Annotated in this window: 44 protein-coding genes and 1 other RNA gene (2 of these 45 cut by a window edge); 12 read left to right on the top strand and 33 right to left on the bottom strand. The window is 72.2% G+C overall.

Translation table 11 applies throughout. The features are described 5' to 3' along the window. From OG776_RS25665 to OG776_RS25615, 11 genes are all read right to left on the bottom strand, one after another. Nucleotides 1-160: the 5' end (the start) of an SUKH-4 family immunity protein gene (locus OG776_RS25665; protein WP_329322589.1), read on the bottom strand. Its footprint begins 1,019 nt before the window's first position; the window shows 160 of its 1,179 coding nt (coding positions 1-160); its start codon is at nucleotides 158-160; its stop codon lies off the left edge, out of view. Between the two features lie 343 nt (nucleotides 161-503). Further along, nucleotides 504-671, bottom strand: a complete 168-nt coding sequence (locus OG776_RS25660; RefSeq protein ID WP_329322588.1) for a hypothetical protein — start codon at nucleotides 669-671, stop codon at nucleotides 504-506. Further along, the gene (locus OG776_RS25655; protein ID WP_329322587.1) at nucleotides 668-2,974 is read right to left on the bottom strand and encodes a xanthine dehydrogenase family protein molybdopterin-binding subunit; all 2,307 of its coding nucleotides are present in this window, start codon (nucleotides 2,972-2,974) and stop codon (nucleotides 668-670) included. Before OG776_RS25655 ends, OG776_RS25660 begins: the two co-directional genes overlap by 4 nt. After that, a complete protein-coding gene (locus tag OG776_RS25650) occupies nucleotides 2,971-4,500 on the bottom strand; it encodes a (2Fe-2S)-binding protein (RefSeq protein ID WP_329322586.1) in 1,530 nt (509 codons plus the stop codon). The genes OG776_RS25655 and OG776_RS25650 overlap by 4 nt, the downstream gene beginning before the upstream one ends. After that, nucleotides 4,497-5,390, bottom strand: a complete 894-nt coding sequence (locus tag OG776_RS25645) for an FAD binding domain-containing protein (RefSeq protein WP_148008641.1) — start codon at nucleotides 5,388-5,390, stop codon at nucleotides 4,497-4,499. The genes OG776_RS25650 and OG776_RS25645 overlap by 4 nt, the downstream gene beginning before the upstream one ends. Nucleotides 5,391-5,671: 281 nt before the next feature. Next, complete coding sequence (locus tag OG776_RS25640; protein WP_329322585.1) at nucleotides 5,672-7,336, bottom strand: beta-N-acetylhexosaminidase; 1,665 nt, start codon at nucleotides 7,334-7,336, stop codon at nucleotides 5,672-5,674. A 7-nt stretch (nucleotides 7,337-7,343) separates the two neighbouring features. Next, on the bottom strand, nucleotides 7,344-8,189 hold the full coding sequence (locus tag OG776_RS25635) for a carbohydrate ABC transporter permease (RefSeq protein ID WP_148008643.1): 846 nt from the start codon (nucleotides 8,187-8,189) through the stop codon (nucleotides 7,344-7,346). After that, complete coding sequence (locus OG776_RS25630) at nucleotides 8,186-9,130, bottom strand: carbohydrate ABC transporter permease (protein WP_148008644.1); 945 nt, start codon at nucleotides 9,128-9,130, stop codon at nucleotides 8,186-8,188. The genes OG776_RS25635 and OG776_RS25630 overlap by 4 nt, the downstream gene beginning before the upstream one ends. A 4-nt stretch (nucleotides 9,131-9,134) precedes the next feature. Then, nucleotides 9,135-10,454, bottom strand: coding sequence for an extracellular solute-binding protein (locus tag OG776_RS25625; protein WP_148008645.1), 1,320 nt, complete (start codon nucleotides 10,452-10,454; stop codon nucleotides 9,135-9,137). 233 nt (nucleotides 10,455-10,687) lie between these two features. Continuing rightward, on the bottom strand, nucleotides 10,688-10,984 hold the full coding sequence (locus OG776_RS25620; protein ID WP_010986534.1) for a DUF3039 domain-containing protein: 297 nt from the start codon (nucleotides 10,982-10,984) through the stop codon (nucleotides 10,688-10,690). Nucleotides 10,985-11,167: 183 nt separating this feature from the next. Further along, nucleotides 11,168-11,743, bottom strand: a complete 576-nt coding sequence (locus OG776_RS25615) for a YqgE/AlgH family protein (protein ID WP_148008646.1) — start codon at nucleotides 11,741-11,743, stop codon at nucleotides 11,168-11,170. 281 nt (nucleotides 11,744-12,024) lie between these two features. On the opposite strand from OG776_RS25615, the gene murA reads away from it, so the two are divergent. Further along, nucleotides 12,025-13,371, top strand: coding sequence for a UDP-N-acetylglucosamine 1-carboxyvinyltransferase (murA, locus tag OG776_RS25610; protein WP_148008647.1), 1,347 nt, complete (start codon nucleotides 12,025-12,027; stop codon nucleotides 13,369-13,371). Nucleotides 13,372-13,520: 149 nt separating this feature from the next. On the opposite strand, the gene OG776_RS25605 is transcribed toward murA, so the two are convergent. The 6 genes from OG776_RS25605 to OG776_RS25580 all read right to left on the bottom strand — a co-directional run bounded on the left by OG776_RS25605 (nucleotide 13,521) and on the right by OG776_RS25580 (nucleotide 20,907). Continuing rightward, a complete protein-coding gene (locus OG776_RS25605; protein WP_148008648.1) occupies nucleotides 13,521-13,802 on the bottom strand; it encodes an HU family DNA-binding protein in 282 nt (93 codons plus the stop codon). Nucleotides 13,803-14,255: 453 nt separating this feature from the next. Next, nucleotides 14,256-15,677 carry an NAD-dependent malic enzyme gene (locus OG776_RS25600; RefSeq protein WP_148008649.1) on the bottom strand — a complete coding sequence of 474 codons (1,422 nt, stop codon included), beginning with the start codon at nucleotides 15,675-15,677 and terminating at the stop codon, nucleotides 14,256-14,258. A 501-nt stretch (nucleotides 15,678-16,178) separates the two neighbouring features. Further along, nucleotides 16,179-18,641: a HelD family protein gene (locus OG776_RS25595; protein WP_148008650.1), complete on the bottom strand. Its 2,463-nt coding sequence runs from the start codon at nucleotides 18,639-18,641 to the stop codon at nucleotides 16,179-16,181. Nucleotides 18,642-18,724: 83 nt separating this feature from the next. Continuing rightward, the gene (locus OG776_RS25590) at nucleotides 18,725-19,504 is read right to left on the bottom strand and encodes a zf-HC2 domain-containing protein (protein ID WP_187285562.1); all 780 of its coding nucleotides are present in this window, start codon (nucleotides 19,502-19,504) and stop codon (nucleotides 18,725-18,727) included. Between the two features lie 38 nt (nucleotides 19,505-19,542). After that, nucleotides 19,543-20,082, bottom strand: coding sequence for a sigma-70 family RNA polymerase sigma factor (locus tag OG776_RS25585; RefSeq protein ID WP_148009411.1), 540 nt, complete (start codon nucleotides 20,080-20,082; stop codon nucleotides 19,543-19,545). A gap of 237 nt (nucleotides 20,083-20,319) precedes the next feature. Beyond that, nucleotides 20,320-20,907 (bottom strand): CGNR zinc finger domain-containing protein, encoded by a 588-nt coding sequence (locus tag OG776_RS25580; protein ID WP_148008652.1) that lies wholly within the window; start codon nucleotides 20,905-20,907, stop codon nucleotides 20,320-20,322. 201 nt (nucleotides 20,908-21,108) lie between these two features. Between OG776_RS25580 and OG776_RS25575 the strand changes: the two genes are divergently transcribed. Beyond that, nucleotides 21,109-21,672 carry an anthrone oxygenase family protein gene (locus OG776_RS25575; protein WP_148008653.1) on the top strand — a complete coding sequence of 188 codons (564 nt, stop codon included), beginning with the start codon at nucleotides 21,109-21,111 and terminating at the stop codon, nucleotides 21,670-21,672. Here the strand turns inward: OG776_RS25575 and OG776_RS25570 are convergent. The 6 genes from OG776_RS25570 to OG776_RS25545 all read right to left on the bottom strand — a co-directional run bounded on the left by OG776_RS25570 (nucleotide 21,603) and on the right by OG776_RS25545 (nucleotide 31,485). Continuing rightward, nucleotides 21,603-22,781 (bottom strand): uroporphyrinogen-III synthase, encoded by a 1,179-nt coding sequence (locus OG776_RS25570; protein ID WP_148008654.1) that lies wholly within the window; start codon nucleotides 22,779-22,781, stop codon nucleotides 21,603-21,605. The two genes, OG776_RS25575 and OG776_RS25570, sit on opposite strands and share 70 nt — an antisense overlap. A 100-nt stretch (nucleotides 22,782-22,881) precedes the next feature. Next, on the bottom strand, nucleotides 22,882-24,261 hold the full coding sequence (locus OG776_RS25565) for a nitrate/nitrite transporter (protein WP_148008655.1): 1,380 nt from the start codon (nucleotides 24,259-24,261) through the stop codon (nucleotides 22,882-22,884). 186 nt (nucleotides 24,262-24,447) lie between these two features. Then, on the bottom strand, nucleotides 24,448-25,869 hold the full coding sequence (locus tag OG776_RS25560; RefSeq protein ID WP_261994481.1) for an acyltransferase family protein: 1,422 nt from the start codon (nucleotides 25,867-25,869) through the stop codon (nucleotides 24,448-24,450). Beyond that, complete coding sequence (locus tag OG776_RS25555; RefSeq protein WP_148008656.1) at nucleotides 25,866-28,082, bottom strand: glycosyltransferase; 2,217 nt, start codon at nucleotides 28,080-28,082, stop codon at nucleotides 25,866-25,868. The genes OG776_RS25560 and OG776_RS25555 overlap by 4 nt, the downstream gene beginning before the upstream one ends. Continuing rightward, nucleotides 28,082-28,816, bottom strand: a complete 735-nt coding sequence (locus OG776_RS25550) for a hypothetical protein (protein WP_329322583.1) — start codon at nucleotides 28,814-28,816, stop codon at nucleotides 28,082-28,084. The genes OG776_RS25555 and OG776_RS25550 overlap by 1 nt, the downstream gene beginning before the upstream one ends. Nucleotides 28,817-30,435: 1,619 nt before the next feature. After that, nucleotides 30,436-31,485, bottom strand: coding sequence for a LysR family transcriptional regulator (locus OG776_RS25545; protein ID WP_329322582.1), 1,050 nt, complete (start codon nucleotides 31,483-31,485; stop codon nucleotides 30,436-30,438). Between the two features lie 83 nt (nucleotides 31,486-31,568). Here OG776_RS25545 and OG776_RS25540 point away from each other — a divergent pair, with 83 nt between their 5' ends. From OG776_RS25540 to yicI, 5 genes are all read left to right on the top strand, one after another. Next, entirely contained in the window at nucleotides 31,569-32,942 is a 1,374-nt protein-coding gene (locus OG776_RS25540; protein WP_329322581.1) for an MFS transporter, read from the top strand. Nucleotides 32,943-33,128: 186 nt separating this feature from the next. Continuing rightward, nucleotides 33,129-34,424 carry an ABC transporter substrate-binding protein gene (locus OG776_RS25535; RefSeq protein ID WP_148014596.1) on the top strand — a complete coding sequence of 432 codons (1,296 nt, stop codon included), beginning with the start codon at nucleotides 33,129-33,131 and terminating at the stop codon, nucleotides 34,422-34,424. After that, a complete protein-coding gene (locus OG776_RS25530) occupies nucleotides 34,421-35,389 on the top strand; it encodes a carbohydrate ABC transporter permease (RefSeq protein ID WP_329322580.1) in 969 nt (322 codons plus the stop codon). The genes OG776_RS25535 and OG776_RS25530 overlap by 4 nt, the downstream gene beginning before the upstream one ends. Further along, complete coding sequence (locus OG776_RS25525; protein ID WP_148008657.1) at nucleotides 35,386-36,207, top strand: carbohydrate ABC transporter permease; 822 nt, start codon at nucleotides 35,386-35,388, stop codon at nucleotides 36,205-36,207. The genes OG776_RS25530 and OG776_RS25525 overlap by 4 nt, the downstream gene beginning before the upstream one ends. Before the next feature lie 11 nt (nucleotides 36,208-36,218). After that, the gene (gene yicI, locus OG776_RS25520) at nucleotides 36,219-38,564 is read left to right on the top strand and encodes an alpha-xylosidase (RefSeq protein WP_148008658.1); all 2,346 of its coding nucleotides are present in this window, start codon (nucleotides 36,219-36,221) and stop codon (nucleotides 38,562-38,564) included. Between the two features lie 240 nt (nucleotides 38,565-38,804). Here the strand turns inward: yicI and OG776_RS25515 are convergent, their stop codons facing one another. The 6 genes from OG776_RS25515 to ftsE form a co-directional block, all read right to left on the bottom strand. Beyond that, nucleotides 38,805-39,278 carry a hypothetical protein gene (locus OG776_RS25515; protein WP_329322579.1) on the bottom strand — a complete coding sequence of 158 codons (474 nt, stop codon included), beginning with the start codon at nucleotides 39,276-39,278 and terminating at the stop codon, nucleotides 38,805-38,807. Nucleotides 39,279-39,665: 387 nt separating this feature from the next. Beyond that, nucleotides 39,666-40,054: a transfer-messenger RNA gene (ssrA, locus tag OG776_RS25510) on the bottom strand. A gap of 105 nt (nucleotides 40,055-40,159) precedes the next feature. Beyond that, entirely contained in the window at nucleotides 40,160-40,690 is a 531-nt protein-coding gene (smpB, locus tag OG776_RS25505) for an SsrA-binding protein SmpB (protein WP_187285624.1), read from the bottom strand. Between the two features lie 104 nt (nucleotides 40,691-40,794). After that, nucleotides 40,795-41,961: a S41 family peptidase gene (locus OG776_RS25500; protein ID WP_187285563.1), complete on the bottom strand. Its 1,167-nt coding sequence runs from the start codon at nucleotides 41,959-41,961 to the stop codon at nucleotides 40,795-40,797. 68 nt (nucleotides 41,962-42,029) lie between these two features. Then, nucleotides 42,030-42,947, bottom strand: coding sequence for a permease-like cell division protein FtsX (gene ftsX, locus OG776_RS25495; protein WP_148008661.1), 918 nt, complete (start codon nucleotides 42,945-42,947; stop codon nucleotides 42,030-42,032). Between the two features lie 31 nt (nucleotides 42,948-42,978). After that, nucleotides 42,979-43,668 (bottom strand): cell division ATP-binding protein FtsE, encoded by a 690-nt coding sequence (gene ftsE, locus OG776_RS25490; RefSeq protein WP_148008662.1) that lies wholly within the window; start codon nucleotides 43,666-43,668, stop codon nucleotides 42,979-42,981. Between the two features lie 251 nt (nucleotides 43,669-43,919). Here ftsE and OG776_RS25485 point away from each other — a divergent pair, with 251 nt between their 5' ends. Beyond that, nucleotides 43,920-44,111 (top strand): hypothetical protein, encoded by a 192-nt coding sequence (locus tag OG776_RS25485; protein ID WP_095854342.1) that lies wholly within the window; start codon nucleotides 43,920-43,922, stop codon nucleotides 44,109-44,111. Nucleotides 44,112-44,240: 129 nt separating this feature from the next. Here the strand turns inward: OG776_RS25485 and OG776_RS25480 are convergent, their stop codons facing one another. The 4 genes from OG776_RS25480 to OG776_RS25465 all read right to left on the bottom strand — a co-directional run bounded on the left by OG776_RS25480 (nucleotide 44,241) and on the right by OG776_RS25465 (nucleotide 49,837). Beyond that, nucleotides 44,241-44,840, bottom strand: a complete 600-nt coding sequence (locus OG776_RS25480) for a hypothetical protein (RefSeq protein ID WP_329322578.1) — start codon at nucleotides 44,838-44,840, stop codon at nucleotides 44,241-44,243. A gap of 306 nt (nucleotides 44,841-45,146) precedes the next feature. Next, the gene (gene prfB, locus OG776_RS25475; RefSeq protein ID WP_148008664.1) at nucleotides 45,147-46,253 is read right to left on the bottom strand and encodes a peptide chain release factor 2; all 1,107 of its coding nucleotides are present in this window, start codon (nucleotides 46,251-46,253) and stop codon (nucleotides 45,147-45,149) included. Between the two features lie 453 nt (nucleotides 46,254-46,706). Further along, complete coding sequence (locus tag OG776_RS25470) at nucleotides 46,707-47,942, bottom strand: serine/threonine-protein kinase (RefSeq protein WP_329322577.1); 1,236 nt, start codon at nucleotides 47,940-47,942, stop codon at nucleotides 46,707-46,709. A 149-nt stretch (nucleotides 47,943-48,091) separates the two neighbouring features. After that, entirely contained in the window at nucleotides 48,092-49,837 is a 1,746-nt protein-coding gene (locus OG776_RS25465) for a serine/threonine-protein kinase (protein ID WP_148008666.1), read from the bottom strand. 478 nt (nucleotides 49,838-50,315) lie between these two features. On the opposite strand from OG776_RS25465, the gene OG776_RS25460 reads away from it, so the two are divergent. The 4 genes from OG776_RS25460 to OG776_RS25445 form a co-directional block, all read left to right on the top strand. Next, nucleotides 50,316-53,855: an FHA domain-containing protein gene (locus OG776_RS25460; RefSeq protein WP_329322576.1), complete on the top strand. Its 3,540-nt coding sequence runs from the start codon at nucleotides 50,316-50,318 to the stop codon at nucleotides 53,853-53,855. Between the two features lie 388 nt (nucleotides 53,856-54,243). Then, a complete protein-coding gene (locus OG776_RS25455) occupies nucleotides 54,244-55,647 on the top strand; it encodes an ABC transporter substrate-binding protein (protein WP_148008667.1) in 1,404 nt (467 codons plus the stop codon). A 70-nt stretch (nucleotides 55,648-55,717) separates the two neighbouring features. Beyond that, complete coding sequence (locus OG776_RS25450) at nucleotides 55,718-56,998, top strand: carbohydrate ABC transporter permease (protein ID WP_148009415.1); 1,281 nt, start codon at nucleotides 55,718-55,720, stop codon at nucleotides 56,996-56,998. Next, on the top strand, nucleotides 56,995-57,671 hold the 5' portion of the coding sequence (locus tag OG776_RS25445) for a carbohydrate ABC transporter permease (RefSeq protein WP_329322575.1). It continues 235 nt past the right edge of the window; 677 of the gene's 912 nt are visible here — the first part of the coding sequence; its start codon is at nucleotides 56,995-56,997; its stop codon lies beyond the right edge, outside the window. Before OG776_RS25450 ends, OG776_RS25445 begins: the two co-directional genes overlap by 4 nt.

Here is a 57,671-nt window from a genome sequence, read left to right as displayed (position 1 = left end):
GACCGTGCTCGCGCAGCGCGCCGAACTCCAGCAGTGTGCCGTCGGACGGCAGTCCCGGACCGGTCAGCCAGTGCCGGGTGTCCAGGTGTGTGACGTACGGATCCAGCTCGCCCTCGGTCAGCGTGATCGCGCCGACGACATCGGTGTCAGTCGTGCTCATGGCTCCCCCGCGCATGTGAACGCTTGTGTGCTTCCCCCGGAGAACACCCCACCGCCCCGCGGCTGTTCCCCACTGACCGAGAACCATACGCCGCCGTACTGACAACGCCGGAAACACGCAGGCACACGACGGGCACAGCCGGGAAACACGCCGGTTCAAGCCACCCTTCGCAGGATCCCGGCACCCGCGGCGGGCCCCCCGCCGTCACGTGTCAGGTGCGCGAGACCCACCGCGCCGGAGCCCGTGTTCGGATCGCGTGTTCGGATCACCCGCCCGGCGACGCCCGCCGCCGGCGCTCCCGGCCCGGCGCGACGAGCTCGCGGGGCCGTCCCGCGGGCCGTCCTCAGGTGAAGTACACGCCGCCCAGTACGACCGCCAGCGCCGCCACGAAGAACAGCAGCACCCAGATCATCAGCTTGCCGACACTCGGCGGCGGCTCGAAGCGCGGCAGGTCCCCCTCGCCGTCCCGCGGCTGCCGGGGTTCCTGCTCCGGGGGCCCCGACGCGGTCATGCGGTGGTCACCACGGCGGCCTGCGGGCGGATCGGGAGGCGGTTGACCGGGCGCCCGGTCGCCGCGCGGACGGCGGACGCGACAGCCGCCGGTGAGGTGACGACCGGCACCGCGCTGACCGCCTTCGCGCCGAAGGGCGCGACGACGTCCCGCTCCTCGACGAGCTTGACGATGCGGATGTCGGGCGCGTCCAGGGCTGTCGGCAGGGCGTAGCCGGTCAGGTCGGGGTGGCGGACCAGGCCGCGCGCGGTGCGCAGGTTCTCGGTGAGCGCCGCGCCGACGCCCTGCGTGACACCGGCCTCGATCCGCGCCGTGAGCTGCGCCGGGTTGAGGATCCGGCCGACGTCCTGGGCGAGCGCGAGTTCGACGACCCGTACCGAGCCCAGTTCGATGTCCACGTCCACCACCGCGCGGATCGCGCAGAACGCGAGGCCCACGAAGGCGTCGCCCTGCCCCGCCTCGTCCAGCGGCTCGGTCGGGTGCGGGCGGCACTGCGCGGTGGCCCACAGCTCCTTGCCGTCCATCGCCTCGGTGACGGTCGTGGAGAGCACACCGTCGTACGACGTGATCTTGCCGTCGGTGATCTGGAGCAGCTCGGTGGACATCCCGAACTTGTGCGCGAGGGGCTGCAGCAGCTGCGTACGGACCATCTTCGCCGCGCGTTCGACCGCGCCGCCCGACACCCAGGTGTGACGTCCTCGGCAGCTGGGGCCGGCGGGCGGCTGGTCGGTGTCGACCGGTGCCACGTGCACCTCGTCGATGCCGAGCGTCTCCTGGACGATCTGCCGGGCCAGCGTGGTGAAGCCCTGGCCGGTCTCGACGGCCGCGCAGAGCACGGTGGCCACGCCGTCGTGGACCTTGACCGTGGCCGTGGAGACCTCGTCCGCGCCCTCCGCGCCGAGCATGTGGACCATGCCGAGGCCGTAGCCGACGCCGCGGCGCACGGCGCCGGGCTCGCCCGCGCCCTCCGGACCGCCCGGGAGCAGCCACTCGTCCTCGGGGGTGTCCTTGGGAAGCGCGGGGAGCGGGAAGTCCCGTACGGCCTGGAGGAGTTCCGCGACAGGGGCGGGGCACGTCACCGTCTGGCCGGTCGGCAGCACGTCACCGGTCGCCATGGCGTTGCGCAGGCGCAGCTCCGCCGGGTCCACGCCGAGCTTCTTCGCGAGCTTGTCCATCTGCGCCTCGTAGGCGGCGCAGACCTGCATGGCGCCCTCGCCGCGGACATGGCCGGAGGGCGGGTTGTTGGTGCGTACGGCCCAGCCCTCGATGAAGGCGTTCGGGACGACGTAGGGGCCGCAGGCGAAGGAGACGGCGGCGGCCAGGGACTCCGAGGAGGTGTCCGCGTAGGCGCCCGCGTCGAGCAGGATCTGCGCCTCGACCTTCACCAGCTTGCCGTCGCCGTCCGCGTGGTGGCGGTAGCGCAGCAGCGTGGGGTGGCGGTGGGCGTGGCCGAGGAAGGACTCCTCGCGCGTAGCGGTGAGTTTCACCGGGCAGCCGGTCTTGAGGGCCAGCAGTCCCAGCGGGAGCTGGAAGCCCTGGTCCTCGCGGTCCGCGGTGGCGCCGGGCACCCCGGTGACGACGACCTTCACGCGCTCGGCCTCCAGGCCGTAGCAGGCGGCGGCGGCGTCGCGGTCGGTGTGCGGGTCGGTGGAGGCGATGTAGAGCTCCACGCCGCCGTCGGGGCGCGGCACGGCGAGGCCGGCCTCCGCGCCGATCGGGGCCGGGTCCTGGCGGCCGATGCGGTAGAGGCCCTCGACGACGATCTCGCCCGCGGCGTCGGGGTCGCCGTGGCGCAGCGGGATGTGCCGGATCAGGTTGCCGTCGGGGTGCAGCGGTTCGGCCTCGAAGGCCTGCTCCGGGTCGGTGACCGGGTCGAGCACCTCGTACTCGACGATGACGGCGGCGGCGGCCATCCGGGCGGTGTCGGGGTGGTCGGCGGCGACGGCGGCGATGGGCTCGCCGTGGTGGCGCACGACGTCGGACGCGAAGACGGGGCGGTCGGCTCTGCCGCGGCCGTGCAGGGCGGTGCCGGGCACGTCCTCGTGGGTGACGACGGCGCGCACGCCGGGCATCTCGCGCGCGTGGGTGGTGTCGATCGACAAAATGCGCGCGTGCGGGTGGGGCGACCTGAGGACGGCCGCCCAGAGGAGTCCCTCGGCCCACAGGTCGGCCGCGTACGGGAAGGTGCCCTCGGTCTTGGCGCGGGCCTCCGCGGCGGGCAGCGACACGCCGAGCCCGTGCGGCAGCGGCTCGGGTCCGGTCCCGGTCGCCGTGGCGGCCGCTGTCACGGTCTCGTTGCTCACGACTGGCCTCCGTCCTGGCCGTAGGGCTGCTCGTACGGCGTCCGGCCGTCGTACGCGGCGGGGTCCTCGTACGCCGACGGGTTGACTCCCCCGGCGCCGGGGCCCGCCTGGTGCGGGATGCGTGGTTCGTCGGTGTCCGGCGCGGACTCCGCGGCGGCGGCGCTGTGCGCCTCGCGTTCGGCGACGACCTCGCGCACCGCGTCCAGGACCCCCCGGTAGCCGGAGCAGCGGCACAGGTTGCCGCAGAGTGCCTGGCGTGCCTCCAGTTCGGTGGGGGCGGGGTTGCCCTCCAGGAGGTCGTGCACGGTCATGGCCATGCCCGGTACGCAGAAACCGCACTGCACCGCGCCGCACTTGGCCAGCGCGCGCTGCACGTCCGAGGGCCGGCCGTCGGCGGCCAGGCCCTCCACGGTGCGCACCTCGCTGCCGGCGGCGGTGACGCCGGGCACCAGGCAGGACGCCACGAGGCGCCCGTCCACCTGCACGTTGCAGGCGCCGCACTCGCCCTGCGAGCAGCCGTCCTTGGCGCCCGCGAGGCCGAGCCGCTCGCGCAGTACGTAGAGCAGCGACTCGCCGATCCAGGCGTCGGTCACCGGGCGGTCGGTGCCGTTGACGCGCAGGACGTACGAGGCGAGGGGGTGGTCGTCGTGGGCCGTCAGCGCGCCGACGGGCTCGTCGGCGGCTTCGAGGGCGGCGGCTTCCGCGTCGGCGGCCGCGGGGTCGTCGTCGCCGGAGACGGGGCCGGTTTCCCGCGCGTCGGGGGACGTGGCCGGGTCACCCTCGGCCGCCGGGGGTCCGGTGACCGGCCCGGAGGTCTCGTGAGCGCGTTCCACGGCGTGCTGGACGGCCTCGGGGGGCGAAGCGGCGGACTCCTGCCGGGCGGCCGTCCCGGGGGCCCCAGCGGCCTCAGGAGCGGCCGGCGGTGCGGCCGACCAGGGTTCCCCGATGGTCTCCGTCGTCGCCCAGGGCGCGGACGCGCCGCCGGGGAGCGTGGCGGGCGGGGTGCCGCCCCACTGCTCGACGAGCGCCGAGGTGGTGAACTCGCCCGATTCGTCCGGAAGATCGCCTCCGGCGACCGGGATCGACCACTGCCCGGTGACGTCGTGCCCGGCCGCGTCGCCCGCGCGGTGACCGCCGGCCGCGCCCTCCCGGGCCGCCTCCCCGAAGTCCCACTGGCCGGTGGCGCCCGGGTGGTACGAGAACCCGTCGTGGCCGGTCCGGTGCTGTCCGGTGTCCTGCCGCGCGGTGTCCTGTCCGGGCCACCCGGCCGGCTCGGCCTGCGCGCCCCACGCGTCCGTGCCGCCCTGGTCCTGCGACGGGGGCGCCGCGGCGATCTCCGGGGGCACGTAGCCGTGCCCGGGCGCCGCGAGCGGGCTGTTGCGGTCCCGTTCGGCGAGCAGGGCCTCGATGCCCCCCTCGGGGAGCTTGACGAACGCGGTGGCGCCGTCGTCGTAGTCGCCCTGCGGGAGGGGGTCCCAGCGGCCCCTGCCCTGCGGGGCGCCCTCTTCGTGCTGGTCGTCGGTCACGACAGTGCCCTCCCCAGTGCTCGTCGGGCCAGCGCGGCGACGGTGCGGCGCAGATGCAGTACGGCGGGCGGAAGCGGTGGTACGGAGCCGTCCTCGGCCGGGACCGGGTCGGGGATGCAGGCGGCGGCGACGTACTCGCCGAACGCGGTGAGCGCCTCCGGCACGATCGCGCGGTTGTTGTCCCAGTCGATCAGCTGGGCGACCCATGCCTCCGCGTCCAGGGGACGCAGCGGCATCGGCGCTATGGCGCCGACGGCGCAGCGCACGCCCCGCCGGGCCGGGTCGAGGACCAGCGCGACGGACGCGATCGCCCGCCCGGGACCGGTGCGTCCGGTCGCCTTCAGGAAGACCTGCGGCGCGTGCAGCAGCGGAACGCGGACGTAGCCGATGAGTTCACCGCCGCGGAGCATCTCCATCCCGGCGAGCAGGTGCGACACCGGGATCTCCCGGCGGGACCCGCCCTGGCCCGCGATGACCAGGGTGGCCTCCAGGGCGGCCAGCACGGGCAGCGCGTCGCCGGTGGGCGCCGCCGAGGCGATGTTGCCGCCAAGGGTGCCCGCGTTGCGGATCTGTGGCGGCCCCGCGGCGCGCGCGGCGGCGGCCAGCGCGGGGATGAGGGCGGCGAAGTCGGGACGCCCCATGCGGGCGTGGGTGAGGCCGGCGCCGAGCAGCGCGTGGCCGTCCTGGTACTGCCAGCCGCGGATCTCGCTGATCCGGCCGAGGCCGACGAGGGCGGCGGGCCGCAGCTGGCCGGAGTTGACGGCGGCCATGAGGTCGGTGCCGCCGGCCACCGGGACGGCGGCGGGCATGGCGGTCAGTGCCGCCACTGCCTCGTCCAGCGAGACGGGCAGCGTCACGGCCTGCGCCGCCTGCGGTGCGTGCGTGGTCAAACCGGCTGCCCCTTCCCGCTGCCCCACCTGGTCCCACCCGTGTTGCGCGTACGGTACGTGCTGACAGGGCGGACGTGGCAACTCTGGCACATCTTCCCCGGCCCCCGACGCGGGGGTCCGCTAGGAGGCATTCGCCCCCCTCACCTGGGAGATGGTCCGTTTTCGTACGGCATCGCCGGTCAGTGCGCATTGCCACTCTTCGGTGAGCCTTGGGGGCCTTTTTCCTCGTCGGGCCCCCTCGGGGCGGCCGGGGGTCCCGGACACGCCGCCCGGGACCCGCCTCACACGTTCGGGGGCGCCCCCTCGATCGGGCGTCCGAGCACACCCGGGCGCTTCTGCCACGGGAGGGGACCTCCGGGCGGCCGGTAGGCCACTCCCAGGGCGTCAAGTCGCCCGTAGTGGACGGCCATCCGCCGCTCGAAGCCGGCGAAGTCGCGCTCGGCGGGGGCCGGGAGCGCGCTCCAGGCGACCTCGGCGAGGGCCGCGAGGCGGGGGAAGACCTGGTAGTCCACGCGCGCGGGGTCCTCCATCACCTCGGTCCACACGTTGGCCTGAGTGCCCAGCACATGCCGTGCCTCCGCCTCGGTGAGCTCGGACGGAACGGGCTCGAAGCGGTAGACGTCCTCCAGGGTGCGGACATAGGCGATGGGCACCGGTTCGTCCTGGCCGGCGTCCTGGCGGTAGTCCAAGTACACCTGCTGCTCGGGGCACATGACGACGTCGTGGCCCGCCCGGGCGGCCGTGACGCCGCCCTGGTACCCGCGCCAGGAGGAGACCGCCGCGCCGTCCGCGAGACCGCCCTGCAGGATCTCGTCCCAGCCGATCAGCCGACGGCCGCGTGCGGACAGCCAGTTGTCGAAATGCCGGACGAACCAGGACTGCAACTCGTCCTCGTCCGCGAGACCCAGTTCCCCGATACGCGCCTGCACGGCCGGCGACCGCTCCCACTGGTCCTTGGCGCACTCGTCGCCGCCGATGTGGAAGAAGTGCGAGAAGGGCCCGGCGTCCGCCGGGAACAGGCCGAGGAGTTCCTCGAACACCCCCTCGTAGAAGCGCAGGGTGTCGTCGGTGGGGGCGAGTACGTTCCTGGAGACGCCCCAGGAGTCCCAGACGGTCAGGGAGGCGGTGTCGACGACGTCGGAGTTGCCCAGTTCCGGATAGGCGGCGATGGCCGCCTGCGAGTGTCCCGGGATGTCGATCTCGGGCACGACACTGATATGCCGCTCGGCCGCGTACGCGACGATCTCGCGGATGTCGTCCTGGGTGTAGAAGCCTCCGTGCGGCTTCTCCTCCCACAGCGGCGAGGCGCGGTGGCCGAATTTCGTGCGCGCCCGCCAGGATCCGACCTCGGTCAGCCTCGGGAAGCGATTGATCTGAACACGCCACCCTTGGTCGTCGGTGAGATGGAAGTGGAAGACGTTGAGTTTGTGCGCGGCCAGCAGGTCGAGGTACCGCAGGACGCCTTCCTTCGGCATGAAATGCCGGGACACGTCGAGCATGAGGCCGCGCCAGGGGAATCGCGGGGTGTCCTCCACGAGGCCCGCGGGCACGGTCCAGCGCCTGCCGGGCGTGAGGCCGGCGCGCCGGAAGGCGTCGGGGCCGAGCAGCTGGCGCAGCGTCTGCGCTCCCCAGAAGACACCGGCCGGGCCGCCGCCGTGGAGGGTGACGGCGTCCGCGGCGACCTCCAGCCGGTAGCCCTCGGGGCCGGCGTGGTCCGCGCCCGGCGGGCCGATACGCAGGCGGATCACCTCGCGACCCTCCCCCGTCCCGGGTGCCAGCGCGAACCCCGTCACGGCGCCGAGGGTGGCCCGCAGCCAGCGCGCGACCCCCTCCGTGCCCGGGCCCGCGTCGATCACGGTGGCCTCGCCGATGACGAAGCCGTCCGCACCGGGAACGCGCCGCTCGGCGCACGGCGCCGGAATCAGCGCGGAATCCGTCGTGTCCATCAGTCCATCAGTCCTTCACCGCTCCGCCGAGGCCGGAGACCAGTCGTCGCTGTACGAGTACGAAGAAGATCAGCACGGGAATCGTCATCACCGTGGAGGCCGCCATCACGCCGCCCCAGTCGGGCTCGTCGGGCTTGTAGAAGACGAGCAGGGCCATCGGCAGGGTGGACTGCGAGGTGTCGCTGATGATGAAGGACTTGGCGAACAGGAAGTCGTTCCAGGCCGAGATGAAGGAAAAGACACTCGTGGCCACCAGTCCCGGGAGGACGAGCGGGAAAAGGATCTGCCAGAGGAATCGCGCACGGCTCGCTCCGTCTATGTACGCGGCCTCCTCCAGCGCCGCCGGTACGGCCTTCACGAAACCCCGCAGCATCCAGATCGCGAAGGGCAGCGAGAAGGCGATGTGGGGCAGGATCAGGGAGCCCAGTGTGTTCAGCTGTCCGAAGTCCCGCATGAGGAAGAACAGGGGGATCGTCAGCGCCTCCACGGGCACCATCTGGGCGACCAGGAACATGATCAACAGGGTGGTCCGGAAACGGAACCGGAATCGCGTCACGGCCGTCGCCGCGAGAAACGCGATCAGCGCCGAGACGACGACCACCGAGCCCGCCACCACGACGCTGTTGAGGAAGTAGCGGCCGAATTCCCGCTGTCCGAACACCCGTCGGAAGGAATCCAGGGAGGGCGAAAGCGTCCAGGGCCGGGGCTCGGTGGACTCGATCTCACCGGCCGGCTTGAAGGCGCTGAGCACCATCCAGAAGAGGGGGAAGGCCACGACCACGGCGATCAGCAGCGCGGACGCCTCCGCGGCGAGCCGCCCCGGCCGGCGCACGGCGATGCGCGGAATGCTCACAGTTCCTCCCCCTGCCTGCGCAGCAGTCTCAGGTACACGAGGGTGACCGCCAGCAGGATCACCAGCATGACCACCCCGATCGCCGAGCCGAGGCCGTACTGCGAGGAGGCGAACGCCTTCTGGTAGGCGTAGACGTTCAGGACCAGGTTCTGTCCGGCGATGCCGCCTCCGTTCGTCATCACGTAGATCTGCGTGAAGACCTTGAAGTCCCAGATGACCGACTGGATGGTGACGACCACCAGGATCGGCCGGAGCATCGGCGCGAGCACCGACCGCCAGATCCGCCACTGCGAGGCACCGTCCAGCGCGGCCGCCTCCAGCACCTCGGCCGGTACGGCGCGGATCCCCGCGTACACCGTCACCATCACGAACGGGAAGGAGCACCAGACCACTTCGAGCAGGACCAGGGCGAAGGCGCTGTAGCGGCCGTACGTCCAGGAGTGGTCCCCGAGGCCGAGCATCCGGTCGACCGGACCGAAGTCGGGGTCGAAGAGGAACAGCCAGACGGTGGAGCCGGTGACCGCCGGGGTCGCCCAGGCACCCAGCGCGGCCAGCATCAGCGCCAGCCGGGGCAGGGCCCGCACCCGGGTGAGGAGCACCGCGAGCGCGCAGCCGACGGCCAGCGTGGAGACCACGCAGGCCGCCGCGAAGACCAGGGTGGCGCCCAGCACCTGCCAGAACTGGTCGTCGGCGAAGAGCGCCGAGTAGTTGCCGAACCCCTCGAAGGCGGTCGGCTCGCCCCCGCTGACCTGCGCCTGGGTGTAGCGCAGGAGGGAGATCAGGCCGAGCTGGTAGACGGGGTAGACGAGCAGCCCGCCGAGCACGACGAGGGCGGGGGCGAGATACAGCCAGGGCGTCGGGCCCGCGCCGCTGCGCCGGCGCCGGGCCGGGGCCCGTCCGGTGACCGGCGCCCGTCCGGCCACGGCCTCCTGCGTGGTCATCCGCTCAGCCCGCGGAGCTGAACGCGTCGTTCATCTTCTTGGCGGCGTCCTCCGAGGCCGCCCGTACGTCCTTCTTGCCGCTGATGACCTCCTGGAACATGGTCGGCAGGACCAGCGAGGAGTCGATCTGCGACCAGGCCGGCGACGCGGGCACGAACCGGGCGCCGGAGGCGAGCGTCTTCACGAAGGGCGCGACGAACGGCTGCTTCCTCGCCACGTCGTCCCGTACGTCGGTGTACGTGGGCAGGAACCCCATGGCGTCGAAGAGCGCGGCCTGGGTCTTCTTGCCCGCCAGCTCCTCCATCAGGCCGACGGCGAGGGTGCGGTGCGAGGTGCTCCGCAGGACGCCGAGATTGTTGCCGCCCGCGAACGCCGGCGCGATCTGCCCCGCCTTCAGGCCCGGCAGCGGAACCACGGCGTACTTGCCCTTGACCTTTCCGGCCTCGATCGCGGCATGGCTGAAGTCGCCGCCGATGGCCATGGCCGCCTTGCCCGAGGAGAAGGCGGTGACCGTGTCGTTGCCGGTCATGCCCGCGCACTTGGCGGCCGGACAGTTGTCGTCGCCGAAGAGCGAGGTGTACGCCTTGATGCCCTTCCGGGCGGCGGCGCCGTCGATGGCCGCCGCGTACGAACCGCCCTTGCCCTGGGCCAGTTCGCCGCCCTGGGACCAGATGAACGGCATCGCGCCGTAGGTGTAGGCGCCGCCGACCGCGAGTCCGTACAGGTTCGGCCGCGCCGCCCGCACCTGCCGGGCCGCGGCGGCCAACTCATCCTGGGTGCGGGGTACTTCGATGCCGAGGTCCTTGAGGATGTCGGTGCGGTAGTAAAGGGCCCGGACGCCGACGAAGAAGGGCGCGCCGTAGATCTTCCCGTCCACCGTCACCGACTGCCTGGCCGTCGGGTCGGTGTCCTTGGACTCGCTCCAGTCCGCGAACTCCCCGCTGATGTCGGCGAGTCCGCCGTCCTTGACGTACCCGGCGGTGTCCGTGTTGCCGTACTCGATGACGTCCGGGGCGCTCTTCGGGTCGTTGAAGGCGGCCTTCATGCGCTGGGCGCGGGTCTCCACGGGGATGTACTCGACGGTGACCCGGGCGCCCTTGTGCGCCTTCTCGAAGGCGCCGACGGCGGCGTCCACGACCTTCTCCTTCGGCGCGTTGCTGACCTCCTGGAAGAGCCAGACACGTACCGTTCCGGTCCTCTCGTCCTTCCCTGAGGCGGAGTTGCCGGAGCTCTGGGGGGCGCAGGCGGTGGCGGTGAGCACGCCGACGGCCAGTGCCGTCGCGACGGCGGCCGTGCGGACGGAGAGGTTCAGCGGGAGCTTCATCGAGCGTCCTCCGGTGGGGGTGCGTTGCAACATGCGCAATGGGGGTTTTGCTCTGCACAACACACCGGAGGCTATGGAGTACATGAACATGCCCACAAGAGGTCTCCACCACTCTGTGACCACAGGAGGCACTCCGTGCAACGCGCGCACGACAGGACCGCGGCACCCCGCACCGGGATGCCGCGGTCCTGCTCGCTCCACGCGCCGAGCCGCGCCGCGAGGGCGCGGGGACGCTACTTCTTGTCGCCGCCCTTGTCCTTGTCGCCACCGGCGCCCATGGACTCGTAGATCTCCTTGCACATGGGACACACGGGGTACTTCTTCGGGTCGCGGCCCGGGACCCACACCTTGCCGCAGAGGGCCACGACGGGCGTGCCGTCGAGGGCGCTCGCCATGATCTTGTCCTTCTGGACGTAGTGGGCGAAGCGCTCGTGGTCCCCGTCGCCGTGCGACACCTGCGGCGTCGGCTCCACGAGGGTCCCCGTCCCAGTGCCGCGCTGGGGCTGGGTCTCAGGCTCAAGAGTGCTCATGGGAGCAAGGGTAATCAACGACGCGCCGCTACAGCGACGGGCCCGCGTCACAGATGGACGGCGGTGCGGGAAGCGGCCGCGTGTTCCCGGCCGTCCGCCGGGCCGGGGAGCCCGCGCCGGGGGCCGCGCGCGGGGCGGAGGCCCGGGACCGGAACGGGTGGGGGCCGGGTCCGGGCGCCCCCGTCAGTTGAGGGAGGGGTCGTCCGGGTACGTGGCGACCATCGCCAGTTCGTTGCGCTGGCGGCGCAGCACCTCGCGCCACAGCCGTTCCGGGGACGGGGACGACACGTCCCCCGGCTCGGACTCGACCACGTACCAGGCGCCCTCGACCAGTTCGTCCTCCAGCTGGCCGGGGCCCCACCCCGCGTACCCGGCGAAGATCCGCAGGGAACCGAGCGCCGAGGCGAGGAGTTCGGGCGGGGCCTCCAGGTCGACCAGGCCGATCGCGCCGTGCACACGCCGCCAGCCGAGTGGCGCGCGCTCCTCGGACGACAGGCCGCCCGGGATCACCGCGACGCCCAGCGCCGAGTCCAGCGACACCGGACCGCCCTGGAAGACGACCCCGGGCTCGCCGGCGAGATCCGCCCAGGCCTCCAGGATGTCGCTGACATCCACCGGGGTCGGGCGGTTGAGGACGACACCGAGCGAGCCCTCCTCGTCGTGGTCGAGGAGCAGCACCACCGCGCGGTCGAAGTTCGGGTCCGCCAGGGCGGGCGTGGCCACGAGCAGCCGCCCTGTGAGCGAGGACACCTCGGTCATGCCAGACATGATCCCGCATCTTCCCCGCACAGGGGGACCCAATACCCGTAACCGAGTGAATGCAGCTCAGGGCGCAGAGGAGCGCCCCCCGCGCACGGGGGCTCCGGTGACCCGGTGTGTGCGGCACCGAACGGTTCGTGTTGTGGCAAAGCCATGACGTTGTCAGGCGGTACTCGGGCTTACGGAAGGGGGGTGGTCGGCGATTACCCTTGCTGTTCGGCTGCCGCCCGACGGGCCTGCCGACACGCACCCCTGCCCAAACTCTTCGGATCGCGAGACACATGACCGTCAACGGCTCTGACGATGTACTGATTGTCCACGGCGGAACCCCGCTCGAGGGCGAGATCCGTGTCCGCGGTGCGAAGAACCTCGTACCGAAGGCCATGGTCGCCGCCCTGCTGGGCAGCGAGCCGAGCCGACTGCGCAACGTCCCCGACATCCGCGATGTGCGGGTCGTGCGCGGACTGCTGCAGTTGCACGGCGTCACGGTGCGCCCGGGCGAGGAGCCGGGCGAACTGGTGCTCGACCCCTCGCACGTCGAGAGCGCGAACGTCGCGGACATCGACGCGCACGCGGGCTCGTCCCGGATCCCGATCCTCTTCTGCGGTCCGCTGCTGCACCGCCTCGGCCACGCCTTCATCCCGGGCCTCGGCGGCTGCGACATCGGTGGCCGCCCCATCGACTTCCACTTCGAGGTGCTGCGGCAGTTCGGCGCGAAGATCGAGAAGCGGGCGGACGGGCAGTACCTGGAGGCCCCGCAGCGACTGCGCGGCACCAAGATCAAGCTGCCGTACCCGTCCGTGGGCGCCACCGAGCAGGTGCTGCTGACCGCCGTCCTGGCGGAGGGCGTCACGGAGCTCGCGAACGCGGCCGTGGAGCCCGAGATCGAGGACCTCATCTGCGTCCTGCAGAAAATGGGCGCGATCATCGCCATGGACACCGACCGGACGATCCGCATCACCGGTGTGGACTCGCTCGGCGGCTACACCCACGCGGCCCTGCCGGACCGTCTGGAGGCCGCCTCCTGGGCGTCCGCCGCGCTGGCGACGGAGGGCAACATCTACGTCCGGGGCGCCCAGCAGCGCTCGATGATGACGTTCCTGAACACCTACCGCAAGGTGGGCGGCGCGTTCGAGATCGACGACGAGGGCATCCGCTTCTGGCACCCCGGCAGCCAGCTCAAGTCGATCGCGCTGGAGACGGACGTCCACCCGGGCTTCCAGACCGACTGGCAGCAGCCGCTGGTCGTCGCCCTCACGCAGGCCACCGGCCTGTCGATCATCCACGAGACGGTCTACGAGTCCCGCCTCGGATTCACCTCCGCGCTCAACCAGATGGGCGCGCACATCCAGCTCTACCGCGAGTGCCTCGGCGGCTCCGACTGCCGCTTCGGCCAGCGCAACTTCCTGCACTCCGCGGTCGTTTCGGGCCCGACCAAGCTGCAGGGCGCCGACCTGGTCATCCCCGACCTGCGCGGCGGCTTCTCGTACCTGATCGCCGCCCTCGCGGCCCAGGGCACCTCGCGGGTGCACGGCATCGACCTCATCAACCGTGGCTACGAGAACTTCATGGACAAGCTCGTGGAGCTCGGCGCGAAGGTGGAGCTGCCGGGCAAGGCGCTCGGCTGAGAGCGGACGGGCGCGCCGGGCCGGACACCGCCGGACGCGCCCGGCCCGGCCCGCGCGCGAGTACGACGATGGGGCGGCCCCCCGGTGAAGGGGGCCGCCCCATTGGCGTTACCTGGCCTCGTGCGCCGTCCCGTGGCACACGCAGGAACCTACTTGCCCTTGGCCGCTTCCTTGAGCTTGCTGCCCGCGGAGACCTTCACGCTGTAGCCGGCCGGGATCTGGATCGGGTCGCCGGTCTGCGGGTTGCGCGCGGTGCGAGCGGCACGGTGGGTGCGCTCGAAGGTCAGGAAGCCGGGGATGGTGACCTTCTCGTCGCCCTTGGAGACGATCTCGCCGACGGTCTCGGCGAACGCGGCCAGAACGGCGTCGGCGTCCTTGCGGGTCACCTCGGCGCGGTCGGCCAGCGCGGCCACCAGCTCACTGCGGTTCATGTTGTTACTCCCGTGTTCTTCTTGCCGTTGAGGCGTGCCACGCGGCGGAGCCGCATGTCGGATGCGGCGAAGCCGATGCTGCCAGGGTCCTCGGTCGGTCCCCGGACCCGGGTCCGTAGCCAGACCCTCGCGCCCGAAGACGCATCCTGCCCCCACCTGCGGCGGGAAAGCCAATCCGGCACCCCTGGGAGTCACACGAACACCCTTGGGAGTCACACGAAAAGCGCCACTGCCTCAATGTGGTGACGCTCCGTCCGCTCCCGGCAGCGGATCGCAGGGCCTGCGTAGGCCTGAGCCTGGCCGCCACCCTAGAGGGCGCCCGCGGGCCCCGCGTTCCACGACGCGCCGGTGCCGGACCGGCCGTGGCGATCGTCACAGCCGGTGTGCGCACCGGGCGTGGACCGCGTCGGCGGGACATCCGTCCGGCGCGCTCCCGGACCGGCGCGCCGGGGTCTACTCGGCCGCCGACGCCCCCGCCGCCTTCGCGGCGTTGCGCACCGCTCCGGCGACCGCGCCCGCGACCTTGTCGTTGAAGACGCTGGGGATGATGTAGTTCGGGTTCAGCTCGTCCTCGGTCACGACGTCCGCGAGAGCGGCCGCGGCGGCCAGCATCATCTCCGTGTTGACCGTGCGCGACTGGGCGTCCAGCAGACCGCGGAAGACGCCCGGGAACACCAGCACGTTGTTGATCTGGTTGGGGAAGTCGGAGCGGCCGGTGGCGACAACTGCCGCCGTCTGACGGGCGATTGCCGGGTCGACCTCGGGGTCGGGGTTCGCGAGCGCGAACACGATGGCGTCCTCGGCCATCGCGGCCACGTCGTCGCCGTCCAGCACGTTCGGGGCGGAGACGCCGATGAAGACGTCGGCGCCGCGAACGGCCTCCTTCAACGTGCCCGTGAGGCCTTCGGGGTTGGTGTTGTCGGCGATCCAGCGCAGGGCCGAACCGGGCGCCGCGTCGACCAGGTCCGCGCGGTCGGCGTGCACGACGCCGTGGATGTCGGCGACGACCGCGTTCTTGACGCCCGCGGCGATCAGCAGCTTGAGGATGGCGGTACCGGCCGCCCCCGCGCCGGACATGACGACCCGGATGTCCCCGATCGCCTTGCCCGCCACCCGCAGGGCGTTGGTGAGGGCGGCCAGCACGACGATCGCGGTGCCGTGCTGGTCGTCGTGGAAGACGGGGATGTCGAGGGCCTCCCGCAGCCGGGCCTCGATCTCGAAGCAGCGCGGCGCGGAGATGTCCTCCAGGTTGATGCCCGCGAATCCGGGGGCGATGGCCTTGACGATCTCGACGATCGCGTCGGTGTCCTGCGTGTCCAGGCACAGCGGCCAGGCGTCGATGCCGGCGAAGCGCTTGAAGAGGGCCGCCTTGCCCTCCATGACCGGCAGCGCGGCCTTGGGACCGATGTTGCCGAGGCCCAGGACCGCCGATCCGTCCGTCACGACCGCAACGGAGTTGCGCTTGATGGTGAGACGGCGGGCGTCCTCGGGGTTCTCGGCGATCGCCATGCACACCCGGGCCACGCCCGGGGTGTAGATCATCGAGAGGTCGTCACGGTTGCGGATGGGGTGCTTGGACTGCATCTCGATCTTGCCGCCGAGGTGCATCAGGAACGTACGGTCCGAGACCTTGCCGAGGGTGACGCCCTCGATGTGACGCAGCTGCTCCACGATCTCGTCGGCGTGCGACGTGGAGGTCGCCGCGATGGTGACGTCGATCCGGAGCTTCTCGTGACCGGAGGCGGTCACGTCGAGGCCGGTCACCGAGCCTCCGCTGGACTCGACGGCCGTGGTGAGCTGGGAGACCGCTGTTCCGCTCGCGGGCACCTCCAGCCGGACCGTCATCGAGTAGGAGACGCTGGGCGCCGTTGCCATGGCCGACTTCCTCTGCTTTTCACCGTGTACTGCCGTGTCGCGGGTATGCCGTCCGATCGTCGCACCTACCGCGGAGTACGTGGTAGCCGCCCCGGGTTGCGAACGTTTTGGTCGCGAGCGGACGAATTTTTCGGAAAACCGATTCCACCATACGAGAATCACCCTGATGGTGGAAGGGCGGACCGGGGAGGAGCGCGCGCCGCGAAAATGAACTTCCGGGACGGGAATTGCCTTGCGGGGATCCTTTGTTACCGTGGACGTGACACCGGCCCGATCCAAGCCCCCGGGCCCAACCTTCGTCGCTACGAGCGACCACTTGCCGCGAGGCGAGCATGGCGGGTCGGTGTCGTGAACGAGGCGAGAGGCCCACGTCACCCCGGTGACGTGGGCCTCTCGTGTGTGCTCCCGCGGTGCCCGGCCCCGCACCGCCCGGACGGCGGGACGCCCCGGCGCCGGGACACCCGGCGGCGGGACGGCGGGCGCCCGGGCGGCAGGCGGGTCTCAGTCCCGGAGCAGGTCCGGTACGCCGTTCGCGTCCGGCTCGTCCCGCTCACCGGAGACGATGGTCAGCTGCTGCGTCGCCCGGGTCAGCGCGACGTACAGGACGCGCAGGCCCGCCGGCGACTCGTCGGCGATCTCCGCCGGCGAGACGACCACCGTGGCGTCGTACTCCAGCCCCTTCGCCTCCAGGCTGCCGAGCGCCACCACGCGGTCCCCCAGACCCTTGAGCCAGCGGGCGGCCTCCTCGCGCCGGTTCATGGCCACGACGACGCCCACGGTGCCGTCCACCCGCTCCAGGAGGTGCGCGGCCTCGGCGCGCACGGTCTGCGCGAGCGAGTCCTCCACCACGGCGAAGCGCGGCGCCACACCGGTGGAACGGACCGCGGACGGTGCCTCGGCCCCCGGCATGGCGAGGGCGAGGACCCGGGCGGCCAGCTCGGCGATCTCGGCCGGGTTGCGGTAGTTCACGGTCAGCGTGAAACGCCGGCGGGGGCGGCTGCCCAGCGCCTCGTCACGGGCCTGCGCGGCCTCGTCCGGGTCGGACCAGGAGGACTGCGCGGGGTCGCCGACGACGGTCCAGGTGGCGTGCCGCCCGCGCCGGCCCACCATCCGCCACTGCATGGGAGTGAGGTCCTGCGCCTCGTCGAGGATGACGTGCGCGTACTCGGTCCGCTCCTGGGCCAGCCGCTCGGCCCGCTCGCGCTGCGACTCCTCGCGCACGGGCATCAGCTCCTCCAGGCCGGTGAGCTGGTCCAGCGGGTCCAGATCGCGCCGCTTCCGGGGCCGGGCGGGCGCCCCCAGGATCGCCTGGAGTTCGTCGAGCATCGCCACGTCGTGCACGGACAGACCGTCCCGCTTGAGCGAGCGCGCCACCCGGCGCACCTCGCCGGGGTTGAGGATCCGCCGCGCCCAGCGGCCGAGCCGCCGCTCGTCCGCCATCGCCTCCAGCACACCGCGCGGGGTCAGCTCCGGCCACCATGCGTCCAGGAACAGCAGGAAGCTGTCCTCGGAGGCGACGTCCTCGTCGAACGACGAGCGCAGCTCCGCGGCCAGCTCGGGGTCCGAGTGCCGGGTGCCGGCCCCGGACCGCGCCCACAGCGCGTCCAGCAGCAGCCTGCGGGCGCGCGGGCGCAGCAGGTTCACCGGGGCGGTCCCGCTCAGCGCGCTCTGCTTGATGCGGTCCAGCTCGGCGGCCTCCAGTTCCAGCCGCCGTCCGAAGGCGACGACACGCAGCCGTGTCGGCGGCCCGGCGGGGGTCTCCCCGGGGGTGTCCGCGCCGAAGGAGAGCTGCTCCGCGGCGCCCTCGTGGCCGCCGGGACCGCGTCCAAAGCCCCGGTCGGTCCGCCGCGGCCCGGAGTCCTGCCGGGAGCCGCCCGGGCCCTCCAGCGCCCCGCGCGCCGCCTTCCGGAGCACCTTGAGCATGCGGTAGGAGCCCTTGGCGCGGGCGACGGCCGGCGAGTCGTACAGGGTCGCCTCGGCGTCGTCGACGAGGGAGCCGATGGCGCGGATGGCGACCTGGCCCTCCTCGCCGAGGGAGGGCAGCACGCCCTCGGTGTAGGCGACCAGGAGCGGGGTCGGGGAGACGATCAGGATGCCGCCCGCGTAGCGCCGCCGGTCCTGGTACAGGAGGTAGGCGGCGCGGTGCAGGGCGACGGCGGTCTTGCCGGTGCCCGGGCCGCCCTCCACGTAGGTCACGGAGGCGGCGGGCGCCCGGATCACCAGGTCCTGTTCCGCCTGGATCGACGACACGATGTCCCGCATGGTGTGACTGCGGGCCTGGCCGAGGGCGGCCATGAGGGCGCCGTCGCCGATCACCGGGAGCGCCCGGCCGTCCAGGGTGGCCTTGAGCTCCGGCCGCATCAGGTCGTCCTCGACCCCGAGCACCCGGCGCCCCTTGGAACGGATCACCCGGCGCCGGACCACCCGGCCCGGGTCGACGGGCGTCGAGCGGTAGAACGGGGCCGCCGCGGGCGCCCGCCAGTCGATGACGAGCGGCGCGTAGTCCGCGTCCAGCACCCCGATACGGCCGATGTGGAGCGTCTCGGCGATGGAGGCGTGCTGACCGGTCTCGTCGGCGCGGACCGCGCCCTCGGCCGGTTCGACGGCCGTGTAGGCGCCGTCCGGCCCCTTCTTGCCGTCCTTCCCGGGCAGAAGGTCGATACGGCCGAAGAGGAAGTCCTCGAACTCGTTGTTGAGACGGTTGAGGTGGATCCCCGCCCGGAACACCTGGGCGTCACGCTCCGCGAGCGCTCCCGGCGTACCGACCTGGCCGCGCTGGGCGGCGTCGTTCATGAGGAACTCCGCCTCGTGGATCTTCTCCTCGAGGCGCCGGTACACCCGGTCCAGATGGTGCTGCTCGACCCCGATCTCGCGCTCCCGTACGGAGTCGTCCTTGGCGGACTCCTCCGGTACGGAACCGTGGACCGGGCCGAGCGCGGTTTCCTGCTGAGCCTGAGCGGCCACCGGGCCCCCTTCTGACGTGCTGGGCAGCCGTCAACCGTACGCGAAGGGGACCCCGGGAGGCTACGTGCGCGCCCTCGCCCCGCTCACGCCTTCACCTGTACGAGCTGCTCGCCGTCGAAGGTCATGACCTCGAAGTGGTCGATCTGGTTCGGCTTGAAGGCCGCTCCGCCGTGCACGTAGAGCGGGGCTTTCGCCTGTTCCGTCTTCGCGTTCGGCTGGCCGTAGCCCCAGTCCGGGACCGACCAGGAGGTGATCGTCTCGCGCTCGCCGTTCTTGCCGACGGCGATCAGCGAGCACTTGCGCGGTCCGCCGACGTTGGAGAGCTGCAGGACCGCGTGGGTGCCCCAGTCCTTCTGCTCCAGCGCGACGGTCGCCTTGACGTGGGTCTTCGGGTCCGTCGCCGTGACCTTGTCGGACATCGTCTGGAACGCCGCCTTGGCCGGACCGGTGGCCACCGCGGCCGGTGCCTTGGTGCCGCCGTCGCCGCCGACCGCCATCACGGTGAGCGGACCGCCGATGATCAGCGCGGCCGCCGCGGCCACCAGGTACATGCCGCGCCTGCGCTTGACGGCGCGGCGCTGCGCGACCTCGTCGACCAGCCGTTCCGCGAGCCGTGGGCTCGGGCGGGCGGACAGCGACTCGCCGATGGCCGGGGTGCCCTGCGCGGCGGGCAGGTCCGCGAGCGCGGCGAGCATCGGTTCCATCCCGGCGAGCTCGTCGAGCTGCTGGCCGCACCACTCGCAGGTGGCGAGGTGGGCCTCGAAGGCCGTGGCCTCCGTGTCGTCGAGGATGCCGAGGGCGTAGGCGCCGACGGTCTCGTGGATGTTGTCACCCGGGTTCTGCTGTCCCCGTGGTCCCTGCATGGCTCCTGGACCGCCCGTTCCGAATCCCCCGTACGTGTTCATGCCGTCACCCCCCGCTCCTCCAGCGCCAGCTTCATCGAGCGCAGGGCGTAGAACACCCGCGAGCGCACGGTGCCGCTGGGTATGCCGAGCGTTTCGGCCGCTTCATTGACCGTACGCCCTTTGAAGTACGTTTCGACCAGAACCTCCCTGTGGGCAGGGGTCAGGTCGTCCAGCGCGTCCGACAGTGTCATCAGCCACAACGCCTTGTCGATCTCGTCCTCCGCGGGGATGACCTCCAGCGGTGCCGGGTCCACCTCCTGCGGCCGGGCCTGCCGGCTGCGGTGTCCGTCGATGACGATGCGCCGGGCGACCGTCACCAGCCAGGGTCGTACCGAGCCGGTCGCCCGGTTGAGCTGACCGGCGTTCTTCCAGGCACGGATGAGTGTTTCCTGCACGACGTCCTCGGCGCGCTGCCGGTCGCCCGCGACCAGCCGCAGCACGTAGGCGAGCAAGGGACCCGCGTGCTCCCGGTACAGCGCACGCATCAGCTCCTCGTCGGGTTCGCTGTTCGACGAAGCCGACGCGGACGGATTCATGCGATGTCGGGCCCTTGACCTTCGTTCATCAGCCACGGCCGAATCCTTGCGCACGCCTACCTCCGGTGTCCGGGGGTTCCCCCAGTCGGTCGCTCATGACGGGGTACGTGCGGGGTCGGGCCGGTGTTCAAAGAGGCGGCACATATTTCCTGGGGGAGTTGTGAAGATCTCCCCATGACCACTCCGCGCGATCGGGAGATCACGTACGGGTGGGAAAGGGGACTTCGGTGGGCGGATTCACGCTCGGGCGAGCGCGGCCCGTCGCCGGTGCCGGGCCACACGCTCCCGGTTGCCGCACACCTCGCTGGAGCACCATCGTCGGCGCCTGCCACGGGAGGTGTCGAGATAGACGATCGGGCAGTTGTCACCCGCGCATTGTCGCAGGCTCGCGCGCGCCGTCTGATCGGTGAGCAGTTCGAGGGCGTCACGGGCGATCACGGCGAGCAGCCCGGGGCAGTCGGGCGCGGTGTGCAGCGCGCGCCGCAGCGAACCGTCCTCGGCCCGTACGGCCGAGGGGGCCGGCGGGTCGGCGAGGGCCAGCGCGTTGACCCGGGCGAGCGCGGGCTCGGCGGGCCGGCCGTCGAGCTCCCCCCGGACCAACCGGGCCACCTGGGCGCGTAGTTCACGGAAGCCCACGAGCCAGGAGGGATCGGCCGCCGCCAGCGGTGTGCCCGCCGGGACGAGGCCGGACCGGGAGATCCAGACCCGCAGCCGGTCCACCGCGTCGAGCCGTTCCTCCGGGTGCGTGGTCGCCAGCAGGTCCAGGCAGATCCGCCCGGAGTCGAACCGCAACTCGTACGAGGCCGTGGCCATGCCCGATGCCATCCGCCTGTCACCGCCTTGGGGTTACCGCCGTGGGGGGTACCCCCTACAGTGCATGCCCGCGCGCGCCGCCGGAAGACCCGGTACCGGTCGGGCCGCCGACGGACATGGGGCGGGCGCGCGGAGCGCCGGCCGGACGTCCGCGCATGCGGCCGCGCGCCTCGGCCATGTCCCCTTTCCCGCCAGGCCCGTTGACTCGGCCCCATGACAGAGAACAGCACGGGGCGGCCGTCTGCCGCCACAGGTGTCCTGGGTGCGGCGACGGTCGCGTCGGGTCTGGTCGCGGGCGTCTTCTCCATCTTCGCCTGCGCCGTCATGCCCGCACTGGCGCGCAGCGACGACCGCGTCTTCATCCGGGTCATGACGGACATCAACGACGCGATCCAGAACCCGGTGTTCTTCGCGGGCTTCCTGGGCGCGCCGGTCCTCACCGCCGTCTGCGCACGGCGGTCGCGCGGGTCCGGCCGCCGCCGGTGGGTGTGGGCCGCCCTGACCGCCCACGCGCTCGTCCTGCTCGTCACCACGGTGGTGAACGTGCCGCTCAACGACCGCCTCGCGGGCGCGGGCGACCCGGCGCGGATCGCCGACCCGGCGGCCGTGCGCGAGCGGTTCGAGGACACCTGGGTCGCCTGGAACGTCGTACGGGCCCTGCTGTCGACGTCCGCCCTGGTCTGTCTCGTCCGAGCCCTGACGCTCCCTCAATTGCCTGACGGGGTGCGTTCGTCGGCGTACTTGGAGTCGGCGGCGGGGTCGAGGGCCAGCCGGTAGCCGCGTTTGACCACGGTCTGGATGAGTCCGGGGACGCCCAGCGCGCCGCGCAGCCGGGCCATGGCGGTCTCGACGGCGTGCTCGTCCCGTCCGCTGCCCGGCAGCGCCCGCAGGAGTTCGGCCCGCGCCACCACCCAGCCCGGCCGTCTCGCCAGGGCCCGCAGCAGGGACATCCCGGCGGGCGGTACGGGCCGCAGCGCGCCGCCCACCAGCACCGCGTGCCCGCGGATCTCCACGCGGTGGCCGGCGACCGGCAACGTGCGGGCACGGGACGGGAGTTCCTGGCAGAGGAGTTGGACGAGCGGGCCGAGCCGGAACCGTTCGGGCTGGACCGTGGCGACACCGTGGGCCTGCAACGGCAGCGCGGTGACCGGGCCGACGCAGGCGGCCAGCACGTCCTGCCGGAGCGCGGCGAGCAGTTCGGGCAGCAGGCCCCGTCCCTCGGCGCGGGAGAGCAGCGAGGCGGCGGCGGGCGCGCTGGTGAAGGTGAGCGCGTCCAGGCCCCGGGTGACGGTGGCGTCGAGCAGCCGGTCGACGGGGCCGATGTCCTCCGGCGGCATCCACCGGTACACCGGCACCGGCACCACCTCGGCGCCCGCCGCCCGCAGCGACTCCACGAACCCGGGGAGCGGTTCACCGTGCAGCTGTACGGCGATCCGGCGGCCCTCCACGCCCTCCGCCAGAAGCCGGTCGAGGACCTCGGCCATGGACTCGGAGGACGGCGACCACTTCTCGGTGAGTCCCTGGGCCCGTATCGCGCCCTTGACCTTCGGTCCGCGCGCGAGGACCTCGACCCCGCGCAGCCGTCCGAGCAGGCCCTCGCCCAGTCCCCAGCCGTCCGCGGCCTCGATCCAGCCGCGGAAGCCGATGGCGGTCGTGGCCACCACGACGTCCGGGGCGTGGCCGATCAGTTCCTCGGTGGCGGCGAGCAGTTCGCCGTCGTCGGCGAGCGGCACGATGCGCAGGGCGGGGGCGTGCTGGACACAGGCGCCGCGCCGCTGGAGCAGCGCGCCGAGTTCGTCGGCCCGCCGTGCGGCCGTCACGCCCACGGTGAACCCCGAGAGGGGGCCGTGGTCGGGTGGTCCGGTTCGCTGCTGTTCCTCGTACATGGGTCTCGTCTCACGCTGGAGTCCTCGTGCGCCTGCGGCCGCCCGAGCCTGTCAACGCCCCGTGACAGGCCCGGTTCCCGGTGATGTCACCCGTGTTACGTCAGACCTCGGCGTAGGCCGGCCCCGGCTGCGGCTCCGCGGCCGCGACGGTACGGCTCCGGGGCGCGGTCCCGCGAAGGTATACGGCCCAGGTGACCGCGAAGCACAGCCCGTAGAAGGCGAGGAAGGCGACGAAGGCGCCGGTGCCGGAGCCGCGGGTGAGGAAGGACTGCCGCAGGGCGAGGTTGATGCCGACGCCGCCGAGCGCGCCCACCGCGCCGATGAGTCCCATGGAGGCCCCGGACAGCCGCCGCCCGTAGGAGGAGGCCTCCTCCCCGCGCAGGCCGCGGGCGACCGCCTTGGCCTGGAAGATCCCCGGGATCATCTTGTACGTCGAGCCGTTGCCGAGGCCGGTGAGCACGAACAGCGCGATGAAGGCGGCGGTGAACAGCGGCAGCGACCTCTGGACCGAGGCGGCCACGACGGCACCGGTCGCGCCGGCCATGGCGACGAAGTTCCACAGCGTGATCCGCGCCCCGCCGTACCGGTCGGCGAGCCGCCCGCCGACCGGGCGGATCAGCGAACCGAGCAGCGGCCCGACGAAGGTGACGCAGGCCGCCTGCAGGGGCGTACGCCCGAACTCGCTCTGGAGCACCTGCCCGAAGGCGAACCCGTAGCCGATGAACGACCCGAAGGTGCCGGTGTAGAGGAAGGCCATGATCCAGGTGTGGGCGTCCTTCACGGCGTCCCGGGCGGCCCCGGTGTCGTTGCGCACGGACGCGATGTTGTCCATGTGGACGGCGGCGAGCGCGGCGGCGACGAGGACGAGCGGGATGTAGACGCCGAGCAGCACGCGGGGCCCGCCGTGCGCGCCGATGATCGCGAGCGCCACGAGTTGGATGACGGGCACGCCGAGGTTGCCGCCGCCCGCGTTGAGACCGAGCGCCCAGCCCTTGCGGCGCAGCGGGAAGAACGCGTTGATGTTGGTCATGCTGGAGGCGAAGTTGCCGCCGCCGACACCGGCGAGCAGACCGACCAGCAGGAAGGTCGTGAAGGAGGTGCCCGGCTCCATCACCACGAACGCGGCGACGGTCGGTACGAGCAGCAGGCACGCGGAGACGATCGTCCAGTTCCTGCCGCCGAAGACCGCCACCGCGTAGGTGTACGGCACCCGCACCACGGCCCCGACCAGCGTCACCACCGAGGTGAGCAGGAACTTGTCGGCGGGGGTGAGCCCGTACTCGGGTCCCATGAAGAGCACCATGACCGACCACAGGGTCCACACCGAGAAGCCGATGTGTTCGCAGAGCACGGACAGGAGCAGGTTGCGCCGGGCGATCCGCGCTCCCTTCTCCCTCCAGAAGGTCTCGTCCTCTGGGTCCCACTCCTCGATCCAGCGGCCTCCCCTGTTCCGGGCGGGGGCTGCGCTCGGGACTGTCATGACGCCTCCACGGTTCTCCGGTGCGGTGCCCAGGCGTCGGCCGACGACCTGCTCGGTCCCGAAGGTAGGAAGGACGCGTTTCCGGGCTGTGGCCGCGGGTGACCGGAGCGGAACGTTGCTCTCACCTCGGCGCGGGGGCGACGGTGAGGTGCCCCTTCCCGGCGTACGGGCAGCCCACGCCCGGCCCTACGCGCGGTGGCCGCTCCGTGAGGGCGCGCGGGACGGGCTCCGGTGGCCGCCCCGCGAGGTGCCGCGCGCCGGTCCGTCCGGCCACAGCCGTGGGGCGCGCTTCGCCGCGAGGTCCTCGATCCAGCCGAAGGCCAGCACGGCCAGCGCCGTCAGCGGCCACACCAGGACGAACGTCCAGAGCGTGTACGTCGCGTCCAGCGCGGCCGTCGCACCGTCGCCGTCCATGAACGGCAGGTCGTACATCCGGTCGACGATCGGGAACGTGGCCATGATCAGCACGTTGTGCCACAGATAGATGGTGACCGCGCGGTTGTTGGACAGCGTCACCGCCTTGTCCCACCTGGCCAGGCGGCCCGGCAGTTCCCTCCAGGACGGGCTGTACTGGAGCAGGATCACCACGAAGCCGAAGGACCACAGCGCGTCGGCCAGCGGGATGTCGTTCAGGTCCCAGCCCTCGGGTCCCAGATGGCCCGAGGCCCACCAGAGGGCGAAGGCCATCACCGCCGTCGAGCCCGAGATCGCGAGATAGCGGGGGACCTTGGTGAGCATCCCCTCGTGGTGGGCGAACCCGAGGACCCAGCAGCCGCCGTAGACCGCGAAGTCGGTGACCGCGTTGCCCGTCTCGCCGGGAAGCGTGACCAGCCCGGTGCCGACCACCGCCGTCAGCGCGAGCGGGGCGAGCAGGGTCGCCCACGGGACGCGGCGGAACGCCCACAGCAGAAGCGGGGACGCGACGACGAACCACAGGTAGGCACGCAGGTACCAGAGCGGGCCCGCGGCCTGTTCCGCCCAGGTCGCGTCCAGCAGCCCGGAGTCGGAGCCGAGGTGTGCGGGATAGGGCGGGGCGCCGACCGGGAGGAGGTAGTTGAGGACGTCGGCGACGCCCCACACCCCGCCGCCGGTGTCCGGGTCGCGCGCGGGGTTCCAGCCGCCCGAGAACATCAGGACCAGCACGACCGCGCCGAAGGCCCAGAGCGGGGGCAGCAGACGGCGCACGCGTCCGCGGATCACGCTCCGCGCCGGCCGGCTCAGCGACCGGGCCATCAGCGAGCCCGCCAGCGCGAACATCACACCCATGGAGGGGAACAGCACCGACAGCCACGCCCACCCGAAGAGGTGGTAGACGATCACCCGCACCAGGGCGATCGAGCGCAGCAGGTCGAGGTAGCGGTCACGGCCCGGCTTACCGGCCCCGGCCGCCTCCGCCGGTGCGGACACCGCGGCGGGCGCCGGCACCTCCGGCGACGCCGACGCGCCCGCCCGTCCGGACGGCTCGGGTCCGTACGGCTCCACCGGCCCGGACGGCTCCGGTCCCGACGGCTCCCCCGACGGCTCCCGTCCCGACGGCTCCCGTCCGGTGCCGACATGGGCGGCACCCGGCGGTGGGGTCGCCCCCGCCGTGTACTCGTGCGTCGTCATCCGACCGGCCTCCGGTCCTTCTCGTTCTCGCTCTGCGCGTTGCGCTGCCTCGGGATCGCCCCCGGCGCCTCCACCACGCCCGTCCGCCGGAGTTTCTGCCAGCGCAGCCGGCCTCCGGTGAGAGCGGTGATCCAGGACTGGATCAGGACCATGTACATCAACTGCCGGTAGAGGATCTGCTGGAGCGGGAGCGACACGAGGTGGGTCATGCGCTCGCGGTCGAGCCGGAAGGCGTACGCCGCGCAGACCGCCTGGACGCCGAGGACACCGAGCCAGGCGACGAGCGTCCTCTGCGTCGGCCCGAACACCACGCCGTAGAGCAGGAAGACATCGATCAGCGGGGCGAGCAGCGGGGCCAGCACCATGAACAGTGCGACCAGGGGCAGGCCCACCCGTCCGAAGCGGCCCGAGGGGCCCTTCTCCACGACGGCTCTGCGGTGCTTCCAGATCGCCTGCATCGTGCCGTACGACCAGCGGTAGCGCTGGGACCAGAGCTGCTGCACGGACTCCGGGGCCTCGGTCCAGGCGCGCGCCTTCTCCGCGTACACCACCCGCCAGCCGTCGCGGTGCAGGGCCATCGTGATGTCGGTGTCCTCGGCGAGCGTGTCGTCGCTCATGCCGCCGACCCGCTCCAGGGCGGACCGGCGGAAGGCGCCGACCGCTCCGGGGATGGTCGGCATGCAGCGCAGGATGTCGTACATCCTGCGGTCGAGGTTGAAGCCCATCACGTACTCGATGTGCTGCCAGGCCCCGATGAGGCTGTCGCGGTTGCCGACCTTCGCGTTGCCGGCGACCGCGCCGACGCCCGGGTCGGCGAAGGGCTGCACCAGTTCACCGACGGTGGCCGGTTCGAAGACGGTGTCGCCGTCCATCATCACGACGATGTCGTGGCGGGCGTTGGCCACGCCCCGGTTGAGGGCCGCGGGTTTGCCCGCGTTGAGCTGGCGCACGACGCGGACGTTCGGCAGCCGCAGGTCCTCGACGATCCGCGCCGTGCCGTCGCTCGAACCGTCGTCGACGACCACGACCTCGACGGGGTGCTCGCTCGCCATGAGGGAACGGACCGTGTTCTCGATGCACTTGGCCTCGTTGTACGCCGGCACGAGCACCGACACCGGTTCGGTGACCGGGACCGGACCCCAGCGGAAGCCGTCGCGGCGCACCCGGCGCGCGTGTGCGGCGGAGAGCACGAGCATCATCCCGAAGCGGGTGAAGACCAGGACCCCGATGACGGCGATACCGGCGACCAGGACGTCGGCGACGTCGTCGGAGGCCCCCACCAGATGGATCCAGGCCCTGCCCTTCCACAGGTCGAGGCCGGTGACCGGGGTGTGCGCGCTGGGGGCGTCGAGCGCCTGCGTGAGGTTCTGGAACTCGTAGCCCCGCCGCTGCAGTTCGGGCAGGAACCTGTCGAGCGCCGCCACCGTCTGGTGCCGGTCACCGCCCGAGTCGTGCATGAGGACGATCGCGCCCTTGCCGCCCCTGGGGGTGGCGCGGCGGATGATCTCGTCGACGCCGGGCTTCTTCCAGTCCTCGCTGTCGGTGTTGTTGACGACGGTGATGTAACCGCGGGACCCGATGTACTTCGTCACCGGCCAGGACCGGTTGTCCATGGCGTCGGCGAAGGAGGAGTACGGGGGGCGGAAGAGGGAGGTCCGGATGCCCGCCGCGCCCTCCAGTACCAGCTGGCTCTGGGACAGCTCCCAGTCGATGCGTTCCTTCGACTGGTAGGAGAGGTCGGGGTGGTTGAAGGTGTGCAGGCCCACCTCGTTCCCCTCCTCGACCATGCGCCGCACCAGTTCCGGATAGCGCGAGGCCATGGTGCCGGTGACGAAGAAGACGCCGTGCGCGTGGTGCTTCTTGAGGACGTCGAGGACCTTGGGCGTCCACTTCGGGTCCGGCCCGTCGTCGAAGGTGAGGACGATCCGGTGGTCGGGGACGCCGAGACTGGTCGTGCGGCCGTTGCGGGTGTCGATGACCGGGCCGCCGTCGAGGATCTTCTCGGGCACCTTGTCGGTCGCGGCCTCGGGCCTGATCCGGTGGTCGGCGAGTATCTCGCTGTGGACGTAGCCGCGCAGCATCAGCATCGCGAGCAGGGTGACCAGGAGCAGCGAGGGGAGCAGGAAGCGCATCGGCAGCCGTCGGCGCCGGGCGTCGGGGACCGGGCGCCGCGCACCGGGAGCGGACCCGGGTGCGCTGGTACGGGAGGCCATCAGAGGAGGTTCTCCGGGAGCGGGGTGCCGGCCGTGCCGGGCGCCGAGGCGAAGGGGTGCGGCGCGGCGGGGCCGTCCGCGACGGTTCCGCCGGCGCCGACCGGACTCTCCGAGGGGCTCGTGGAGGGGCCCGTCGAGAGGGTGGGCGCGGGAGGGCTGGACGCCGGCGGGGACGGGGGGACCACCGGGTCCTCGGTGCCGCCGGCGCTCGGCTCCGGCTTGCCGCTCGGGGACGCCGGGGGTTCGGAGCGGGCGGGCGTGCCCGACGGAGTGGCGCGGCCCGAGGCGGCGCGCGTCGGCGCCACGTCCGAGGTGGGCCCGGTGCCGCCGCCGGCCGCCGTGCTCGCGACGGGCGCGCCGCCGCTCGCGCCGGAGGGTTTCACCGAGTCGGTGGGCAGCGGTGAGGTGTGGACCTGGCCCGCCGGCGGGTCGTCCTCCTGGCCGGGCACCGGCAGCCAGGGCGCCTCGGAGTTGCCCGACAGCAGGGTGGCGACGATGACCACGGCGTACACGGCGCAGGCGACGCCGACCAGGATGCCGAGGCGGCGGAATCTGCGGCTGCGGCGTCCCGACGCGTCGACGAAGACCGGGGCGTCGGAACCGTCCGCGCCGACCGGGCCGCCGGACGCGCCCGGGGCGTCCCCGGTGCGGCCGGCGGTCCCGCCCTCCAGCCGCCGTCCGGTGCCGTCGAGCTGGACGGTCACCTCGTGGGGATCGTGGGTGTGGTCCGGCACCCCGGGCCGCTCCCAGGGAACGGAACCGGCGGGGCCGACGGCGGTACGGGGGCCGTCGTCCGGCGCGTCTCCGGCGGGACGGCCGTGCCCCGCGTCTACGGCAAGGCGTCGGCTCGCGTCGGCGGCACGGTCCGTGCCGGCCCGTCGAGCGGCCGTGACGCGACCCCCCGGTACCTCGGGCCAGCCGCTTCCCGCCCGCCCTCCGGCCCCGCCGGGAGATCCCGGAGCCACCGGGCTCCTCCCGGACACCTCCCCGCCCGGACCGGCCGGGCCTTCCACCGGCTCGGGACGGTCCGAAGCGGGCGGGTCAGCCGGCCAGGGGTGGTCCGGGGCGGCCGGGCTGTCCACCGACCCGGCGCCGCCCGACGTGACCGGACCGTTCCCCGATCCGGAACGGCCGGACACGGCCCAGCTGTTCACCGGCCCGGCGCGGTCCGACACGGCCGAGCCGGCACCCGGCCCGTGAGCGTCCGCCGACGTCGAGGGGGCCGTGGTGGCCGGCCGGTCCCCCGTCACCGGGATGTCCACCGGCATCACACGGGTCACCGGCATCGGGTGGTCCGCCGGTACGCGGGCCGCCCGCGCCCCGTGCTCTGCCGGCGTCCCGCGTTCAGCCGGCGCCCCGCGATCGGCGGTGAGCGCCTCCCGGTCCGGTGCCGGCACACCGTCCTCGGAGACCGCACGGTGCACCCGACCCGGCCCGTCCGCGCGCGCCGGGCGGTCCGTCGACGCCGCGGGGTCCCCCGGCGCCGGGCTGCCCGCCCGGGGCTCACCGCCCGCCGGTATCGAGCCGTCCGGCGGTGTCGGGCCGTCCGGCGGTGTCGGGCGCCCGGTGGGCACCCCGGGGTCCGTCGGCATCAGGCCGTCCCCCGGCAGCGCACGCGTCGCCCGCATCCCGCGGGCCCCGAACGCCGCGCTCTCCGCGGACCTGTCACGGTCCGCGAGCCTGTCACGGCCCGCGGACGTCTGAGGCTCCGTGGGCGTCCCGCTCGCCGGGGGCCTCTCACGGTCCGCCGGCTCCTCACGTTCCGCCCAACTCGGCCGCCGCGTGCGAGATCCGCGGTCCGCGCCGGCTCTCCGGTCCGCGCCCGTGCGGCGGTCCGCCCCGATTCGGGGTTCCGTCCCGGTTCGCGGTTCCGTCCCGGTTCGCGGTTCCGTCCCGGTTCGGGACGGCGTCGTCGCGCCCTGCTCCACCGCAGCCGCACGAGCCGTTTCGGCCTCGTGTTCGATCTCCGTATCGGATTCCGCTTCCGCGTCACCCGTGCCCGCGGAGTCGATTCCGGCCTGCGGCCAGGTCGACGTCGCCTGGGCCGCTTCGGGCCAGACGAAGGGCTCTTCGGGGCCCTCGGGCATCGCGTCGCCGACTGATCGCCGTTCCGACGGATCGAGACCGATTCCCTTCGCTCGATGACCATTCCGGTGATCGGGTTGGGCTTCTTTTGGCCACTTCTCCACGTGCACGTGCATCCCCCCAGGGACGGATCTCGGGGACGCGCACGACGCCGGGTGTTACAAGCACGCCGTCCGGAACAGGCCCCCACCCATCCCGAGCGCCCCCTTTACCACACTGAACCCGGAAGGTGAATGTAGCGCACGAGGAGGACCGGTGTGCTTATGCGTCAATCCTGGCTCGCCATGACGCGGGCATCGATGGCTGGAATCCAACCCTCCAGCGGGCGTCTCAACCAGCCCTCCTCCGCCGCGAGTTCGGCCGCGGCCCGTCGCAGGGCGTCGACGCCCGGATGCTCCAGCCCCTTGCGCCAGACCAGCGAGACCGGCGACAGGGGAACGGGGTCGATCAAGGGCCTGCGTACGGTTTCGGCCATCGTCGGAAAGTCCACGACGGCCAGCACCGGGTTCCGTTTCTTCGCCATGATCCGCCGGAACTCCTCGGCCCCGAGAGCCACGGGCGCGGGGGGCGCCGGCACGATCCCGCGTCCCTCGAAAAGATGACGCGCCAGGTCGGTCCACTCCAGCGTCCGGGGATTTCCCGCTCCGGCGTACACCGTCTCGCCCGCCAGCGCACCCAGCGGCACGGCGTCCAGGGCGGCGAGCGGGTGGTCCTCGGGGAGCACGACGGCCATCGGCTCGTACCGCACGGGCTGTTGCGCGAGCCCCGCCCGCACCGCGGGGGCGAGACCCGCGAACCGTCCGAACGACACGTCCAGGCGCCCGGCGAGGATCTCCTCCGCCGCGCCGGTGAGCCCGCTCTCGAAACGGGCCGTCAACTCGCAGTCCGGGACGAGCTCCCGGGCCCGGTCGAGGACCCGTCCGCAGGTGAGTCCGGGCGAGTTGACGTCGACCAGCAGCGGCCGGTCGGAGCAGTCGCCCGCGAAGGCGGACAGCAGGGCCTCGTTCGCCTCCAGCACCCGCCGGGCGTGGGGCAGCAGCCGTTCGCCGTCGGCCGTCAGCGTCACCCGCCGGGTCGTCCGCACGAACAGCTCCGCCCCGAGCTCCCGCTCCAGCCGCCGCACGTCCCGGCTCAGCGCCTGCTGGGCGACGTACAGCCGGGCCGCGGCCCGCGTGAAGTGCGACTCCTCGGCGACGGCGAGGAAGGACCGCAGCAGCCGGGGGTCGGGCGGCGCCAGGCAGCGGGGAGCGGCGCGCGGTGCGGGACGAGGGGCCGGAGGGCCGGCGTGCGCGTCGGTGGAGGGCTGTCGAGCAGGCATCGCGCGAATTTACAACGCGGATGCGTCAATCGCCGCCGAACAGGTGTTGGACCGATCACCCCGCCCCCGGCGACGGTGGGCCCATGCCGAGACAGCCCTCCGAACAGGTCCGCACGCCACCGCCCGCCGTCACCCTCGAGACCCCCGCACCCTCCGGCCCGGACCTCTGCCCGCACCCCTCGCGGACCACCCGCACCGACGGCACCGCTCACCCGGCCCGCACCAACGACACCAACTGCACCGCCCACACCACCCGGCCCGCCCGTACGCCCCTGACCCCCTATCACCGCCTCTTCGCCGTCCCCGGAGCCCGCGCCTTCACCCTCGGGAACCTGCTCGCGCGGCTGCCCAGCGGCATGTTCAGTGTCAGCGCGGTCATCATGATCGCCGGATCGCGCGGCTCCTATGCGCTCGCCGGTGCCGTGACGGCGACGGGACTCGCCGCGACCGCGCTGGTCGCCCCCTGGACCGCGCGTCTCGTCGACCGCCACGGCCAGGCCCGGATCGCCGTGCCCGCCACGGCCATCGCCCTGCTCGGAAGTCTGTCGCTGCTGCTGTGCGTTCGCCTCGGGGCGCCCGACTGGACCCTGTTCGCGGCGTACGCCGCCACCGCCACCACACCCAACACGGGTGGCATGTCACGCGCCCGCTGGGCCCACCTCTTCCGCGACGACCCCGACGCCGTGCACACCGCGAACTCCTTCGAACAGGCCGCGGACGAACTGTGTTTCATGCTCGGTCCGGTGTGCGCGGCGTTCCTGTGCACGGCGCTCTTCCCCGAGGCGGGGACACTGGTGGCCGGCGTCCTGCTGATGACCGGCGTCCTGGTCTTCGCGGCCCAGCGCTCCACGGAGCCCCCGCCCCAGCGCCACCCGCGCTCCGCCTCCCCCGTCCTGGCTCCCGGGATGCCCCCGCTCCTGCTCGGATTCCTCGCCACCGGAGCGGTGTTCGGTTCGATGGAGGTGGTCACCATCGCGTTCGCGGACGCGCACGGGCACCGGGGGGCCGCGGGCGCGGTGCTCGCCCTGCAGGCCGCCGGGTCCTGCGCGGCGGGGCTGCTGTACGGGACCCTGAAACCGGCCGGTCCCGCCGAACGGCGCCACCGGCTCGGCCTCGCCGCCATGACGCTCACCATGTCGCTGCCGCTGCTCGCGGCCTCGCTCACCGGCTCGCTCGCGGTACTGGCGGGCGCGCTGCTCCTCGCCGGGACCGCCACCGCGCCGACCATGGTCACCGGTATGGCTCTCGTCCAGCGGCGCACGCCCGAGGGCCGCCTGAACGAGGGGATGACGCTCGCGGTGACGGGCCTGCTCGGCGGGATCGCCTGCGGTTCGGCGCTCGGGGGCTGGGTGGTGGAGCGCTTCTCCTCCACGGCCGGGTATGCCGTACCGATCACGGCCGCGGCGACCGCGCTGCTCCTCTCCCTGCTGATATCGGGTCGTTTGCAGCGGATTTGACGGCCTTTCCAGGGAGTGTTCCGTCCGGCGGGTCGAACCCGTGCGGCAATTCCTACGCACCCCATTGACGTGCCCAGAGCCCCCACATACCTTCCCCCGTCGAAGCGCTTCGACGAAAAACGTCGAAACGATTCGACGGCCGTCGCGTGACGGCTCCGATCCCATCCGACTCCCCGGAGGCAATGGATGTCGACGACACGAAGGCGTGTGGTGGCGACGGCGGCGGCGACCCTGGCGGGCGCCCTGCTGCTGGCTTCCTGCGGCAGCTCGGACAGCGGTTCCGAAGGCGGCGGAACGCTGAGACTGTGGCACTACGAAGGGCCCGACAGCGCGATGGGCGTGGCCTGGAACGAGGCCATCAAGGAGTTCGAGAGGACCCACCCGGGCGTCAAGGTGAAGTTCGAGGAGAAGGGCTTCGAACAGATCCAGAAGACCGCGCCGATGGTCCTGAACTCGAACGACGCGCCCGACCTCATGGAGTACAACAAGGGCAACGCGACGGCCGGACTGCTCTCCAAGCAGGGACTCCTCACCGATCTGACGGCCGAGGCGACCAAGCGCGGCTGGGACAAGAAGATCAGCGCGGGGGTGCGCACCACCAGCCAGTACGACGCGAACGGCGTCATGGGCTCCGGCAAGTGGTACGGCGTGCCCAACTACGCCGAGTACACGATGGTGTTCTACAACAAGGACCTCTTCGAGAAGTACGGGATCGCGGAGCCCACCACCCTCGACCAGCTCACCGCCGCCATGGACACGTTCGTGTCGAAGGGCATCACCCCGCTGGCCAACGCGGGCGCCGAGTACATGGCCCAGCAGTACCTGTACCAGCTCGCCCTCTCCAAGGCCGACCGCTCCTGGGTCGACAAGTACGAGCTGTACAAGGGGAAGACGGACTTCCACGACGCCGCCTGGACGTACGCCGCCACGACCTTCGCCGACTGGGTGAAGAAGGGCTACATCAGCAAGAAGTCCACCTCGCTCAAGGCCGAGGACGGGGGCGTCTCCTTCATCCAGGGCAAGAGCCCGATCCTCTTCAGCGGCAGCTGGTGGTACGGGCGTTTCCAGGCGGAGAACAAGTTCGACTGGGGCACCTTCCTCTGGCCGGGCAGCAACCTCACCCTCGGCTCCGGCGGCAACCTCTGGGTCGTCCCCAAGGGCGCCAGGAACAAGGACCTCGCCTACGACTTCATCGACATCACCATGTCGCCGAAGATCCAGAACCTCCTCGGCAACAAGGGCGGGGTACCGGTCGGCGCCGACCCCGCCGCCATCACCGACCCGAAGGCCAAGACCCTGATCGCCGACTTCAACACGCTCTCCGGCAGGGACGGTCTGGCCTTCTACCCGGACTGGCCGGTGGCCGGCTTCTACGACGTCCTCGTCTCCGAGACCCAGAAGCTGATCACGGGGAGCGAGAAGCCGGACGCCTACCTGAGCGCGCTGCAGACGGCCTACGACAAGGGCGCGCCGAAGACATGACGGCCACCGTCGAACGGGGCGGCGAGGTGGTCCGGCGGCCCCACGGCCGCACGGCCCGCCCGCGCCGCCCCCACTCCTCCTACGCCCTCTTCCTGCTCCCCGGCGTCCTCGCCTTCCTCGCGGTGATCGTCGTGCCGTTCCTGATGAACACCGGTGTGAGCTTCACCGACTGGCAGGGCGTCGGCTCCCCGAAGTGGTCGGGGCTCGCCAACTACCGCGAACTGCTGGACGACTCCGAGTTCTGGGCGTCCTTCCGGCACAGCCTGTTCATGGTCGTGGCGATGGCCGCCGTACCGACGGTCCTCGGGCTCGTCCTGGCGGCCGCCCTCTTCGACTTCGTCGGCAAGCACTTCGGCACCCGGACCGCCGCCGTCCTGCGCGCCTGCTTCTACCTCCCCCAGGTCCTGCCCATCGCCGTCGCCGGCATCGTCTGGAGCTGGGTCCTCGCACCCGACAACGGCTCCCTGAACGCGCTCCTGAAGGCGGTGGGCCTCGGCTCGCTCCAGCGGGACTGGCTCGGCGACCCCGACCTCGCCCTCTACAGCGTCATGGGCGTGATGGTCTGGGTCCAGATCGGCTTCCCGCTGGTCGTCTTCATGGCGGGCCTGCAACGCGTCGACCCGCAGCTGTACGAGGCGGCGGAGCTGGACGGGGCGGGCTGGTGGCGCCGCTTCCTGCACATCACGCTGCCGCAGATCCGCCCAGAGATCTACGTCGTGCTGCTCTGGTGCACGATCGCCGCGCTGAAGGTGTTCGGCGCGGTGTACGTCCTCACGAAGGGCGGCCCCGGCGGGGCGACCGACGTACCGTCCTACTTCTCCTTCGCCACCTTCTTCGAGAAGACCCAGGTCGGCTACGGCGCCGCGATCTCCACCGTGCTGACCCTGCTCATCCTCGTCCTCGCCCTGCTCGGCCTGAAGCTCCAGACCCGCGCCGAGGACGCCGAGGAAGGACTCCGCGCATGACCGCCGTACGCCGTTATCCCGTCCTCGCGGCCCTGGTCGTCGCGGCCCTCTTCATGGTGCTGCCGTTCGGCATCGTCGCGGTCAACGCGGTCAAGTCCCCCGCCGAGTACTCGTCGAACGGCCCCCTCAGCCTGCCCCACGGCCTCTATCTCGACGGCCTCAAGGACTTCTGGCAACGCGTCGACTACGGCCAGAAGCTGGCCAACTCGGTCCTGATCTCCGGCTCGGTGGCGATCGGCGCCGCCGTGCTGTCCGTCCTGAACGCGTACGCGATCGGCATCGGCCGCGTCAGGGGCCGCGCCTGGATCCTCGCCTTCTTCGTGCTGGCGAACATGCTGCCGCAGGAGGCGCTGGTCTACCCGGTCTACTACCTGAGCAAGCAGACGGGGCTGTACGACACCCGGCTCAGCGTCATCATCGTGTTCACCGTCGTCCAGGCGGCCTTCGGCACCTATCTCCTCTCCTCCGTCCTCGGGCAGTTCCCGCGCGAGATCATCGAGGCCGCCCGGATCGACGGGGCGAACAAGTGGCAGGTGCTGTGGCGGATCGTGGTCCCGGTCAGCCGCCCCACCATCGGCGTCCTCCTGGTCTTCTTCTTCATCTGGACCTGGAACGAGTTCCTGCTGCCGCTGGTCATGCTGATCTCCAACGACAACCAGACGGTGTCGGTGGCGCTCGGCGTGCTCCAGGGCCAGCGCCTGATGGACGCGACCATGACCAACGCGGCGGCCCTCCTCGGCGTGCTCCCCGCGATCGTCTTCTTCCTCGTCTTCCAGCGGACGCTGACCCGCGGCATCGCCGTGGGCGCGGTCAAGTAAGGGGTGTGGGCGTGAAGTTCACCGACGGCTACTGGCTGCTGCGCGAAGGCGTCACCGCGGCCCATCCGGTCGAGGTCCTCGATGTGAGCGTGTCCGACGGGACCCTGGAGATCCACGCGCCGACCCAGCCCATCCGTCACCGCGGCGACCTGCTGAAGGGACCGGTCGTGACGATCAGTGCGCACGCGCCGATGCCGGACGTCATCGGCGTGACGTTCACGCACTTCCAGGGCGAGGAACCGCGCGGCCCCCGCTTCGAACTCCACCGCGGCGCGTCCTCCCCCGTCGTGGAACACGACGACGAGCACGCGACGCTCACCTCGGGCGCCCTGTCCGTCCGGGTGTCCCGCACCACCCCGTGGCACGTCGACTTCCTCGCCGACGGCCGCGTCCTGACGACCAGCGGGCCCAAGGGCATGGGCATCATGCGGGACGCGTCCGGCGCCCACTATCTGCGTGAGCAGCTCGACCTGGGGGTCGGCACCCAGGTGTACGGCCTCGGCGAGCGCTTCGGCCCGCTCGTCAAGAACGGCCAGGTCGTGGACATGTGGAACGCCGACGGCGGCACCGCCACCGAACAGGCCTACAAGAACGTGCCGTTCTACCTGACGGACGCGGGATACGGCGTCTTCGTCGACCACCCCGGCCGGGTCTCCTTCGAGGTCGGCTCGGAGGCGGTGTCGCGGGTCCAGTTCAGCGCCGAGACCCAGCAGCTGACGTACTACGTGATCTACGGGCCGACCCCGAAGGACATCCTCCGCACCTACACGCGGCTCACCGGCCGCCCGGCTCTCCCGCCCGCCTGGTCCTTCGGCCTGTGGCTGTCGACGTCCTTCACCACCTCCTACGACGAGGCCACCGTCACCTCCTTCATCGACGGCATGCGGGAGCGCGAACTCCCGCTCTCCGTCTTCCACTTCGACTGCTTCTGGATGCGCGAGTTCAACTGGTGCGACTTCGAGTGGGATCCGCGGGTGTTCCCCGACCCGGCGGCCATGCTGACCCGGCTGAAGGACAAGGGCCTGCACATCTGCGTGTGGATCAACCCGTACATCGCGCAGCGCTCCCCGCTCTTCGCGGAGGGCAAGGCCCTCGGCCATCTGCTCAGGAGGCCCGACGGCAGTGTGTGGCAGTGGGACCTGTGGCAGCCGGGCATGGCGCTGGTCGACTTCACCAGTCCCGCCGCCCGCGACTGGTACGCCGCCAAACTGGAGGCGCTGCTCGACCAGGGCGTCGACTGCTTCAAGACCGACTTCGGCGAGCGGGTCCCGGTCGACGTGGCGTACGCCGACGGAGCCGACCCGGAGCGCATGCACAACTACTACACCTACCTCTACAACCGCACCGTCTTCGAGGTGCTGCGCAAGCACCGGGGCGAGGCGGAGGCGGTCGTCTTCGCCCGCTCCGCGACGGCCGGCAGCCAGCAGTTCCCGGTGCACTGGGGCGGCGACTGCGAGGCGACGTACGCGTCGATGGCCGAGTCGCTGCGCGGCGGCCTGAGCCTCGGCATGTCGGGCTTCGGGTTCTGGAGCCACGACATCGGCGGCTTCGAGGGGACACCGCCGGCGGCCCTCTTCAAACGGTGGATCGCCTTCGGTCTGCTCTCCTCCCACAGCCGGCTGCACGGCTCCTCCTCGTACCGGGTGCCGTGGCTGTTCGACGAGGAGGCCGTGGACGTGCTGCGGCTGTTCACCCGGCTGAAGCTCGGCCTCATGCCCTATCTGTACGAGGCCGCCCGCACCGCGCACGCCGAGGGAGTGCCGATGATGCGGGCGATGGTGCTGGAGTTCCCGGACGACCCGGCGTGCGCGCACCTGGAGCGGCAGTACATGCTCGGCTCCGACCTGCTGGTCGCGCCCGTCTTCAGCGACGAGGGGGACGTCTCGTACTACGTGCCGGACGGCACCTGGACCCACCTCCTCTCGGGACGGACGGTGACCGGTCCGCGCTGGGTGCGCGAGCGCCACGACTTCCTGAGCGTGCCGCTGCTGGTACGGCCGGGTGCGGTGATCCCGGTGGGCGCGGTGGACGACCGGCCCGACTACGTCCACGCTGACGGGGTCACCCTGCACGCGTACGGTCTGGAACCCGGCGCGCGGGTGACGGTGCGGGTGGGCGGGGTGACGTTCACCGTCGTCCGTGCGGGGAACACCCTGCGGGCCTCGTCGAGCGACCCCGCCGCTCCGTGGGGGCTTGCGTCCGGCGGGCGCGAGGCACGGGCGGAGGCGGGGACGGACTTCCTCACCCTGGACCTGGAACCCGGACGGGAGCCGACACCGGATCCGGTGCCGGCCTCCGCTCCGCGGCCGGTGCCGGGCACGGACCGGGGGTCCAAGCCGGGTCCGGTGACCGGGTGATGGTGAAGATCACCGGCGTGGCATGGCACGCCGGCGTCTCCCCCGGCACCGTCTCGTACGCCCTCAGCGGTGAGCGTCCCCCGGCTCCCGCGCGATCTCCGGCGCTTCCCGCGGCACCGGGCCGGCGAGCTCCGTACAGGCGGGCGCCACGACGGCCGGGTACGGGGGACGCGGCGGCCCGGTACACGGGAGCGGTACGGCTCCCGTCGTCCCGTCGCGGTCCTCGCCTCCGCCTTCCGGTCAGAGCGCCGGCTCCGCGGCCGGTGCGGCCCGGCGGCCGCGCAGCAGGTCGCGGACGGTGCGGATCCGCCAGGCGGTGAAGCCGAGGACGACGACGCCGGTGAGCGTCGGGACCTTCCAACTGCCGGACCCGTCACGGGTGGCGGTGTGGTCGCCGGGGCCGTCGACGAGGGCCGGCAGGGTCCGGTCGGCCGGGCGGGTGTCGACGATGCCGTCGACGGTGACGTCGCTGACGTCGACGGTGCGGTCGGTGGCGGCGAACGAGCCCTCGCAGGCCCAGCCGTCCTGCCACAGGTCGCCCGGTCCGCCGGTCGCGGGCGCGCAGTCGGTGACGGTGACCATGCCGGGGACGCCGGTCGCCTCGGCGTAGGCCTGCCGGGCGCCGTGCACCGTCAGGAACAGCCCGAAGACGAGTCCGACGAGGGCGAGGGATATCTCGCGGGGCAGCGGCGGGAGGAGACGGAGCAGGAACATGGGCGGGCGGGTCCTTCACGGAGTGGGTCGTCGGGGCAGCGGGAACAGCACCGGGCCACGGACTCGTACCGGTGCCGGGACAAGGTAAGGCCCGCACCCGGGCGCGTGTCCCCTCCCGTCCACGACTTCCTCGCGCCCGCCGGGTGAGGGGCGCCCGCGTGGACGGCCCGCCATGGGTCACGTCCGGGCGGGCCGCCCTCCGAGCGGGGCCGGTCCGGTCCCGTGGGCGGGGGCGTCGCCTGCGTCCTCGTAAGTCCCGGGCCACCGCGGCCCGTACGGCCGAGCCGGCCCGGCGCCGACCTGTCGTACGGCATGACGAAGGCCCCGCCGCTCGGAAGCGACGGGGCCTTCGCCCACATGGGATGTGGAGGTCCGGGGACCTCCTGATCGTGGAGATGGCGGGAATCGAACCCGCGTCCACCGGTGCAGAATCAGGGCTTCTCCGTGTGCAGTTCGCTGCGCTTTTCTCGGCCCCGGTGATCACGCGAACAAGTCGCCGACGGGCCCAGTCACTGTTTGATTTCCCATCGAACCCCGTGACCGGGCTCGATGGTTTAGTTCCCTAGATTATGCCAGGGTCCGGGTCGGGAACATCCCCGGGCTGACACCCATTAAGGGTCCTTCACTCACTGCTTATCAGGCAGCGAGGGCGAAGGACTGGGAATCGCTCTTGGAATTGGCGATTATTGGTTGCGACATATGGTTAACGAGATCATTGTCGCTTCCTCGACACGCTTCCCCTGCTTCGACAGCCGCTGTCGAAACCGATCATCCCCATGTTGTTTTTTCAAGCCCCTCCGAAGAGGGTCACGCACCCGCTGTGGGGTGCAGATCCCATCGTACGTGACCGACGCACGTCGATGCCACCGTATTACCCGTGGCTACTCGCCGCGCTGCCTCCGCTTCGCGGCGGCGATCGCGCGGTCCGACTCCCGGCGGTCCTGCTTCTCACGCAGGGTCTGCCGCTTGTCGTACTCCTTCTTGCCCCGGGCGAGCGCGATCTCGGCCTTGGCCCGGCCGTCCTTGAAGTACAGGGCGAGGGGCACGATCGTGTGACCCGTCTCCTCCGACTTCGACGCCAGCTTGTCGATCTCCTCGCGGTGCAGGAGCAGCTTGCGCTTGCGGCGCACCGTGTGGTTGGTCCACGTGCCCTGGCTGTACTCGGGAATGTGGGCGTTGTGCAGCCACGCCTCGTTCCCGTCGATCTGGACGAAGCCGTCCGTCAGCGAGGCGCGGCCCTGGCGCAGCGACTTCACCTCGGTACCGGTGAGCACCAGGCCGGCCTCGTAGGTGTCGATGATCGCGTAGTCGTGCCGCGCCTTCTTGTTCTGCGCGACGATCTTGCGCTTGCCGTCCTTGGCCTTCGCGGCCCCTCCGCCCTGCTTGGGCTGGGACTCCTTCGGTACGTACATTCCCTTGCTCATAGTGCTGACCATTTTCGCACTACGGAGGGGTCCGGGGGAAAGCCGATTACGGCGGCGCCGGACCGGCGGCCCGGACGGCACGGGCCCGACGGCTACGAGGGGTCCCCCAGACCGCTGAGCACGGTCTCCGCGCGTTGCACGGCGCTCGTGTCGGCCTCCAGGTCGGGCGTGATGCCCCGCCCGTCGACGCCGTGGCCGGAGGGGGTGCGGTAGTGCCCGACGGTCAGCTCGGCGACGGAGCCGCCGGGGAGGGCCCGCGGCATCTGGACCGAGCCCTTGCCGAAGGTCCTGGTGCCCACCACGACCGCGCGGCCCCGGTCCTGGAGGGCGCCGGTGAGCAGTTCCGCCGCGCTCATCGTGCCCCCGTCGACGAGCGCGACCAGGGGCCTGGTGGTGTCGCCGCCCGGCGCGGCGTGCAGGGCGCGCTGGTCGCCGTTGACGTCGTACGTGGCGACGAGGCCGCCGTCGAGGAAGGCGGAGGCTGTGGTGACGGCCTCGTTGACCAGTCCGCCGGAGTTGCCGCGCAGGTCGAGGACGATCCCGGCGCGCCGGGGCGTCCGCTCGACGGCGGCCCGCACGGCGTCGCCCGCGCCCTTGGTGAAGGCGGCGACCTTGATCAGGGTGACGCCGCCGGGGAGCTTGTGCACGGTCACGGAGTCCGTGGACAGCCTGGCCCGGCGCAGGGTCTGGCTCCACGCGCGCGTGCCGCGCTCCAGCCCGAGGCGGACCTCCGTGCCGGCCGCCGCGTCGTCCGCGTCCCCGCGCAGTAAGGAGACCACCTCGGTGACGGGCCTGCCGTCGACGTCCTCGCCGTCGACGCTGCGCAGCCGGTCGCCCTCGCGGATGCCGGCGGCCGCCGCGGGCGACGCGCTCTGCACCCGGGTCACCTCGATCCGGCCGTCACGCTCGCGCCGGGCCCACAGCCCGACGCCGGTGTACTGGCCGTCGAGGGCCTCCTCGAACTCCTCGTAGTCGCCCTGGGAGTAGACGGCGCCCCAGCGGTCGCCGCTGCGGCTGACGGCCCGCTCGGCCGCCTCCATGGGCGACTTGCCGTCGGCCATCGCCTCGGCCGCCGCCGCGGCGACGTCCTTGTGGTGGGCGGCCGGCGTCGAACGCGGCGACGGGAGCGGGGATTTCCGGTCGGGGTCGCCGAACGACCCGGTCGCCGCACCGGCGACGAGCACGCTCGCGAACACCAATGTCAGGGCGGCCCCGCGGCCGATGCGGCGGGGCTGGCAGAACAGGTCACGACCTGACATGGCGGTGAGTCTAGGACAACGCGGAGGGCCGTACCGCCGGTTGGCAGTACGGCCCCCATTGGCATGCGTCACACCTTCAGGTACTTGCGCAACGCGAAGAACGCGGCCAGCGCGGGCATCAGCAGGCTCGTCGCGAGGATGAGCGGCAGCTTGGTGAGCACGGCGTCCCAGCCGATGAAGTTGATCAGATTCAGCTTCTCGGACAGCGCCAGACCGTGATCGATGATGAAGTACCGCGCGACCACCAGGAATCCGCAGGCGACACCGCCGCCGATCAGTCCGGCGACCGCGGCCTCCATGATGAACGGCGCCTGGATGTAGAACCCGGAGGCGCCGACCAGGCGCATGATCCCGGTCTCCCGGCGCCGGCTGAACGCCGAGACGCGCACCGTGTTGACGATCAGCATCAGGGCGACGACGAGCATCATCGCCATCACCGCGCGCGCGGCCCAGTTCATGCCGTTGAGGAGCCCGAAGAGGTTGTCCAGGATGCCCTTCTGGTCCTGCACGGACTGCACGCCGTCACGGCCGTCGAAGGCGGTCGCGATGACCTGGTACTTCTCCGGGTCCTTCAGCTTGATGCGGTACGACTCCTGCATCTGGTCCGGCGTCAGGGAGCTGGCCAGCGGGGAGTCGCCGAACTGCTCCTTGTAGTGCTTGTACGCCTCGTCCGCGGACTCGTGCGTCACCTTCTGGACCACGGTCATCTTGCCGAGGTCGCTCTCGATCTGCTTCTTCTGCTCGGCGGTCACGGCCCCCTTGGCGCAGTGGGGGTCGGACTCCGCGTCGCTCTTGTTGCAGAGGAACACCGAGACGTTGACCTTGTCGTACCAGTAGCCCTTCATGGTGCTCACCTGGTCGCTCATCAGGAGCGAGCCGCCGAACAGGGCGAGGGAGAGGGCGACCGAGACGACGACCGCGAAGGTCATCGTCAGATTGCGACGGAGACCGACACCGATCTCCGACAGAACGAACTGGGCGCGCATGGCGTCTGCTAAGCCTTTCCGTGGACCGTCGTCAGTGCTGGTAGCCGTAGACGCCGCGCGCCTGGTCGCGGACGAGACGGCCCTTCTCCAGCTCGATGACGCGCTTGCGCATCTGGTCCACGATGTTCTGGTCGTGCGTCGCCATCACCACAGTCGTGCCCGTCCGGTTGATGCGGTCGAGCAGCTTCATGATGCCGACGGAGGTCTGCGGGTCGAGGTTGCCGGTCGGCTCGTCCGCGATGAGGAGCTTGGGCCGGTTCACGAAGGCTCTCGCGATGGCCACGCGCTGCTGCTCGCCGCCGGACAGCTCACCGGGTCTGCGGTCCTCCTTGCCGCCGAGCCCGACGAGGTCGAGCACCTGCGGCACGGACTTGCGGATCTCGCCGCGGGACTTGCCGATGACCTCCTGGGCGAAGGCCACGTTCTCGGCGACCGTCTTGTTCGGCAGCAGCCGGAAGTCCTGGAAGACGGTCCCCAGCTGGCGCCGCATCTGCGGCACCTTCCAGTTGGAGATGCGCGCGAGGTCCTTGCCCAGGACGTGCACCTGACCGTGGCTGCACCGCTCCTCGCGGAGGATCAGCCGGAGGAAGGTCGACTTTCCGGAGCCGGAGGACCCCACGAGGAACACGAACTCACCGCGCTCGACCTCCAGGGAGACGTCCCTGAGAGCGGGGTGGGTCTGCTTGGGGTAGACCTTGGAGACATTGTCGAATCGGATCACGGATGCACCACGGGTCGCCGGGGGTAGGTGTGCGTGACCATACGCGAACCGGGTGCGGGTCCGCAGTCGGCGTCCGCGGTTGCGCGACGCTTGCACGTTTTGTCACGGATCTGAAGGGCCGGAAACCCTCCGGACGGGGCAGCACGGAGCGAGCCGCGCCGATTTCCGCGGAACCTGGCACAGTGGAGGGGGAACGGTTGCGTTCCCCGCGGCGTTATGTACGCGGAGGACGGCGCAAGGAGGGCAAGCGCATGACGTACGACCGATTGGTGTGCGCGAACTGCGCGGCGCCCGTCAGTGAGGGCCGCTGCCCGGTCTGCCGCGCGAACCGGGAGCGCCTGCAGCAGGAGAGCCCTTTCGCCGGGCTGAACCCGATGGCCCTGATAGCGCTGCTGGCGGTGCTCATCGCGGCGGTGGCGCTGCTGGCCCACCAGACGGTGTAGGACCCCCGAGAGACCACCCAGGGCGTACGACCGCTCACCCAGGGCGTACGGGAGGGGCCCGGAGCATCCGCTCCGGGCCCTTTTCGCACGGTCACGCGCACGAGGTGGCGCGTCTCACACCGGTCCGCGTCAGGCCGCGGTGCCGCGGCCGCCCATGAGGCGCGGCAGCAGACGGAAGCCGAACCCGCCGGCGATCATCGTGGCGGCGCCGACCAGCAGGAACGTGGTCTCGGTGGCGCCGGTCTCGGCGAGCTCGCCGCTCTTGCCCTGGGCGGAGGTGTCCGAGCCGGTGTCGGTCAGACCGGAGGAACCCTTGCCCTGCTCGACGGGCTTGGAGCCGCCGTCGGGGTTGCTGTCGTTGCCGCCCGTGCCGGACCCCTCGGTCGGGTTCTCGCTCGGGTCGGACGGAGTGCCGGGGTCCGACGGCGTGCCCGGGTCCGAGGGCGTACCGGGATCCGAGGGCGTAGCCGGGGAGGACGGTGTGGCGGGGTCGGACGGCGTGCCCGGGGAGGACGGCGTGGCGGGCCCCGAGGGCGTACCCGGGGAGGACGGCGTGCCGGGGTCGGTCGGGATGCCCGTGTCGCTCGGGGTCGGGCTCGGGCCGTCGACCGTGACACCGACGTTGATGTCGAGGGCCGAGGCGGCGCCCGCGGCGGTCAGCGAGGCACCGGCGGCGATCACGGCGCAGGCGGCTGTCCGCGCCGCGCGTATCCGCGTCTTCTTGGTCATCTGCTTGCTACCCCCAGTAGCTGATCGTCGATGGAGCAGCGCCCGGGGCCACGGCGTCACAGGGGGTGGCTTCGCTCGACCCCCCGGTTCACATGCGCCCCAGAGATACGCATGCCACCCGTCACCTTTCCCAGTTTTCAAAGGACCGTCAAGGTCGTTGCGGCCGCAATGTCCCTATCAACTGCATTTGACCGCCATGAAGACATGTGACTGTGACGTAAGTCCCGGACAACCGCCACAGAAAAGGCAACTGCCGCACCAAGGGCGGCAGTTGCCTTGTCGACAAAGACCCCTTCGGGCCTCTCGTCACTTCTCCTGCTGCTTGCGCCAGCGAATTCCGGCCTCGAGGAAACCGTCGATCTCGCCGTTGAAAACGGACTCGGGGTTACCCACCTCGAAGTCCGTCCGCAGGTCCTTGACCATCTGGTACGGGTGCAGCACGTACGAACGCATCTGGTTGCCCCAGGAGTTGCCGCCGTCGCCCTTGAGGGCGTCCATCTTGGCCTGTTCCTCCTGGCGGCGCCGCTCCAGGAGCTTGGCCTGGAGGACGTTCATCGCGCTCGCCTTGTTCTGGATCTGCGACCGCTCGTTCTGGCACGACACGACGATGCCGGTCGGCAGGTGGGTCAGACGCACCGCGGAGTCGGTGGTGTTGACGCCCTGGCCGCCGGGGCCCGACGAACGGTAGACGTCCACCCGCAGCTCGGACTCGTCGATCTCGATGTGATCGGTCTGCTCGACGACGGGCAGGATCTCGACACCGGCGAACGACGTCTGCCGGCGCCCCTGGTTGTCGAAGGGCGAGATCCGCACGAGCCGGTGGGTGCCCTGCTCCACGGAGAGCGTCCCGTAGGCGTACGGGACGTGCACGGCGAAGGTGGTCGACTTGATGCCGGCCTCTTCCGCGTACGAGGTCTCGTAGAGCTCCGTCTTGTAGCCGTGCCGCTCGGCCCAGCGCAGGTACATGCGCTGCAGCTTCTCGGTGAAGTCGGAGGCGTCGACGCCGCCGGCCTCGGCGCGGATGGTGACGACGGCCTCGCGGGAGTCGTACTCCCCCGACAGCAGCGTCCGCACCTCCATCTCGTCCAGCGCCTTCCTGACGGCGGCGAGCTCGGACTCGGCCTCGGCACGGGTGTCCGGGTCGTCCTCCTCCTCGGCCATCTCGAAGAGCACGCTCAGATCGTCGATCCGCCCGCGCAGCGCCTCGGCCTTCCTGACCTCCGCCTGGAGGTGGCTCAGCTTGCTGGTGATCTTCTGCGCCTCGTCCGGGTCGTCCCACAGGGACGGCGCGGCCGCCTGCTCCTCGAGCACGGCGACATCTGCCCTCAGCTTGTCGAGGTCCAGGACGGCCTCGATCGACTCCATGGTCGAGGAGAGGGACTTGAGCTCTTCGGATACATCGACGACTGCCACGCCTCCAGCGTAACGGCTGCGGCAAGCGGGGCTCTCACCCCCGGGGCGGCGGCCCCGTCCTCGGGCGCCGGACGGGCTGGGGGTGCGGGTGGGCCGGTGGCCGTACCTGGGGGCTCCGCCCCCAGACCCCCGTATCGGCCTGGACGGCCTCGTCCTCAAGCGCCGGACGGGCTGAACGCGGTGGCCGGCACCGGACGGTTCCGGCCAGGCCACCGGTCCCGTCGTCCGGCCGTCGGCCTTTGGGCGCCGGCCCGCACCCTCAGCCCGTCCGGCGCTTGAGGACGAGCCCTTCGGGCGACGCGGGGGTCCAGGGGGCGGCAGCCCCTTAGCGGCGACCTCAGGGGGACGACAGCCCCTAGGCGGGGGTCCAAGGGGGAGCCGGTCCAGGGGGGGCAGCCCCTAGGCGGAGGTCCAGGGACGGAGCCCCGGAAACCGCGGCCCCGCGCGCCCGTGTCAGGGAGAAGCCGGCGCCGAGTTCTTCGTGTCGGACGGCGGCGTCCCCCCGTCGTCCCCCGAGGTCGCGATCCACGTCCCCACCCCCACCGCGGCGACGAGCACCACTCCCGCGGCTCCCAGCGTGATCCGGCGCCGCCTGGCGGAGGCCCGGTGCCGTGCCGACCCGGGCCGGGGCGCACCGGCGGCCCGTGGCGCGCGCGCCGTCCCCCGCGCCCCGCCGGCCAGCTCGTCCGGCCCCGGCACCCGCATCGAGGTGTGCGTGTCCCGGTTCGAGTCCGGCTTGGCGCCGGGCACGAGCGGCACGGCCCCCCGCCGTACCCGCGACGCGGGCTCGGCCGGCTCCGTGGTCTCCTCGGCCGTCGGTTCCGCCGGTTCCGTGTCCGGCTCGTCGACGTCCAGCGGCGGCATCCCCGCCAGCAGCGGCAGCTGCTCCCGCAGCCGCGCCCCCAGCTCGGACGCCCGCAGCCGCGACGCGGGAGCCTTCGCCAGACACTGCACCAGGAGCTGCCACAGCTCCTCGGGGATGCCCGGCAGCGGCACCACCGTCTCGGTCACGTGCCGCCGCAGCACCGCTCCCGGGTGTCCGCCCCCGAAGGGCGTGAAGCCGGCGAGGAGCTCGTACAGGACCGTCGCCAGCGCGTAGATGTCGACGGCGGCCCGCGGCGGCAGCCCCTCGATGATCTCGGGTGCGAGGTAGTCCGGCGTGCCGATGATCTTCGTGGCGCGGGTCCGCCGCGGCGAGTCGATGAGTTTGGCCACACCGAAGTCCGTCAGGAGCGCGGGGTGCGCGCCGGCCGGCCCGAGCGGCCCCTGCATGTCGAGCAGCACGTTCTCCGGCTTGACGTCCCGGTGGACCACCCCGGCCGCGTGCGCCGCCGCGAGTCCGTCCGCGACGTCGGCCACGATCGCGACCGCGGCCTCCGGCGCCAGCCGCCGTTCCCGGTCCAGCCGGGTGCGCAGGTCCGTACCCCGCACGAGATCCATGACGAGCGCGAGGTCGTTGCCGTCGACCACGAGATCACGCACCGCGACCACATGGGGATGGTCGAGACCGAGCAGGGCGGTGCGCTCCTGTACGAAGCGGCCCACGAGCTCCTGGTCGGACGCGAGGTCCTCGCGCAGCAGCTTGATGGCGACGGGCCCCTCGGGTCCCTCGCCCAGCCACACCGTACCGGCGCTCCCCCGCCCCAGAATCTGGTGGGCGGTGTAGCGGCTCCCGATCTTTCGTGCCAAGACTGCTCCTACCGACGCGTGTTGCCGCTAAAAGTACGCGTCCGAGGAGCCAACCTTCACTCCGGAGGCGGAAATCACCCGCCAGATGTCGACAAGTCCCCAGAGTCGTCCCCGAGCCGGCCGGCGACCGCTCGCCGGCCGGGCGCGTGTCAGGTGCCGGACGAGCCCGAGCCGAGGTTCCCGACCCAGTCGCTGACGGTGCCGTACATGTGCTTCAGCTCGCCCCAGAAGGACCTGGTCGAGCCGATCCAGTCCTGCAGGGGGCTGAACTCCCAGACCAGCCATCCGCCGACGAACAGGATGACGATCATGAACAGACAGCCCTTGAGGCAGCCCAGCCCGGGGATCCGCATCCGGTTGGCGCTGCGCTGCCGCGGCTCGCGCGACTGCCGCGGGGCGGGCGCCTCGGGCTGCTGCGGCGCGGGGGCGTAGCGCTGCGGCTGGGGCTGCTGCTGCGGCGCGGGGGCGTAACGCTGCGGCTGCTGGCGCTGCGCCCGCCGGGACTGCTGTTGCTGCTGTTGCTGCCCGTACTGCTGCTGTTGCTGCTGCCCGTACTGCTGTTGCTGTCCGTGCTGCTGCCCGTACTGCTGCTGAGGCGCGTACTGCTGGGGCTGCCCCTGCTGCGGGTATCCGTATCCGGGGGGCGGCTGCTGGCCCTGCTGCTGCGGCCGTGAGACCTGCCGCTGCGGACGCCGGCGCAGCGGGTCCTGGTCCGGGTCGATGTACTGGACCTGCGTCTGTTCGTTGCGGTCGCGGGCCGCCCGCAGCTGGCTCTGCCAGGGATGCGGGTCCTCGGGCTGACCGGACTGGCCGGGCCCGCCGGACGGGTTCTGCGCCACCGGCGGCATGACGGCGGTCGGATCGGCGGCACCCGTGTGCGGAAGGACACTCGTCGCGCCGTTCGGGTCGTACGCACCCGGGGCGCCGTGCGGGAGGACCTGGGTGGGGTCGGCCGCGCCCGGCGTGTCCGGGACGGGTGCCGGCGTCGGGTCGGGGGCGAGCAGCGCGCCCACCCCCTCCGCCGCGGCGATCTGCGCCGAGGTGGCGTGCACACCGACGCCCTCGGCGACGGTGCGCAGGGCGCGCGCGAGGTTCTCGGCGCTGGGCCGCTGGTCCGGGTTCTTGCGGAGGCAGCGTTCTATGACCGTCCACAGCGGGTCGGGCACGGTGGAGGGGCGGCGCGGCTCGGCGCTCAGGTGCTGGTGCAGCACTTCGAGGGCGGAGTCGCCGGAGAACGGCGGCCGTCCGGTGACCAGCTCGTACAGCAGGATGCCCGCCCCGTAGATGTCGACGGCGGACGTCTGCGGACGTCCCTCGGCGGACTCGGGGGCGACGTACGCGGGCGTGCCGACGAACTCGTGGGTCCGGGTCAGGCCGGGGGAGTCGGCGAGCCGGGCGATGCCGAAGTCCGTGAGCAGCGGGTGCATCTGCCCGCCCTCCTGCCTGAGCAGGACGTTCGCGGGCTTCAGGTCACGGTGCACGACACCGTCGGCGTGACTGGCCGCGAGCGCGTCGGCGACCTGGGCGGTGAGGAGGGCGGCGGCGACCGGCGAGAACGGACCGTTCTCGCGCAGGTAGCGGTGCAGGTCCGGCCCCTCGACCAGGTCCATGACGAGCGCGAGCAGGTCGCCCTCGACGACGAGGTCGCGGACCCGCACGATGTTCGGGTGGGTCAGCCGGAGCAGGACGGACCGCTCCCGCAGGAAGCGCATCACGATGTCCGCGTCGTTGGCGAGCTCTTCCTTCAGGACCTTGATCGCCACGGTCTCGCCGGGCTGGCCGGCGACGGCCGCCTCGGCGCCCGCGGTCTCCCGCTGGCGGGCTCGCCAGACGGTGCCTGTGGCGCCGCGCCCCAGCGGCTCCTCAAGGAGGTACTTGCTCCCTACCGGCCGCACGTCATGCGCTCCCTGTTGCTTGCTTGCCTGGTCCGTCCGCCGTTGTCGCTTCTCGTCCCGGCGGTTCCGCCCACTGTAGTGCCGAGCTGCCCGGCACCGGACGGTCGTCGTCGTGTGCTTCCCGTGAGCGCCTGTGGTTCGTATAAGCGCTTACGTACGCGTTCCCGTACATGTTCGACGGAAAGACGCTCACTCGCGACGGTTGGTTGCCGTTCGGCCCCTTCGGCGGGGTGTGACGGATACCGCGACCGATCCCAAGGGGGCACCGGTCGGGCACTGGTCAGGCACTTTTACGGGCAGAGCCGACCAATCAAGATCACTTCTGCCCGGGTGGCGGGCGTGTTGTCAGTGGCAGGTGCGAGGATGCCCTCAGTACTGGCCGACGTGCCCGTGCGCGGCGGGGGGATCTGCGGTGGGGGACCGCAGCACAGCCTCGTCCTCGTCGCGGGCGCCTGCGCGGAAGGGACCCCTGACGGCGATGCAGATCCGGCTGACCGTCGTAGACCCGCTGGGCCCGCCTTCGGAGCCGCGGGGGCATGCCGCGGCCTGCGATGTGCTGGTCACCGCCCCCGCCGGGACGGCGCTGGCGGCGGTGGCGGCGGGTCTGGCCTCGGCGGTCGGCGGGGACGGGGGCACCGCCCCGTCCGAGCGGAGCCGGGAGCCCGGCGGTGGTCCGGTCGTGCTGTACGCGGGCGCCGAGCGGCTGGACGGGCAGCGCTGCACGCTGGGGGAGCCGCCCCTGACCGACGGAGCGGTGCTGTCCCTGGGCGCCCCCACGGAGCCCGGTCCCGACGTGGACGAGGACGCGGCCCAGCTCCATGTCGTCGCGGGCCCCGACGCGGGCGGTGTCCACCTCCTGCACGGCGGCCGGATCGAGATCGGCCGCTCCGCCGGGGCGGACGTCCCGCTGGACGACCCCGACGTCTCCCGGCTGCACTGCGCGGTCACGGTCTCTCCCGAGGGCCGCGTCACGGTGGCCGACCTGGGATCGACGAACGGCACGACGCTGGACGGCACCCGCGTCACCACCCGCCCGGTCGGCTTCCCGCCGGGCGCGCTGCTGCGCGTCGGCGAGTCCGCTCTGCGGCTGGCACCGCCCGGCGGCGCGGACTCCGCGGGGACGGCGCCCGACGGGGAGGGACACGTCCGGGTGACCACCACCACGGATGCGGGCCCCCGCGCCGATCCGCCGTCCGCCCGCTCCGCGTCCGTGCCCCGGGCCCGCGCCGAGGACCCCCCGGGCACCCCCCGCGGAGAGACCCGTCACGCCCACGGAGCGGCCCGCTGGGAGAACACCCGGGACGACTCCGGGACCCGCACCCACGGCCGGGCGATGCCCGCCGACGCCCCCGCCGCCCCGTCCGGCCCGACCACCTCCACCGTCCCGCCCGTCGTGCCGGAACAGGGCGGGCCCCCCGGGATCGAGAACAGCCGGGCGGAGCCGGCCGGCGCCGCGTCCGCCGGGGAGGCCGCCCGGAACCCGGCCGCACCCGGCCAGGGCACCCGGAAGGGCACTCCCCCGCGGGGGACCGACCTGCCGCCGGGCGTGCGCCGGCGGGGCGGCCTGGGCGCCTGGGCCCGACGGCTGGCCGGAAGCCGGGGCGACGAGCCCACGGACCCCGGACACGACCCGTACGAGTACGAGTACGGCGACTACGAAGAACACGGTGACCACGGCGAGTCCCGGGAGCCCGGGAGGTACGGGGCGAGCGGCTCCGCCGAACCCTCGGCGGACCGCGGCACGGCGCGGGCACCGGAGAGCTGGCCCGACCCCGCCGCGCTGCTGCTCACCGCGCTGGGACCGGGATCGCGCCTGTGGGAGCGCGGCCCGGGCCACCCCGAGGCGCTGACGGTCCGGCTCGGGACGACGGACCGGGCGCCGTCCCACGGCCGGGGGCTGTTGCCCGCGGTGCCGGTCACGGCAGGTCTGCGGGAGGCCGGCGCGCTGGGCCTGGCGGGACCGCGGGCACGCCTCGCGGGGCTCGCCCGCTCGGTGGTGGCGCAGCTCGCCGCGCTGCACTCGCCGGACACCCTGGAGATCGTCCTGCTCAGCGCGGACCGCTCGCGCACGGTCGAGGAGCGCACCGCGGAGTGGGCCTGGCTCGGCTGGCTCCCCCATCTGCGCCCCGCCCACGGCCAGGACTGCCGGCTGCTCCTCGCCTACGACCGTGAACAGGCGACGGCCCGCACGGACGAGCTTCTGCGCCGCCTCGAGGACCATCTGACGGAGGCGGACGCCGGTCACGGCACGCACTCCCGGGGTACGGGCGCCACCGGTCCCGGTGCCCGCCCCCGCCCGTACGACGAGGCGGACCGCATCCCGCTGGACTCCGGGCCCGCGGGACGACGCCCGTCCTGGGCCCGCGACCAGGACGCGGAGAACGGGACCGGGGACGGGCACGGGCACGGGTCCGAAGGGGGCCCCGGGGAGACGGGCCGGGCCCACGACGGGCCGTACACCCTGCTCGTCGTCGACGGCGACCCCGGTGCGGCCGACGTACGGGAGGCCGTGTTGCGGCTGGCGCACGAGGGTCCCCGCGCGGGCATCCACGTCCTCTGCCTCGCCGAGACCGCGGCGGCGTCCCCCGCGTCCCCGGTGAGGAAGACGTACGAGGCGGCCTGCGCGGCGTCACCGGCGTTTCGCGCGTGCGGGGCCGTCGCGCTGCTCAGCGGGGACGTGGCCACGGCGCTGCGCCTGCTGCGGGCCGGGTCCGACGGCCCCGTGGGCCACGGCACGGTCGCCACCGTGGACGCGGTGTCCGGGGCCTGGGCCGAGCGTTTCGCCCGTGCCCTCGCACCCCTGCGCACGGACGGCGCGCACGGCGACCGGCACCTCCGGGTGTCCGCTCCGCTCCCCCAGGCGGCGCGTCTGCTCGACGAGTTGGGGCTGGCCCGCGCCACCCCGGCGTCACTGATGGCGCGCTGGGCGGACGCGGCCGACGACACGGAGGCGCTCGGCGGGCGCGGGCGCGCGGTCCTCGGCGCCGGTCCGCGGGGGCCGCTCGCGGTGGACCTGCCCGCCGAGGGCCCCCATCTGCTGATCGAGGGCCCGCCGGGCAGCGGCCGTACGGAGCTGCTCCGGTCGATCGCCGCGTCCCTGGCCGCGGCCGAGCGTCCCGACCGGCTGGGCATCGTGCTGGTCGACGGCCGGGACGGCACCGGCGGCCCCGGCGCGGGGCAGGGCGCCGAGGGGTTGCGGGTCTGTACGGACCTTCCGCACGTCACCACGCATCTCACCGCCAACGACCCGGTGCGGATGCGGGAGTTCGCCCAGTCGCTGAGCGCCGAACTGAAGCGGCGGGCCGAGCTCCTCGGGCGGCTCGGCTTCGCGGAGTGGCACACGCACCGGGAGGTGTCGGGGCGGTTCGTCGGCCAGCGCGCGGCCCGGCCGTCACCCGCGGGTCCCGGCGGCGCGTCCGCCGGCGCCGCCGACCTGGACACGCCGCCCAGTGCGACGCTGCGGCTGCGCCCGGCGGCCACGCGCGCGCGTGCCGAACCCGGGCCGCCGCTCGCCCGTCTCGTCGTCGTGGTCGACGACCTGGACGCGCTGCTGTCGCCCGCGCTGGGCTCGCCGGGGCGGCCGGCGGCCGGTTCCGTCGTACGTGCCCTGGAGGCAGTGGCCCGTGAGGGCGACCGGCTCGGTGTGCATCTCGTGGCGGCGGCCGCGGACGACGGGCGGGCGGCGGCGGGTGAGCCGGGGCGTTCCGCCGGGATCCGTGTCGCCCTGGACGCGGTGTCGGCCGGTGCCGACGAACCCGCCCCCGGGCGTGGGCGGTTGTTCACGTCGGACGGGCGGGTCACGCCCTTCCAGGCGGGGCGGGTCACGGGCCGCATCCCGCGGACGGCGACGCTGCGGCCGACGGTCGTGCCGATCGAGTGGCGGCGCATGGGCGATCCGCCGGCGCGGCGCCCCGTACGGGAGTTGGGCAACGGGCCGACCGATCTGGCTCTGCTGGCCAGCGCGTTGGAGCGGGCCGCGAGGTCGGTGGCGGCCGTGGAGGTTCCGTCGCTCCTCTGACCCCGTTTCCCTCGCCCCCGCTCGTCCCGTCCCGTCCCCAGGGGGCGCTGCGCCCCTGGACCCCCGCCGTCGCCCGGAGGCTTCGTCCTCAAACGCCGGACGGGCCGGAGATGCGCACCCGCGCCGGATGGGTCCGGAAGGGCTGAGGATGCGCACCCGCGCCCCAAAGGTCCGACGGCCGGGCCAGGCATTTCAGCCCGTCCGGCGCTTGAGGACAAGGCCCTTCAGGCCGACGCGGGGGTCCGGGGGCGGCAGCCCACGTCACGACCCGATCACGATCGTTCCCCCGACACCGCAGGCGCTCTTGCCGCCCCTGAGCCCCGGGGCGTAGACCAGACCGAACGGGACAGCGCCGGACGTTCGACGAGGAACGAAGAACGGGGCAGTAATGCGCAGATCGCTTCGTACAGACAGGTCGCACACGCACTCGACGCACAGGGCCGCACAGGCCGCCGCAGCCGCCGTCATCGCCGGCGCACTCACCCTCACCGCATGCGGCGGCAGCGACGACAAGAAGACCGACGACGGCAAGAGCGGCGCCGCCACCGGCGACACGGCGGGCGGCGGGAGCGTCAGTCTGCCCAAGCTCGACGGCGCGAGCCTGGAGGTCGCCGCCGTGTGGACGGGGCCCGAACAGGCCAACTTCAAGAAGGTGCTCGCGGAGTTCGAGAAGCGCACCGGCGCGAAGGTCACCTTCGTCCCCGCGCAGGACCCGATCATCAACTTCCTCGGTTCGAAGATCGCGGGCGGCGCGCCGCCGGACGTCGCGCTGCTCCCCCAGGTCGGCGCCATCAAGCAGGCCGTCGAGAAGAAGTGGGCCAAGCCCGTCGGCGCCGAGGCCCAGGCCCAGCTCGCCAAGAACTACTCGCAGGGCTGGCAGGACCTCGGCAAGGTCGACGGCAAGCAGTACGCCGTGTACTACAAGGCCGCCAACAAGTCGCTGGTCTGGTACAACACGAAGGTCTTCGAGAACGCGGGCGCGAAGGAGCCCGCCACCTGGAAGGACTTCCTCTCCACCGCCCAGACCGTCTACGACTCCGGTGTCACCCCGGTCTCCGTGGGCGGCGCGGACGGCTGGACCCTCACCGACTGGTTCGAGAACGTCTATCTCTCCCAGGCCGGCCCGGAGAAGTACGACCAGCTCGCCCAGCACAAGATCAAGTGGACGGACCCGTCCGTGAAGGACGCGCTGACCACGCTCGCCCAGTTGTGGGGCGACAAGAACTACATCGCGGGCGGCCCGGACGGCGCGCTGCAGACGGAGTTCCCGGCCTCGGTGACCCAGACGTTCACCGGCGGCGACCAGCCCAAGGCGGGCATGGTCTTCGAGGGCGACTTCGTGGGCGTCAACATCGCCGAGACGAAGGCGAAGATCGGCACGGACGCGAAGGTGTTCCCGTTCCCGGCGGTGGGCGACAAGGCGCCCGTGGTCAGCGGTGGTGACGCGGCCGTCGTCCTGAAGGACTCCAAGGCGGCCCAGGCGCTGGTCACCTTCCTGGCCTCCCCGGACGCGGCGACCATCCAGGCCAAGTTGGGCGGTTACCTCTCCCCCAACAAGAGCGTGGCGAACTCCGCGTATCCGAACGCCGTGCAGCAGTCGATGGCGAAGGCCCTGATCGCCGCCGGTGACGATTTCCGCTTCGACATGTCCGACCAGGCCCCGCAGTCCTTCGGCGGAACGCCCGGCAAGGGCGAGTGGAAGGACCTGCAGGACTTCCTGAAGAACCCCAAGGACGTGGCGGGGACGCAGGCGAAACTGGAGGCCGACGCGGCCGCGGCGTACAAGGACTGATCCGGCGATGACGTCGGCAACGACGGGAGGGGTCGACCCGACCCCTCCCGGGGCGACACGGCGCAAGAGCGTGACCGGCACCCGCAGGGCCGTGGCAGTGCTGTTCCTGCTGCCCTGCCTCGTGCTGCTCGGCGCGCTCGTGGTCTACCCGATCGGGTACTCACTGGTCCGCAGCTTCCTCGATCAGTCCGGTGACGGATTCGCCGGATTCGACAACTACAAGGCGCTGTTCACGGACGACGGCATCCGCACGGCGCTCAAGAACAACGTGATCTGGGTCGTGTTCGCGCCCACGATCGCCACCGCGCTCGGTCTCGTCTTCGCGGTGCTCACCGAACGGGTGCGCTGGGGAACGGCGTTCAAACTGGTGGTCTTCATGCCGATGGCGATCTCGATGCTCGCCGCGGGGATCATCTTCCGGCTGGTGTACGACCAGGACCCGGACAAGGGAGTGGCGAACGCGGTCTGGGTCGGGGTGCACGACACCTTCGCGGAGTCGTCCGCGTTCCCCAAGGCCCACCCGGGACGGCAGTCGCCGCTCCGGCCGGAGAACGGCGGGTTCGTCACCGGGCAGCCCGTCCGGGCCGGCCGGTCCGTCGCCCTGCCGCTCGTCGGCGTCGCCCCCGACCAGATGCCCGGCAGCGCGAAGAAGGCCGTGCGGGCCGCCGTCGAACCGGGCAAGGTCACCGGCACGGCCTGGCAGGACTTCACCCGCGGCAAGGGGGTCGGCAGGCTCGGGCAGGTCGACCCGAGCGAGCTGGGCTACTCGGGCATGAAGGTCGAGGCCGTCAAGGACGGCAAGGTGGTCGCCTCCACGAAGGTGCGCGACGACGGCACGTTCACGCTCCCGGCCCAGGCCGACGGCGCCCGGCTGCGGCTGCCCGCGAGCAACTTCAAGGAGCCGTACAACGGCCTGGACTGGCTCGGCCCGTCCCTGGTCACCCCGGCGATCATCGGCTCGTACATCTGGATGTGGGCCGGGTTCGCGATGGTGCTGATCGCGGCGGGACTCGCCGGCCTGCCGCGGGAGCTGCTGGAGGCCGCCCGGGTCGACGGCGCCAACGAGTGGCAGGTCTTCAGGAGGGTCACGGTGCCGCTGCTCGCGCCGGTCCTCGCGGTCGTCGCCGTCACCCTGATGATCAACGTCCTGAAGGTCTTCGACCTGGTCTTCATCATCGCGCCGGGATCGTCGCAGGACGACGCCAACGTGCTGGCCCTGGAGCTCTACCGGAAGGGCTTCTCCGAGGACCAGCCGGGCATCGCGAGCGCCATCGCGGTGTTCCTGCTGCTGCTCGTGATCCCGGTGATGCTGTTCAACATCCGACGGCTGCGGCGGGAGGTACGGCGATGACCACGGACGCCGGCACGGTCACCGAGACCACACCCGTCACCGTCCCGGACAGGGCCGGGACTTCGCTCGGCTCCCGCCTCGCGAGCGGCGTCAGCGGCGGGATCGTTCGCGTCTTCCTGCTGCTCGTCGGCCTGTTCTGGCTGGTGCCGACCATCGGGCTGCTGCTGTCCTCGCTGCGCAGGCCGGAGGACATGAGCGCGTCCGGCTGGTGGAAGGTGTTCAGCGAGCCCTCGCAACTCACCGTGGACAGCTACCAGAAGCTCCTGGAGAACGGCGACATCACCAACTCGCTGCTGAACACGGTGCTGATCACGGTCCCGGCGACGCTCCTGGTCGTGGTGATCGGCTCGCTCGCGGGCTACGCCTTCGCCTGGATGGAGTTCCCGGGCCGCGACTGGTGGTTCCTCGGCACGGTCGGCCTGCTGGTCGTCCCCGTGCAGGTGGCGCTGATCCCGATCGCCGAACTCTTCGGGAAGATCGGCATCTTCGGCACGGTCTTCGGGGTGATCCTCTTCCACGTGGGCTTCGGCCTGCCCTTCGCGGTGTTCCTGCTGCGGAACTTCTTCGCCGAGATCCCACGGGAGCTGCTGGAGGCGGCCCGGCTGGACGGCGCGGGCGAACTGCGCCTGTTCGTACGGGTCGTCATGCCGCTCGGCGGTCCCGCGATCGCCTC

It is taken from the genome of Streptomyces sp. NBC_01689 (assembly GCF_036250675.1).
Taxonomy (GTDB): domain Bacteria; phylum Actinomycetota; class Actinomycetes; order Streptomycetales; family Streptomycetaceae; genus Streptomyces.
The sequence above is the reverse complement of the archived record's forward strand: the minus strand, read 5'-3'. Positions and strand labels throughout refer to the sequence as shown.

Excerpts from the sequence above, each read along its gene's own strand:
- OG776_RS25480 (WP_329322578.1), bottom strand. The coding sequence starts at position 44,840 with ATGACCAAGAAGACGCGGATACGCGCGGCGCGGACAGCCGCCTGCGCC.
- OG776_RS25560 (WP_261994481.1), bottom strand. The coding sequence starts at position 25,869 with ATGACGACGCACGAGTACACGGCGGGGGCGACCCCACCGCCGGGTGCC.
- murA (WP_148008647.1), top strand. The coding sequence starts at position 12,025 with ATGACCGTCAACGGCTCTGACGATGTACTGATTGTCCACGGCGGAACC.
- OG776_RS25485 (WP_095854342.1), top strand. The coding sequence starts at position 43,920 with ATGACGTACGACCGATTGGTGTGCGCGAACTGCGCGGCGCCCGTCAGT.
- OG776_RS25545 (WP_329322582.1), bottom strand. The coding sequence starts at position 31,485 with ATGCCTGCTCGACAGCCCTCCACCGACGCGCACGCCGGCCCTCCGGCC.
- OG776_RS25615 (WP_148008646.1), bottom strand. The coding sequence starts at position 11,743 with ATGACCGAGGTGTCCTCGCTCACAGGGCGGCTGCTCGTGGCCACGCCC.
- smpB (WP_187285624.1), bottom strand. The coding sequence starts at position 40,690 with ATGTACGTACCGAAGGAGTCCCAGCCCAAGCAGGGCGGAGGGGCCGCG.
- OG776_RS25460 (WP_329322576.1), top strand. The coding sequence starts at position 50,316 with ATGCAGATCCGGCTGACCGTCGTAGACCCGCTGGGCCCGCCTTCGGAG.
- OG776_RS25640 (WP_329322585.1), bottom strand. The coding sequence starts at position 7,336 with ATGGACACGACGGATTCCGCGCTGATTCCGGCGCCGTGCGCCGAGCGG.
- OG776_RS25455 (WP_148008667.1), top strand. The coding sequence starts at position 54,244 with ATGCGCAGATCGCTTCGTACAGACAGGTCGCACACGCACTCGACGCAC.
- OG776_RS25630 (WP_148008644.1), bottom strand. The coding sequence starts at position 9,130 with ATGACCACGCAGGAGGCCGTGGCCGGACGGGCGCCGGTCACCGGACGG.
- OG776_RS25500 (WP_187285563.1), bottom strand. The coding sequence starts at position 41,961 with ATGTCAGGTCGTGACCTGTTCTGCCAGCCCCGCCGCATCGGCCGCGGG.
- OG776_RS25555 (WP_148008656.1), bottom strand. The coding sequence starts at position 28,082 with ATGGCCTCCCGTACCAGCGCACCCGGGTCCGCTCCCGGTGCGCGGCGC.
- OG776_RS25580 (WP_148008652.1), bottom strand. The coding sequence starts at position 20,907 with ATGGCATCGGGCATGGCCACGGCCTCGTACGAGTTGCGGTTCGACTCC.
- OG776_RS25590 (WP_187285562.1), bottom strand. The coding sequence starts at position 19,504 with ATGCAGGGACCACGGGGACAGCAGAACCCGGGTGACAACATCCACGAG.
- OG776_RS25605 (WP_148008648.1), bottom strand. The coding sequence starts at position 13,802 with ATGAACCGCAGTGAGCTGGTGGCCGCGCTGGCCGACCGCGCCGAGGTG.
- OG776_RS25530 (WP_329322580.1), top strand. The coding sequence starts at position 34,421 with ATGACGGCCACCGTCGAACGGGGCGGCGAGGTGGTCCGGCGGCCCCAC.
- OG776_RS25660 (WP_329322588.1), bottom strand. The coding sequence starts at position 671 with ATGACCGCGTCGGGGCCCCCGGAGCAGGAACCCCGGCAGCCGCGGGAC.
- OG776_RS25620 (WP_010986534.1), bottom strand. The coding sequence starts at position 10,984 with ATGAGCACTCTTGAGCCTGAGACCCAGCCCCAGCGCGGCACTGGGACG.
- OG776_RS25535 (WP_148014596.1), top strand. The coding sequence starts at position 33,129 with ATGTCGACGACACGAAGGCGTGTGGTGGCGACGGCGGCGGCGACCCTG.
- OG776_RS25540 (WP_329322581.1), top strand. The coding sequence starts at position 31,569 with ATGCCGAGACAGCCCTCCGAACAGGTCCGCACGCCACCGCCCGCCGTC.
- OG776_RS25625 (WP_148008645.1), bottom strand. The coding sequence starts at position 10,454 with ATGAAGCTCCCGCTGAACCTCTCCGTCCGCACGGCCGCCGTCGCGACG.
- OG776_RS25575 (WP_148008653.1), top strand. The coding sequence starts at position 21,109 with ATGACAGAGAACAGCACGGGGCGGCCGTCTGCCGCCACAGGTGTCCTG.
- OG776_RS25600 (WP_148008649.1), bottom strand. The coding sequence starts at position 15,677 with ATGGCAACGGCGCCCAGCGTCTCCTACTCGATGACGGTCCGGCTGGAG.
- OG776_RS25525 (WP_148008657.1), top strand. The coding sequence starts at position 35,386 with ATGACCGCCGTACGCCGTTATCCCGTCCTCGCGGCCCTGGTCGTCGCG.
- OG776_RS25570 (WP_148008654.1), bottom strand. The coding sequence starts at position 22,781 with ATGTACGAGGAACAGCAGCGAACCGGACCACCCGACCACGGCCCCCTC.
- ftsX (WP_148008661.1), bottom strand. The coding sequence starts at position 42,947 with ATGCGCGCCCAGTTCGTTCTGTCGGAGATCGGTGTCGGTCTCCGTCGC.
- OG776_RS25565 (WP_148008655.1), bottom strand. The coding sequence starts at position 24,261 with ATGACAGTCCCGAGCGCAGCCCCCGCCCGGAACAGGGGAGGCCGCTGG.
- OG776_RS25515 (WP_329322579.1), bottom strand. The coding sequence starts at position 39,278 with ATGTTCCTGCTCCGTCTCCTCCCGCCGCTGCCCCGCGAGATATCCCTC.
- OG776_RS25585 (WP_148009411.1), bottom strand. The coding sequence starts at position 20,082 with ATGAATCCGTCCGCGTCGGCTTCGTCGAACAGCGAACCCGACGAGGAG.